This window comes from Allobacillus salarius, assembly GCF_007559425.1.
Classification (GTDB): domain Bacteria; phylum Bacillota; class Bacilli; order Bacillales; family Alkalibacillaceae; genus Allobacillus; species Allobacillus salarius.
On sequence record NZ_VMHE01000006.1, the window covers coordinates 57,672 to 99,113 of the forward strand.

43 protein-coding genes and 1 pseudogene (1 of these 44 cut by a window edge) are annotated in these 41,442 nt (G+C 38.0%); 32 read left to right on the plus strand and 12 right to left on the minus strand.

What is annotated here, in order from left to right:
* The 7 genes from FPQ13_RS05460 to FPQ13_RS05490 all read left to right on the plus strand — a co-directional run.
* On the plus strand, positions 1-289 hold the end of the coding sequence (locus FPQ13_RS05460; protein WP_144088316.1) for a metallophosphoesterase family protein. Its footprint begins 947 nt before the window's first position; the window shows 289 of its 1,236 coding nt (coding positions 948-1,236); its start codon lies beyond the left edge, outside the window; its stop codon occupies positions 287-289.
* Positions 289-3,276: an AAA family ATPase gene (locus FPQ13_RS05465; RefSeq protein ID WP_144088317.1), complete on the plus strand. Its 2,988-nt coding sequence runs from the start codon at positions 289-291 to the stop codon at positions 3,274-3,276. The genes FPQ13_RS05460 and FPQ13_RS05465 overlap by 1 nt, the downstream gene beginning before the upstream one ends.
* A gap of 31 nt (positions 3,277-3,307) precedes the next feature.
* Positions 3,308-3,865 (plus strand): GbsR/MarR family transcriptional regulator, encoded by a 558-nt coding sequence (locus FPQ13_RS05470; RefSeq protein WP_144088318.1) that lies wholly within the window; start codon positions 3,308-3,310, stop codon positions 3,863-3,865.
* A 24-nt stretch (positions 3,866-3,889) separates the two neighbouring features.
* On the plus strand, positions 3,890-4,837 hold the full coding sequence (gene yhaM, locus FPQ13_RS05475) for a 3'-5' exoribonuclease YhaM (RefSeq protein WP_186279558.1): 948 nt from the start codon (positions 3,890-3,892) through the stop codon (positions 4,835-4,837).
* 169 nt (positions 4,838-5,006) lie between these two features.
* A complete protein-coding gene (locus tag FPQ13_RS05480; RefSeq protein WP_144088320.1) occupies positions 5,007-5,957 on the plus strand; it encodes an AAA family ATPase in 951 nt (316 codons plus the stop codon).
* Entirely contained in the window at positions 5,954-7,165 is a 1,212-nt protein-coding gene (locus FPQ13_RS05485; protein WP_144088321.1) for a DUF58 domain-containing protein, read from the plus strand. The genes FPQ13_RS05480 and FPQ13_RS05485 overlap by 4 nt, the downstream gene beginning before the upstream one ends.
* Entirely contained in the window at positions 7,162-8,382 is a 1,221-nt protein-coding gene (locus FPQ13_RS05490; protein WP_144088322.1) for a DUF4129 domain-containing protein, read from the plus strand. The genes FPQ13_RS05485 and FPQ13_RS05490 overlap by 4 nt, the downstream gene beginning before the upstream one ends.
* Positions 8,383-8,414: 32 nt before the next feature.
* Here the strand turns inward: FPQ13_RS05490 and FPQ13_RS05495 are convergent, their stop codons facing one another.
* Positions 8,415-9,374 carry a peptidylprolyl isomerase gene (locus FPQ13_RS05495; RefSeq protein WP_144088323.1) on the minus strand — a complete coding sequence of 320 codons (960 nt, stop codon included), beginning with the start codon at positions 9,372-9,374 and terminating at the stop codon, positions 8,415-8,417.
* Positions 9,375-9,572: 198 nt separating this feature from the next.
* Here FPQ13_RS05495 and FPQ13_RS05500 point away from each other — a divergent pair, with 198 nt between their 5' ends.
* On the plus strand, positions 9,573-9,665 hold the full coding sequence (locus FPQ13_RS05500) for a YjcZ family sporulation protein (protein ID WP_144088324.1): 93 nt from the start codon (positions 9,573-9,575) through the stop codon (positions 9,663-9,665).
* 214 nt (positions 9,666-9,879) lie between these two features.
* Here the strand turns inward: FPQ13_RS05500 and FPQ13_RS05505 are convergent, their stop codons facing one another.
* The 4 genes from FPQ13_RS05505 to FPQ13_RS05520 all read right to left on the minus strand — a co-directional run bounded on the left by FPQ13_RS05505 (position 9,880) and on the right by FPQ13_RS05520 (position 12,043).
* The gene (locus tag FPQ13_RS05505; RefSeq protein WP_144088325.1) at positions 9,880-10,062 is read right to left on the minus strand and encodes a hypothetical protein; all 183 of its coding nucleotides are present in this window, start codon (positions 10,060-10,062) and stop codon (positions 9,880-9,882) included.
* 34 nt (positions 10,063-10,096) lie between these two features.
* On the minus strand, positions 10,097-10,636 hold the full coding sequence (locus FPQ13_RS05510; RefSeq protein ID WP_144088326.1) for a DUF3267 domain-containing protein: 540 nt from the start codon (positions 10,634-10,636) through the stop codon (positions 10,097-10,099).
* 114 nt (positions 10,637-10,750) lie between these two features.
* Positions 10,751-11,221: an HTH-type transcriptional regulator Hpr gene (locus FPQ13_RS05515; protein WP_236782487.1), complete on the minus strand. Its 471-nt coding sequence runs from the start codon at positions 11,219-11,221 to the stop codon at positions 10,751-10,753.
* Positions 11,222-11,545: 324 nt separating this feature from the next.
* On the minus strand, positions 11,546-12,043 hold the full coding sequence (locus tag FPQ13_RS05520) for a GbsR/MarR family transcriptional regulator (RefSeq protein WP_236782480.1): 498 nt from the start codon (positions 12,041-12,043) through the stop codon (positions 11,546-11,548).
* Positions 12,044-12,340: 297 nt separating this feature from the next.
* Here FPQ13_RS05520 and FPQ13_RS05525 point away from each other — a divergent pair, with 297 nt between their 5' ends.
* From FPQ13_RS05525 to FPQ13_RS05535, 3 genes are all read left to right on the plus strand, one after another.
* Complete coding sequence (locus FPQ13_RS05525; protein ID WP_144088328.1) at positions 12,341-13,543, plus strand: quaternary amine ABC transporter ATP-binding protein; 1,203 nt, start codon at positions 12,341-12,343, stop codon at positions 13,541-13,543.
* Positions 13,536-14,378: an ABC transporter permease gene (locus tag FPQ13_RS05530; RefSeq protein WP_144088329.1), complete on the plus strand. Its 843-nt coding sequence runs from the start codon at positions 13,536-13,538 to the stop codon at positions 14,376-14,378. Before FPQ13_RS05525 ends, FPQ13_RS05530 begins: the two co-directional genes overlap by 8 nt.
* Before the next feature lie 100 nt (positions 14,379-14,478).
* A complete protein-coding gene (locus tag FPQ13_RS05535; protein ID WP_144088330.1) occupies positions 14,479-15,399 on the plus strand; it encodes a glycine betaine ABC transporter substrate-binding protein in 921 nt (306 codons plus the stop codon).
* Positions 15,400-15,548: 149 nt separating this feature from the next.
* Here the strand turns inward: FPQ13_RS05535 and FPQ13_RS05540 are convergent, their stop codons facing one another.
* Positions 15,549-15,926, minus strand: coding sequence for a YtxH domain-containing protein (locus tag FPQ13_RS05540; protein ID WP_144088331.1), 378 nt, complete (start codon positions 15,924-15,926; stop codon positions 15,549-15,551).
* A 174-nt stretch (positions 15,927-16,100) separates the two neighbouring features.
* Entirely contained in the window at positions 16,101-16,520 is a 420-nt protein-coding gene (locus FPQ13_RS05545) for an HIT family protein (protein ID WP_144088332.1), read from the minus strand.
* Positions 16,521-16,664: 144 nt separating this feature from the next.
* Here FPQ13_RS05545 and FPQ13_RS05550 point away from each other — a divergent pair, with 144 nt between their 5' ends.
* The 4 genes from FPQ13_RS05550 (at position 16,665) to FPQ13_RS05565 (ending at position 21,106) form a co-directional block, all read left to right on the plus strand.
* Complete coding sequence (locus tag FPQ13_RS05550; RefSeq protein ID WP_144088333.1) at positions 16,665-17,402, plus strand: ABC transporter ATP-binding protein; 738 nt, start codon at positions 16,665-16,667, stop codon at positions 17,400-17,402.
* Between the two features lies 1 nt (position 17,403).
* Entirely contained in the window at positions 17,404-18,630 is a 1,227-nt protein-coding gene (locus FPQ13_RS05555) for an ABC transporter permease (RefSeq protein WP_144088334.1), read from the plus strand.
* Positions 18,631-18,831: 201 nt separating this feature from the next.
* Positions 18,832-20,079, plus strand: coding sequence for an Nramp family divalent metal transporter (locus FPQ13_RS05560; RefSeq protein WP_144088335.1), 1,248 nt, complete (start codon positions 18,832-18,834; stop codon positions 20,077-20,079).
* A gap of 169 nt (positions 20,080-20,248) precedes the next feature.
* The gene (locus FPQ13_RS05565; RefSeq protein ID WP_144088336.1) at positions 20,249-21,106 is read left to right on the plus strand and encodes a YitT family protein; all 858 of its coding nucleotides are present in this window, start codon (positions 20,249-20,251) and stop codon (positions 21,104-21,106) included.
* A 70-nt stretch (positions 21,107-21,176) separates the two neighbouring features.
* Here FPQ13_RS05565 and FPQ13_RS05570 read toward each other — a convergent pair whose 3' ends face one another.
* From FPQ13_RS05570 to FPQ13_RS05575, 3 genes are all read right to left on the minus strand, one after another.
* Positions 21,177-22,349: an amidohydrolase gene (locus FPQ13_RS05570; RefSeq protein ID WP_144088337.1), complete on the minus strand. Its 1,173-nt coding sequence runs from the start codon at positions 22,347-22,349 to the stop codon at positions 21,177-21,179.
* Between the two features lie 124 nt (positions 22,350-22,473).
* Complete coding sequence (locus FPQ13_RS13405; protein ID WP_186279559.1) at positions 22,474-22,623, minus strand: hypothetical protein; 150 nt, start codon at positions 22,621-22,623, stop codon at positions 22,474-22,476.
* 66 nt (positions 22,624-22,689) lie between these two features.
* Positions 22,690-23,133, minus strand: a complete 444-nt coding sequence (locus FPQ13_RS05575; RefSeq protein WP_377863258.1) for a ferritin-like domain-containing protein — start codon at positions 23,131-23,133, stop codon at positions 22,690-22,692.
* Positions 23,134-23,333: 200 nt separating this feature from the next.
* Between FPQ13_RS05575 and liaF the strand changes: the two genes are divergently transcribed.
* Genes liaF through FPQ13_RS05595 form a run of 5 tightly spaced genes read left to right on the plus strand, consistent with a single transcriptional unit; the run spans position 23,334 to position 26,165 of the window.
* Positions 23,334-24,167 carry a cell wall-active antibiotics response protein LiaF gene (gene liaF / locus FPQ13_RS05580; protein ID WP_144088339.1) on the plus strand — a complete coding sequence of 278 codons (834 nt, stop codon included), beginning with the start codon at positions 23,334-23,336 and terminating at the stop codon, positions 24,165-24,167.
* Positions 24,168-24,179: 12 nt separating this feature from the next.
* On the plus strand, positions 24,180-25,019 hold the full coding sequence (locus FPQ13_RS05585; RefSeq protein ID WP_246065374.1) for a sensor histidine kinase: 840 nt from the start codon (positions 24,180-24,182) through the stop codon (positions 25,017-25,019).
* Complete coding sequence (locus FPQ13_RS13710) at positions 25,016-25,219, plus strand: sensor histidine kinase (protein ID WP_246065376.1); 204 nt, start codon at positions 25,016-25,018, stop codon at positions 25,217-25,219. Before FPQ13_RS05585 ends, FPQ13_RS13710 begins: the two co-directional genes overlap by 4 nt.
* Positions 25,220-25,238: 19 nt before the next feature.
* Complete coding sequence (locus FPQ13_RS05590; protein WP_144088340.1) at positions 25,239-25,877, plus strand: response regulator; 639 nt, start codon at positions 25,239-25,241, stop codon at positions 25,875-25,877.
* Between the two features lie 45 nt (positions 25,878-25,922).
* Entirely contained in the window at positions 25,923-26,165 is a 243-nt protein-coding gene (locus FPQ13_RS05595) for a hypothetical protein (RefSeq protein WP_144088341.1), read from the plus strand.
* 99 nt (positions 26,166-26,264) lie between these two features.
* Here FPQ13_RS05595 and FPQ13_RS05600 read toward each other — a convergent pair whose 3' ends face one another.
* Entirely contained in the window at positions 26,265-26,771 is a 507-nt protein-coding gene (locus tag FPQ13_RS05600; protein ID WP_144088342.1) for an antibiotic biosynthesis monooxygenase family protein, read from the minus strand.
* Between the two features lie 99 nt (positions 26,772-26,870).
* Between FPQ13_RS05600 and FPQ13_RS05605 the strand changes: the two genes are divergently transcribed.
* The 4 genes from FPQ13_RS05605 to hemY all read left to right on the plus strand — a co-directional run bounded on the left by FPQ13_RS05605 (position 26,871) and on the right by hemY (position 32,572).
* Positions 26,871-29,012: a transglycosylase domain-containing protein gene (locus tag FPQ13_RS05605; RefSeq protein WP_144088343.1), complete on the plus strand. Its 2,142-nt coding sequence runs from the start codon at positions 26,871-26,873 to the stop codon at positions 29,010-29,012.
* A gap of 169 nt (positions 29,013-29,181) precedes the next feature.
* The gene (hemE, locus tag FPQ13_RS05610; RefSeq protein ID WP_144088344.1) at positions 29,182-30,216 is read left to right on the plus strand and encodes a uroporphyrinogen decarboxylase; all 1,035 of its coding nucleotides are present in this window, start codon (positions 29,182-29,184) and stop codon (positions 30,214-30,216) included.
* Positions 30,217-30,241: 25 nt separating this feature from the next.
* Positions 30,242-31,162, plus strand: coding sequence for a ferrochelatase (gene hemH / locus FPQ13_RS05615; protein ID WP_144088345.1), 921 nt, complete (start codon positions 30,242-30,244; stop codon positions 31,160-31,162).
* 18 nt (positions 31,163-31,180) lie between these two features.
* Complete coding sequence (gene hemY, locus FPQ13_RS05620; protein ID WP_144088346.1) at positions 31,181-32,572, plus strand: protoporphyrinogen oxidase; 1,392 nt, start codon at positions 31,181-31,183, stop codon at positions 32,570-32,572.
* 198 nt (positions 32,573-32,770) lie between these two features.
* On the opposite strand, the gene yhfH is transcribed toward hemY, so the two are convergent.
* A complete protein-coding gene (gene yhfH, locus FPQ13_RS05625) occupies positions 32,771-32,899 on the minus strand; it encodes a protein YhfH (RefSeq protein ID WP_144088347.1) in 129 nt (42 codons plus the stop codon).
* 100 nt (positions 32,900-32,999) lie between these two features.
* Here yhfH and FPQ13_RS05630 point away from each other — a divergent pair, with 100 nt between their 5' ends.
* From FPQ13_RS05630 to FPQ13_RS05660, 8 genes and pseudogenes are all read left to right on the plus strand, one after another.
* On the plus strand, positions 33,000-33,731 hold the full coding sequence (locus FPQ13_RS05630; RefSeq protein ID WP_144088348.1) for an MBL fold metallo-hydrolase: 732 nt from the start codon (positions 33,000-33,002) through the stop codon (positions 33,729-33,731).
* An 88-nt stretch (positions 33,732-33,819) separates the two neighbouring features.
* The gene (gene lplA / locus FPQ13_RS05635) at positions 33,820-34,827 is read left to right on the plus strand and encodes a lipoate--protein ligase (protein WP_144088360.1); all 1,008 of its coding nucleotides are present in this window, start codon (positions 33,820-33,822) and stop codon (positions 34,825-34,827) included.
* Positions 34,828-35,397: 570 nt separating this feature from the next.
* On the plus strand, positions 35,398-35,763 hold the full coding sequence (locus FPQ13_RS05640; RefSeq protein ID WP_144088349.1) for an ArsR/SmtB family transcription factor: 366 nt from the start codon (positions 35,398-35,400) through the stop codon (positions 35,761-35,763).
* Positions 35,760-37,484 (plus strand): annotated as a pseudogene (locus tag FPQ13_RS05645) (SulP family inorganic anion transporter). The gene FPQ13_RS05640 and the pseudogene FPQ13_RS05645 overlap by 4 nt, the downstream one beginning before the upstream one ends.
* Positions 37,485-37,783: 299 nt before the next feature.
* Positions 37,784-38,053: a hypothetical protein gene (locus tag FPQ13_RS05650; RefSeq protein WP_144088350.1), complete on the plus strand. Its 270-nt coding sequence runs from the start codon at positions 37,784-37,786 to the stop codon at positions 38,051-38,053.
* A 347-nt stretch (positions 38,054-38,400) separates the two neighbouring features.
* Positions 38,401-39,939, plus strand: a complete 1,539-nt coding sequence (locus tag FPQ13_RS05655) for a fatty acid--CoA ligase family protein (RefSeq protein WP_144088351.1) — start codon at positions 38,401-38,403, stop codon at positions 39,937-39,939.
* Positions 39,940-40,468: 529 nt separating this feature from the next.
* The gene (locus FPQ13_RS13410) at positions 40,469-40,639 is read left to right on the plus strand and encodes a hypothetical protein (RefSeq protein ID WP_186279560.1); all 171 of its coding nucleotides are present in this window, start codon (positions 40,469-40,471) and stop codon (positions 40,637-40,639) included.
* A 104-nt stretch (positions 40,640-40,743) separates the two neighbouring features.
* The coding region (locus FPQ13_RS05660; protein ID WP_144088352.1) for an RNA-guided endonuclease TnpB family protein at positions 40,744-41,442 on the plus strand (699 nt) is incomplete at its 3' end.

Genomic DNA, 41,442 nt, shown 5'->3' on the forward strand with positions numbered 1-41,442 from the left:
GAATGAACAAGAAGATACGGAAAGGGATTGGGTTTGGATCCAAACCATTTATTGGTCAGTTGATTGGAATTATGATCGAGATGAAATGAAAGCGTCTAGTCAATTTATTGGTGAAGTATTACAAGCAATAGACGATGATGAAGACCCTATTCGACATTTAGAAATGTTAGCGAACAATCGGGTTGTCAAAAAACATGTAGAGCCGTTTACGAAAGAAACTTTGGATGAGATGAAAGCAGAGGCGGAGCAAATGATTGTAAAAGAACTCATTAAAGATGGTGAATCCTAATGCAAATAAACAAATTGGAAATCGTTTCTTTTGGGAAATGGAATCGAAAAACCATCCACCTACACGAAGGTATGAATATTATTTGTGGACCAAATGAATCAGGAAAAACATCGGTCCGTATGTTCGTTATGTATATATTGTTTGGCCTTGAGAAAGAGGTTCGAGAACGATTCATATCCAAATTGGATGGACAACTTGGGGGAAGAATCCACCTTGTTCACAATGGAGAAGAATGGACTATCGAACGATTTTTGCATCGTCACCGTGGCCAAGCTGTTCTCTATCGAGGTGGAGAACGTGTGACAGAGGATGAAACGAAACAATTTTATAAAGGAATGGACAGTAATTTATTTGCATCCATATTTTCTTTTCAAGCTCGTGATTTACAAGCCATCCGAGAGAAGAAAGCAGATGAAGTCGGGAAAGTGTTGTTTAATTTAGGACTAACAGGATCAGATCGAATCGTCACTTTAGAAAATAGTTTAGAGAAAAAAGCGGGAGAACTATTCAAAAAGTCAGGGCGAAAACCTTTATTGAACGTAAAAATTAGCGAGTTAAAAGAAATACTTAAAAAAATTGATGAAGTAAAAGCGGATGAAGAAGCTCATCAATTACTCAAAGAAACATTGAGGCATACTGAAGAGGAGCTTTTGACGTATGAACAAGAGCAAAAAACATTACAGGAATCTATACGTCATCATGAGAAACTCGATTCATTAAAAACCCAAATCATAAGTCACCAACGCTTATCGGAGGACTTGAAAAATGAGTCATGGATTGAAGGTTTTCCGCCAGATGCGAAAAGTAAGTATGATCAATATAAATCCGAAGAGTTAAAGTTTAAGGAACAAAAAAATATGCATTTGGCTCGTATTGAGCGATTGCAGTCGGAAAAAGAAACGCTTCAAAACCAGTCCAAGCAAGCCGAATATCCTTTGTCGATTGATTCAATTGAGAAGTTAGTTGGTGAATCAAAGCAGCTTGAACATTCGTTAACAGAGCTCGATGAAAATTTACGTAAAGAATACGAGCAGTTCAATCGATATATGAATCAAGCAGGATTATCTTATAGTCCTGATGAAGTAATCCGTATAGATAGTAATGATTACACCGGCGAAATGTGGAAAGATTTAGCTAAAGAACAAGAAGAATTAACCGGGAAACTAGCGGATCAACAGCTTAAGAAGCGAACATATGAAGAAGAAGTGACAGAATTAGAAGGGCTTTTAAATAGCACTACGAAAAAACAATTACCACGTGATGAAAAAATTGATTTAGAGCAACAACGAGATGCACTGAAAGCAAACCAATCTGCAAGTGAATGGAAAAAACAGCTCGAAGAAGAAAAGAAAAAACAATCAAGCGAATTGGAAGCCAGCAAGCAATTGTTTAAGAAAGTGACTTGGGGGGTTCCAGTTGTCACTGGAATATTGCTCGTACTCTTTTTAGCATTTTTATTCGAAGGTAATAACAGTGACTGGTTTATTGTCGTTGTATTGTTTAGTATCGGTGTAGTAGGTGGTTTAGTCGGTTTCAATCAATCAAAGAAAACAACTACTAGATTAAAGCAACTGCAAGAAGACCAAAGTGACGTGTCGAATCAAACGGATCCAGAACAATTGAAAAACATCGAACTTACACTTATTGATCAAGATGAGATCGCAAAAAAGGCAAATCAATTGGAAACGAAATTGGAATACGCTAAAAATAATCTAAAGGAATCGATGATTGAACAAGATTATTTGAACCATCGAATGGAACAATTAGAGAAAAAACGTGATGAGGAAATGAATCGATTTCCATTTTTATCGTCAACAAATATTTCGTTTTGGCCAAGTCTTTACCAAACCATTACTCAAGCAAAAGAACTAGCGGAGTTAATAAAAAAACTAGAAGAGAAGAAGCAAGACCAGGAAGCTCAATTAAATGAAAATCGTAAAGTTGCTCAATCCGTTCTTGTCCTATATGAATCGCAATCAGATGAGCGTTCCATCTGGGAACAGGTGCAAAATCATCTTACACGTGAAAAAGATAACGAAAAAACACTTGAGCGAATTCATAACGATCTCTTAGAATTGCAACAGGAATTAAAGGATTTGCATGCACGCTTTGAACCACATGCTGATGAATGGAAAACCTTATTAGAACGGGCTAATGCCGAAGATGAGGCTACATTCATTCAGAGCGTCACACAACATCAAGAATATATGAACAAACTACAAAAAAGAGAAGAAGCTTATGAATTTGTTTATCAAACTTTTTCTGAACAAACGGATAAGATTTTACGAACCGACCATGCATGGGATAAAATTGAAGAAGATTTACGGTATGAGTCGATGCGCTTGGAAGAAATCCGTGATATAATCAACGAGTTATTAAATCGACGAGCGGAATTAACGGCGCAAATCAAGCAATTAGAAGAAGATGGTGAGTTATCTGATTTAATCCATCAAAAATCTATGCTTGTGGAAGAAATAAGAAGACGCTCGAAAGAATGGGCTACCTATCGGCTGGCTTACAGCTATTTAAAAGAAACAAAAGATCGTTATCAAAATGTTTATTTTCCGGGAATCATGAAAGATACGAGTGACAACTTCTCTGTACTCACTGGAAACAAATATGTAGAAGTACAGTTTTCATCAGAGTCAGAAACGATTAATGTTTGTGACCATGATGGCGAATGGTATCAAGTAGGTCAATTATCTGAAGGCACGGCAGACCAGTTATATATTGCTTTGCGACTTGCATTGAGTAAAGCATTACATGCATCAACATCTTTGCCTTTCTTATTGGATGATGCTTTCGTAAATTTTGACCAACAAAGAAAACAACATATGTTTTCACTTCTGGAAAAACAGTCATTAGAACATCAAATCATTTACTTTACGTGTGAAGCAAATGATTCAAACGAAAAAATCGAAGCGAACCGTATTGACTTGACGGCTCAAGAACGAAGTCAGAATGGGCATGTAGAATTGCTCACATAAGGTTTAGAAGTGAAGGTCGGGAGGGTGTACGTTGACAGATGATCGCCAAACCAATCAAGATTGGAACAATTATGAAGAGCTCATTGAACGATATATCCAAGTTATTGCTAAAAACATGAATTTATATGGAATTACACCGTCTGTCGGTCGATTGTATGGAACCTTGTATTTTGCGGATGAGCCGATGACGCTTGATCAAATGAGAGATGCGCTATTAATGAGTAAAACGAGTATGTCAACGGGTGTGAAGGCATTAGCAGATATGAAAATGGTCACACCGACTTTTCGTAAAGGCATTCGCAAAGATCTCTATCAGACTGAAAAAGATTGGTATAAATCATTTACTTCCTTATTTACGACAAAATGGCGTAGGCAAACTGAAAACAACCTTGAAGAAGCAGAAGAAACGATACGGCAGTTGGAAGATCTTCAAGAAAAAACGACTGACCCAACATTAAAAGAAAAGATTCAGTCAGACATTCAAAAGCTAGAGTACTCGTATGAATATTATGAGTGGCTCATTCGCTTAGTCCGTGTCGTGGAAACAGGTGAAATTTTTGACTATGTGCCAAGAAAACCGAGAAAGTAAGTGATGCAAAAGGGGGATGAATACTTGAAACGAGGGATTATTGAATTTGATGTCGGGGAACTATTTGAAGGTTATCTACTGATTAAAACGGTAGACCGAGGTGTTACTTCAGGCGGAAAACCTTTTTTAACGATTATCTTTAGAGATCAATCAGGTGAAATGGATGCGAAGCTGTGGGATATCACGAAAGAAGACGAGCAAATGTATATTCCTGAATCGATTGTTCATCTGCAAGGGGAGATTCGTCAATTTCGCGGGAAATCTCAAATAAATATTCGTCAAATTCGCTTAACGAATGAAACAGATCAAGTTCGTCTGGAAGATTTTCTTGAAAAAGCACCTGTTGAAATCGATGAACTAAAGTCATATCTTACACAGACCATTTTTGAGATGAGTAATCCGAATATACAGCGTATTGTTAGACAAATCGTTAAAAAGTATCAAGACCAATTATTTGTGTTTCCTGCAGCTACAAAAAACCATCACGAATACACATCTGGTTTAGCTCATCATATCGTCTCAATGCTGAAAGTAGCTAAGCAACTAAAACAGCTGTACCCAGAGATTAATATTGATTTATTGTACGCAGGAATTATTTTGCATGATATTGGTAAGGTCAAGGAGTTATCAAACCCAATTTCACCTTCATATACGCTTGAAGGGAAACTTCTTGGCCATATAACGATTATGGTTGATGAAATTACTGCGACAGCTAGTGAATTAGGAATTGAAGGGGAAGAAGTGTTAATGCTTCAGCATATGGTGTTAAGTCATCATGGAAAATCCGAATGGGGTTCTCCGAAGCCACCACTTATTCGCGAAGCAGAATTACTTCATATGATTGACTTGATTGATGCAAAAATGAATATGATGAATCGGGCATTGAAACAAACAAAGCCAGGTGAGTTTACACCTAGAATATTTCCACTTGAAAATCGTTCGTTTTACCGACCGACTTTCGAGGAAAATTAATTTCGAAGTGAAACGAACTTCAGTGTTTAAACGTATAACTGCTTATATAAATCTTTTGTATATAGAATGATGATTTTGACCTTGCCTTTGAAGGCTCGTCAATTGACGAGCCTTTTTCTTTACTGAATGATGTTAGAATATTAAGAACATAGTTAATGGAGGAGATTAAATGGAAACACACCAATTTGTAAAAGACGTAAAAGACGAGATTGGAAAAGTCATTATCGGAAACGAAGATACTGTTGAATGGATATTGAATGCATTAATAAATGAAGGTCATGTACTGCTTGAAAGTGTGCCAGGAACCGGAAAAACCACCTTAGCAAAAAGCATAGCAAGAACAATAGACGGTGATTTTAATCGTATTCAGTTTACACCGGATGTTCTACCTTCAGATGTCACGGGTATTCACTTTTTTAATCCGAAAGAGCAACAATTTGAACTAAGGGTTGGTCCTGTTGTGACAAATGTTTTGCTTGCTGATGAAATCAATCGTGCAACACCGAGAACGCAATCAAGTTTACTGGAGGTCATGGAAGAAAAACAGGTCACAATCGACCGGGAGACCGTAAAAATTGAACAGCCTTTTATCGTTTTGGCAACACAAAATCCGATTGAGTCGCAACAAGGAACATTTGATTTACCAGAAGCCCAGTTGGATCGTTTCTTTATGAAGTTGGAAATGTCTTATCCAGAAGTCGAGGAAGAGCGTCGAATTATGCAAGCTCATCGGACGGAGACTGAAAGGCCTACACCGAGTCCAATATTTACAAAAGAAAATATGAAAGAGTTGAGCGAGAAAGTTCGACAAGTACATATCTCCGAAGCTGTTGAAAATTATATCCTTGATATCGTCAGAACTACTCGGGAACACCCATATATTGAGGTAGGTGCCAGTCCAAGAGGTACGATTGCTTTAATGAAAAGTGTGCAAGCTGAAGCAGCGATGCGTAATCGTTCTTATGTTACACCGAGTGATGTGAAGAAGATGGCACCGCTCGTTTTATCTCACCGAATGGTGTTGACGTTGGAAGGTGCGACCAAACATAATCAAAAAGAGATTATGGGAGAGGTATTGCAACAGGTAAATGTACCTGTTGAACATAGCGTCGAACGATGAAACAGTTTCATAAAGACATTAAAAATGACCGTTTTTATTACGGGCTAGCGATTATAGCTTCCTTTTTTATCTTTTTCAGCTTTTTCGGTATCTTTGGTATCTATTCATCGTTAATGCTCATCGGAATATTTCTCTATGTCATTTACTTCATTAATCATCTGTATGAAAAAAACATCGATCGCAAGTTAGCGCTCATTAATTTACGACAATCGATTCGACTGTATTCTGGTGAAACAGGTCAATTGGAATTTCATTTACGCCAAAATGGTTGGCTACCTATGTTCGGTGCCCGGCTAGTGATGACTTTTGATTCGAATATACAGATGGGTAATCAATCAAAATATGAATCAATGAATATATCTACAGTTGAAAAACGGTTGAACTTATTTGGCAGGGAATCAAGGAAAATCTCTATTCCTTTCACGGCGACAAAGCGAGGAATAGCAAGAGTACGGTCGCTACGTATTGAAATCCCCTCACTTTTCGGATATGGAAAAATAACGTTGACACTAAAAGAATTAGTGAAAGCAGAGATTCTTGTGTACCCTGAAATAAAAAAAGTTCATCTAAATCATAGAAGCAAACATCAAAAAATGGGAGAGTATCAAACGAACTTCTCTATTTTTGAAGACCCTATAACGAGTTATGGAACACGAGATTATGCACCAGGAGATCCACTAAATCGAATTCATTGGAAATCAACTGCCAAAAAACAAGTGTTTCAAACGAAAGTCGTGGAACGTGTCAACCAGCGTTCTTGGTTGATTCTATTAAACGTACGGACTAAGGATAGTCCAGCGTTTACGGATCGGATTGAAAATTTGATTAGTACTGTTGCATACCTTAGTCGATATGCCACAATGAAAGGTATTCCATACGAGTTACTCATTAATGTGCCTAAGCGAGGTAATGTATCGTTTTATCATGTGTCTAATGGATATGGAAGGGACCATTACGCACATTCATTGGAAGTGTTAGCACGTGTGAATACACAAGGGCTTACGGCCTCTTTTAATAGTTGTTTAGCGTACGGAAAGTCAATTGGCCGATCTCATCCTTATGTGTTTCATTTAGGTGAAGTTGAGCAAAGTTTTTTAGCTAGTTATCAAGAAATGGAGAATACAGGTACTTCTGTATACGTAATGCATGAAAGGTTTCAAACAACATGGTTTGAATCGCTTAAGAGCCATCAGGAGGTGGCCAAATGAATACAGGTATAAGTGCGGTCTACCGTTTTTTAATTGATGCTTGTCTCATCATGATGGTCATTTATTTCTTAAACGTTGACGTCGGCAGAGAAATCAATGTGTCATCATTAGTTATTTCAACGATCGTTCTTGCTTTAATATATTTTATTTTAAAGCAGTTGTTGAATGGGCGTATGTTATTATTTCACTTTGTTTTACTCGGTGTTATTTCGTTCATGATGAATGCATGGTTAGGCTTGTTGTTGTTTCATGCAACGATCATTGCCATTTTTCTTACGTGGCGGTTGGCGCTCTATTATTTCAAGCCAGACACAAATCAAGAAAAAGGAATATTAATCACAAGCGTGCTGCTTGGTTTTTTTCTTTATTTGCCTGCAATCTTTCTAGAAAATCCTGATGCTCATACAGGTCTATATTTTATTCTTGTACAATTTACAATACTAATCGGTGGAAAGATTTCTACTCGTATGATGAATGTCGAAGAACACAATCACTCTGGGAAAGCTAAGCAACTAAGCTATATATTTGGTGTTCCAAGCGGCATTTTATTGATTACCGCTGGCTTATTTTGGTTTACACCTTTCATGATCAAAGGGTTTTATTCACTATTTAGTTGGATTGCGTATCAAATAGGACTCGGTGCAACACCCTTATTTGAGTGGTTCAATCGACAACAAGCAGAAATAGAAACGACTCCAAATGGTGAGCAAGAAAACATCTCACAAGAAGAACAAAATGTTTTGGAACAAGCTCGGGAGCAAACAGAGACAATTAGCGCTGAAACAATTATGTATATCATCATTGGCGCATGCATCATTAGCGCGATTGGCATTTATTATCGACATCGGAACCGTCTAATTCGAAAGAAATCAAAAACAGCCGATGAAGAAAAAATGCAGATGGAGACGGAAAAGCTGTCATTCCGGTTTAGTGATTTAAAAGAGAACTTAAAAAGGAAAGCACCTAAAAGCGAAATTCGAAAAGCTTTCTTTGAGCTCGAGAGATGGGCAGCAAAACGTAAGCTCGGGCGATATGATGACGAGACTGTCGAACAGTGGTTACACCGGCTTCAATTGGATACAAATAGGTATGCAGATGTCATAGACTTCTATCAAACTGTCCGTTATGGAGAACAACATTTAACCGAAGATGAAAAAAGACAATACACTGACCAATTAATTGAATTAAAGAATACGCTTAAACAAAAACTGACTTAGAGAATATACTCTCTAAGTCAGTTTGTTTATCTTTATTCATCATTGGATTCCGAGTCATCTTTCTCTTCTTCAGAAACTTTCTTTTCGTTATCTTCATCAGATGATTCGTCCTCATCATCTTCTGATTCAGAATTATTGGATCCAAATAAGCCTTCATATTGATCATCAGAGACGTCAATTTTTCCTTTGTCCATCGCTTCTTTGACTTTGGAGTTATAGCTCTCAGGGTCAACTTTGCTCGCTAATAGTTGTTCGCGTAGTTGGTCTTTCATTTCATCAAATGGCTGAACTTCTGTTTCTGATTCACGAATGTCTTCTACAAGGATAACATGCCAGCCAAACTTGGATTCAACAGGTTCACTGATTACATTTTCCTCAAGACCGTACATTGCATCTTCGAAAGGCTTGACCATTTGTCCAGCTGTCGTATAGCCTAAATCTCCGCCGTTCGCTGCAGAACCGTCTTTTGAATATTCTTTGGCTAAATCTTCGAAAGACTCACCATCGTTATATTTTTTAATGATTTCTTCAGCTGTTTCTTTTTCATCGACTAAAATATGTCTCGCTTTACGTTCTTCTTGCATACGCTCATAATGTGTTTGGACTTCTTCATCGGTTACTTCAATGTCAGCAGTTGCTGCTTCGAATTCTAATTTACTGATATAAAGAGCGGAACGAAATTCTTCCTCATTTCTGTATCCTTGCTGATTAATGAACTTAGTGAACTGGGGTCCCAACTGTGTTTTGAACTCCTCAACTTCTTGTTCAAATTCTTCTTGGTCAATATCAAACTGTCCCTCTAACACGAGCTTCTTCGTCATGTTCTGTAACGTTTCTTCACCGTATTTTTCTTCTAACTCTGCATGAAATTCTTCTTTCGTAATGGATCCATACTCCGTTTCGACAACTGTGTCAGAGTCATCTGACTGACAAGCTGTCAAAAACATCGCAAATCCACCAATAGCTAGTCCTTGAAATAATTTTTTTACCAAAATAAACACTCCCTGTATGTATTGATTCTGAGGTCGTCAATGATTGTCAATAAACGACGGAAAATCATACCTAATCACAAAGATAAATATACCATAAAAATCTTTTTCTGAACATGAGTTAAATTCCGTTAATTGCCTAATCACTCATTTAATTTCTTACATAGTATAGGGTAGTTAAGCAACCAAGGAGGTGAAGTTATGTCAGGCAAAGGAGGATACTACGGCGGTGGCTTTGCGTTGATCGTCGTATTGTTTATTTTATTAATCATTGTCGGTGCCGCTTGGTTCTAAAAGAGGACGTAGACGAAAGAGACTGATCTTGGAGGCCTTCCAAGGTCAGTTTTTTACATAGTAAAACTTAATCGATGTTCTGCATGACGAATGCGCACTGGTTCGTGTGCGTATTTTGACGGCGCTAAACAGCCGCGTAATTAATTCAATGGTTTAAGCAATTTGACAATAAAAAAAGACGAGCCGTTCACCGACCCGTCTTTCACATTAAATTTTAGTAGAGATGAAATACTTCATAATAGGAAGAGAATAATAGAATCAGCATCGAGACATTAATTGTCCGGTATACTTTACTACTTTTCTCTGCTGACATTTCTGATTTGGTACAAAATTTGTGCGTCAATGAATTGAATGAATAGAAGATAAACAACGCAAATCCGATATAAAAATAAAACATTTTCTTGTACCTCCCAACTTCGGTCTAAACAATTTTAGTCTCGTACTAGTATATCAAACTCATTTTGCGACTTTTCAATAACAGATTTTTTTGGAGCCCGAAGTATTGAAAACAACGTTAACCAATCGTGTAAGGACATGCCAATGTGAATGGCTGCCATGAACAACAATATTGGATGATAAGCCGGAATATAGTAAGCAAGTATAATTAAAGGTAGTGTAATGATCAAAGTTGGTGCAATAATTGATAGAATAGATGTTTTCTTAGATAACGTTGATTCCATCTGTGCTCTCAATGAAACAATGACTTTATATTTTACTTTCCATTTTAGATGGATTGTTTTACTCGTAAATAATATAGGGGCCACATGTATTAACTTATGCATAATTGGCAACAAGAATAAACTAATCACGACAGACGCAAAAGGAGGTTCAGCCAATTGAATGTGCTGAAATACAATAGAAAACGGCATATATAAAACGATAAAGGCTAAAATGGCTGTTAGGATTGATAATAGTAGTAATCTGTTCTGACCGATTTCTTTCGTAACGTTCACTGTTTTCCAGCAAGTCATGTTAAAACCCCCATTCAAGAGAAAAGAATAATAGATTCCTTTTATATGCAATATGCATTTACCTCTCGAATAATACGCCCTATAGAAAGAAAATTCAAGCCTAATTTCATAAATTTAATATTTTCTTTTTACACGCGATAAGGAACGGTTTAAAATATCGATGTAATCCGCACCATAGAGCTCTTCAACAATTGTCTCGAGTTCTTCAAATTCCGGGAAATTTCCGCCTTCAGATCGTAGAGAAAGAGAGGCAGAAACAATTGAATTTTTTTCGGGATCCATCTCTTGCATTGTTTCGATAAATAATTCTCGTCCTTCATCGGTCAATTCAACGTATGTGCTTCTTTTATCATTCACTTTTTTTGATAATCTGACTAACCCTCTAGTCTCCAACTTTTTTGAGAAGTTAAAAGCCGTTGAAACATGCATAATACCTAGTTTTGAAACTTCAGAAATTGAAACACCATCCAAATGATAAGCGATTAGCAAAATATGATGCTCATTGATGTTCAAATTGTACGGCTTGATCCACTCTTGCCAATCTTTCTCAACACGCTTCCAAATTGCTTTCGTCAATTGCGCCATTTTATGGGCGTAAATTAAAGATTCTTGTAAAGAATAGGATTCATTTTTCACGCTGACTACTCCTTCGAAAAATAAATGAATGATAAAATCTCAGCAAATGGGGAACAAAGACAGCTTTATCGAGTAAAACCGTAAGTGACTACTTCTTTCAATATAGTAACATACTATAAATAAGCATTGTATAAGAATGGTTGTGTAAAAGAGGTTTATAGTAAGAAATTTTCGGGTATTGTTAAGATGAAGATTTTTTAATATGTTATATACAAAGGAATGAAACTAGGGTCTTCATGTAGCAAAAAGACTATCCTAGTCGTTGTAGAATAGTCATTCAGTCTTGTGCTGATTTAATTGTTTAAATACTTCTTCGAGTGACTTGTGAAATAAAATGGCCTCATGGATTTTTTCTTCAATAAAAGCCCGCTCCTCAGAATTACTTAAATCCTGCAGTTTGTTTTCAATAAAATTCAGATTGTTTTTTTGTTGTTCAATCGCATCAAGCCATCTACGCACATATGCTTTCATGAATTTATAGTAAAGATCTTTTTTAGCTTTATATAAATCTTTTCGCTCGCCTTTTTTCCAGACTCTCTCAATCAAATTAAAATCGAGTAATGTTCGAGTTGCATTGCTCATTGCTGTTTTGCTTTTACCTAAAGCTTCTTTCATTTCATCTAAGTTCATTGGACGATCACTTAAGTACAGAGTGACAAATAATTGTGATTCAGAGGGGTTCAAAGCAAACATTTCTAATGTTTTAGAGAATTCCGATATGACTTCATTATGAATGTCAGTAAGTTGTTCAGTATAGTTTTCCATCGTCATAGTTAATGACCTCCTGGCTCTGCTAATATTCACCATACTAAATTATTACAAAAATTAAAAACAGCAATGTTGGGAGTAAAAAAGAGTTATGTAACGTATTTTAAAGTATTTCCTTTGGTAAGTTCGTACAGTTTAAACTGTATGGAAATAATGGACTGATACGACTGTATTTAGACGTTGAAGTTTTAAAAGCTTACCTCTATAGTATAAAGAGTGTCGTATTACAGATCGGTTACAAATTAGTCCATAAGTAATACATTAAAATTTGAACAAGAGAAAATAAGAGAGGTGAGAGAATTGCCTGTTATTGAAGTAGATAATTTATCGAAAATATTTGGAAAGCGATCAAAAGAAGCTTTATCTTTATTGGATGAAGGTCTTTCCAAAGAGGAAATTTTAAAGAAAACAGGCTGTACGGTAGGTGTAAACCGTGCGAAATTCCAGGTGGAAGCTGGAGAAGTATTTGTTATCATGGGACTTTCAGGGAGTGGTAAATCAACGCTCGTTCGTTTATTGAATCGCTTGATTAATCCAACTGCCGGAGATGTCTACGTTCATGACGATAACCTGTCAACTATGAACAAAGAACAATTGCGTCGTGTGCGTCGTGAAAAAATGAGTATGGTATTCCAGAAATTTGGTCTGTTCCCATTCCGTACTGTACTTGAAAACACTGTGTTTGGTATGGAAGTTCAAGGCATGGATAAAGAAGAACGTGAGAAGAAAGCGACAGATGCACTTGAACTTGTTGGACTTGGCAGCTTTGCCCATCAGTATCCAAGCCAACTATCCGGTGGTATGCAACAACGTGTTGGTCTAGCTAGAGCTCTAGCGAATGACCCGGAAATCTTGCTTATGGACGAAGCGTTTTCCGCTTTGGACCCATTAATTCGTAAAGACATGCAAGATGAGCTTATGGACCTACAAGAAAAGATGCAGAAGACGATTATCTTTATCACCCACGATTTAGATGAAGCGTTACGTATTGGTGACCGAATTGCATTAATGAAAGACGGTTCCATTGTTCAGATTGGAACGCCGGAAGAAATCTTGATGAATCCAGCGAATGATTACGTAGAAAAATTCGTTGAAGATGTTGACCGTTCGAAAGTTTTAACGGCTGAAAATATTATGATGCGTCCAGAAACGGTTGATTTTGATAAGCATGGACCACGCGTTGCGTTAGAAAGAATGCGTGAGCAAGGACTTTCCAGCATTTATGTCATTGACCGAACCCGTCAATTAAAAGGGTATGTCAATGCGGATGATGTATTGGAAGCTAGAAACAATCAAGTGACAAGTCTAAAAGAGATTATTAAAGATGATATGCCAACGGTTGAAATGGAAACCCCAGTTCAGGAAATTTTTGATATTATTCATGATGCTCCTGTACCTGTTGCGGTTACAGAAGAAGGCAAGCTACGTGGAATTATCGTACGTGGAACACTAATTGCCGCCTTGGCAAATGTGAACGGAAATGGGGTGGAAGACAATGCTTGATTTTATTCCAAGTCTTCCAATTGCTTCATGGGTAGATGATGCTGTTAAATGGGTGACCAATACATTTGAATTCTTTTTCGATCCTGTTAAAGATCAATTCGGATGGTTATTGGATACGACAGCAGAATATTTATCCATGATTCCGCCAATTGTGATCATACTTCTAGTTGCTGTATTGGCATTTTTCATGAGTGGGAAAAAGTTTGGATTAGCAGCATTTACAATTATTGGATTGCTGTTTATTGAAAACCAAGAACTGTGGAGCGAGCTAATGTATACATTCACATTAGTGTTCTACTCTAGTTTATTAGCAGTGGTTATTGGTATCCCAGTCGGAATACTGATGTCTAAAAGTAATACGGCTGAAAGTATTATTCGTCCGATATTGGACTTTATGCAGACGATGCCTGCATTCGTTTATTTGATTCCAGCAGTAGCGTTCTTTGGAATTGGAATGGTACCTGGTGTATTTGCTTCGTTTATTTTCGCAACACCACCAGTTGTCCGTTTTACCAACTTGGGAATCCGCCAAGTTTCAACAGAGTTGGTTGAGGCATCAGATGCTTTTGGTGCAACAGGTCAGCAAAAGCTATTTAAAGTAGAACTACCAATGGCAAAACCTACCATTATGGCAGGTGTCAACCAAACGATTATGCTTTCATTGTCAATGGTCGTAATCGCATCAATGATCGGTGCATCAGGACTAGGAAGAAACGTACTATCTGCACTTCAGCGTGCGGAAGCAGGTGCTGGTTTCGTAGCCGGCTTTGCGATTGTTATTTTAGCGATTATTATTGACCGTTTGACACAAAACTTGAATAAACCGAATCAGTAATGAACATGATTTTTAGTAAACTTTGTTTTAAAGAAGGGATTTACTTTCTCATCTTGGGAAAGATCCAATATATTTATTATTAGTAAAGGGGAGTATTTATATGTTTAAAAACGTTGGAAAACGTTTTGCGTTTATCGCTGTTTTAGCATTGACGCTTATCGTCGCAGCGTGTGGCGGCTCAGATGGTGATAGCGAATCATCTGGAGATAACGGAGAATCAGAAGGTTCAAACGTAGGCGACGGTAAATCAATCGAGCTCGTTTATGTTGAGTGGGATACAGAAATCGCTTCTACACATGTTGTAGGTAAAGTGTTGGAGGATTTAGGTTATGATGTAACACTAACTCCACTCGATAACGCTGTTATGTGGCAATCTGTTGCAAACGGTGAATCTGATGCAATGGTAGCAGCTTGGTTACCAGGTACTCACGGTGATCTTTTTGAAGAGTATAAAGATCAGGTAGAAGATTTAGGTGCGAACTTTGAAGGAGCTAAAATCGGTGCAGTAGCTCCATCATACTTGGAAATTGACAGCCTTGAGCAGCTACCTGAAATTGCTGACCAAGTAGATTCTACAGTTACAGGAATTGAACCTGGAGCAGGTGTTGTTCAAGCGTCTGAAGAAGCAGTTGTAGAATATGGCGGAGACGATTGGGAAGTACAAACGTCTTCAAGCGGTGCAATGGCAACAGCTCTTGGAGAAGCAATTAGCAATGAAGAGCCAATTATTGTAACTGGTTGGTCTCCTCACTGGAAATTTGCTGAATATGACTTGAAATACCTTGAAGATCCAAAAGAAATCTATGGTGGTGCTGAAGAAATTAAAACAATGGCACGCCAAGGACTTGAAGAAGACCTACCTAACGCTTATAAAGTGCTAGATAACTTCTCTTGGAACGAAGAGCAGTTCAACAGCATCATGCTTGAAATCCATAATGGTACAGATCCTGCAGAAGCAGCAGCAACTTTTGTAGAAGAAAACCAAGATCTTGTTGATGAGTGGACTGCAGACGTCGAGTAATCGATTGTCTTATGGAGAAACACGCATACTGGCATAGTGCTAGTATGCGTGTTTTTTAAAAAACATAGCTATCAGTTAAGCATACAAAAAAGCCTCGACCTTTTGTGTTCAACACGGGTCGAGGCTTTACATAATCTTTCATGATTCCATTATCCTTTTGTATGATTTGATGAACTGTTCATTTTTTCTTCCAGCTCTTTAATACTCTCTTCAATTTGCATTAAATGATTTTGTAAGCTTTCTTGATGGGGTTCGATGGTGTCTTTCCAACTTTCCACAGAAACTTTTATATCTTGGGAAAGGTCTTTCATCAACGCAGCACCTTCACGAGAAGTTTTTGTGATTTGCTCTTTCAATCTTTTACCGTCTTCTTGTAATTGATTTGCTAAATCTTTCAGTCGGGTACTTTGGTCTTTTACTTTCCCCCGAAACTCCTCACCAGAATTCGGAGCGGTTAATAATGAGATCGAAGCGCCAACAACACTACCGACCACAACACCAAATACAAGCGATTTTCCGTTTACCATATTATCTAACCCCTTTCTTTTCTCATTGTCATTATATCATTTTTCCCTATGTTGATTCGAAATAATCCTCAAGTTGTTCTGTAATGGTATCTTAAAAAAACTGTTTTTCCCATGACTAAAAATGGCTACCAAGTTGAAACCAACTTGGTAGTCATTTTGCATATCATGTGTAATTTATAACGCCGAAGAAATCTTTTCTGCAAGCTGCTGTAGTTTTTCTGGTGTATAGTCATCACTATGCTGTTCCCAACTGACCTTTAAGCCGTCGTTTTCGTCAAACCGAGGTAAAAAGTGCAAATGAAAATGGAATACACTTTGATCAGCGAAAGAACCATTGTTGTTTACTAAATTCATGCCTTTCGGATTAAATGCTTCCTTAATGCCATTCGCAATCTTTGGTGCAACTTTAAATAATTCGGAGGCTGTTTTTTCATCCATTTCATAAATGTTTTCATAATGCTTTTTTGGAATTAATAAGACATGACCTTCCGTAACTTGTCCGATATCCATGAAAGCATAAACGTTCTCATCTTCATAAACTTTTGCTGATGGTAGTTCGCCATCAATGATTTTACAAAAAATACAGTCAGACATGAAACTCCTCCTTATTAATCATCTAATTTAATTGTAGCGTAACTCAATGTCGAATGACAGGAGAAAAACACATATTTATCAAAAGTGTTTTATTTTTTGTTATGATAGTAAAAGATAGCTTGTGCGAAGAAGTGAGGGATCTAGTTGGAAGAATTATTGCGGATTGAAAACTTGGTCGGTGGTTACACAAGAGACGATGTATTGCACGGTCTGACCTTTCATGTGAAAAAGGGTGAAGTTGTTGGGTTAATTGGCTTGAATGGTGCAGGAAAAAGTACCACCATTAAACACATTATTGGTTTGATGACACCTAAACAAGGCAGCATCGAAATAAATGGAAAAACAATTCATGATGATTTGGAAACGTATCGACGAGAGTTCGCCTACATACCTGAGATGCCGATGCTTTACGAAGAATTGACATTGGATGAGCACTTGCATTTAACAGGAATGGCTTACGGGTTAGATAAGAAAACATATGATGAGCGCGTTGGTTTCTTATTAAAGGAATTTCGCTTAGAGTCTAAGCGGAATTGGTTTCCGGTCCACTTTTCAAAAGGTATGCGTCAAAAAGTGATGATTATGTGCGCTTTTTTAGTCAAACCTTCGCTTTATATTGTGGATGAGCCATTTGTCGGTTTGGATCCTTTAGGAATTCAGTCTTACTTAGACACAATGAATGAAATGAAGGAGCAGGGAGCGGGTGTCTTGATGTCGACACATATATTGGCAACCGCTGAGCGTTATTGCGACCGTTTCATTATCTTGCACGATGGGAAAATCCGTGCAAAAGGTACGCTACGAGAATTGCAAGATGAGTTTAAGATGCCAGGTGCTAGTTTGGACGATCTCTATGTACGTTTAACGAGAGACGAGGGATAAGATGAACACCAATCAGTTATGGAAGGATCGATTCAATCAACATATAAAAATGCTTAGCCGTTATCTGAAGCTCATGTTCAATGACCATTTAGCTTTTGCGCTAATTTTCTTTGTCGCCGCGTTTGCTTACTTTTATCAACAATGGTTACAAACGGTTCCACAAAACTTTCCAGTCGAATGGATGGCGGCTATTATATTTGGTTTCCTCGTTACATTTAGTTCCGTCCGTACGTTTTTGAAACAAGCGGATGAAGTGTTTTTATTGCCAATTGAAGATGCGATGAAACCATATATGAGAAATGCTTTTATTTATAGTTTGATCATCCAAGGTTATTGGTTAGCTCTCTTTTTATTTGCCTTAACGCCACTAATGATGACAGTCAAGGAAGATATATCAATTGGCCATGTACTAGGATTATTTGCATTTCTTGTCGTTTTAAAGATAGGCAACTTACTAGCAACCTGGTTTGCCCAAAAAACGCGGGATAACTCTTATCACTATGTTGATTACGGCGTACGTTTGGTGGTCAATACATTGTTTGTGTTTTTTGTTGTATCTGAGGTTTGGACGTTAGCGGCCCTGGCGGCAATTGTGTTTATAGGGATTATGTTCGTTCACTATACACAAGTCAATGTGAGAAATAGCTTCCCTTGGGACTTATTGATTGAGAGAGAGGAAGAAAAGCTTCAATTTTTCTATCGGATGGCTAATCTCTCAACGGATGTACCGAATTTAAAACAGAAGCCGAAGAAGCGTCATTGGCTCGTTCGTCAAGTCACGAGTACACTATCTTTCAAACAAGAGCAAAGTTTCTTCTATTTGTATAGCATTACCTTTTTAAGAAGCCGTGATTATTTTGGCATGTACTTTCGTTTAATTCTTTTATCTATCTTTTTCGTGTACTGGATTCCATTGTTCTGGGGAAAAGTTTTCTTTAGTCTTTTATTGTTATTCGTCAGTGGATTTCAGTTCATAACGATTTATCATCATCATAAAGGGTTGGATTGGATTAAGTTGTATCCAGTACCTGAATCTGTGCGAAAAAAAGCAATCCATCAAATGATTTTATTGTTAATGATCATTCAAATTTTAGTGGTATTCCCTGTCTATATTTGGTTTGGGAACCTTGGTAATGCATTGATTTTTACGAGTTTGGCTATCGTATTAACGATTTTGTTTGAGACCTTTTATTTAAAAAATCGAATGAATCGAATGAGTGATTCTTAAATGAAACTGCAAACGTGTCGTCAGAGGATGGCCGTTTGCGGTTTTTTGATTTCTGACCGATGCGTGCTAATTTTTGTTCTGCATCTTCTCTTTTGAAAAATTTAATTGGTGGAACCTCTATCCAGTTTGTCCGCCCATGATTTGGGGAAGGCAATTAAACAACTTAGAGATTTAGCAAATTTTCTCGTTGGGGGTTCATCGATGAATAAAAAGACAAAATCTTTCAGGGATCGCTTGAAAGAAAAAGCGAAAGCAATAGGACCAGGAGCGCTCATTGCAGCATCTTTTATAGGTCCTGGGACTGTTTCAACAGCGACTGAAGCAGGAGCTTCCTTTGGTTTTGCATTAATCTGGGCAATTGTATTTTCAATAATTACAACGATATTCTTACAAGAGATGGCTGCCCGACTCGGTGTTGTTACAGGGCACGGTCTTGGAGAAGCCATACGCGATCAATTTGAGAAACCAATACTTAAATACAGCATGGTTATCGTAATAAGTTTTTCTATCGGTGTCGGCTGTGCAGCTTACTTAGCAGGTGATCTGACGGGTGGTGCGTTAGGCATCTCGATGATGACCGGAATTCCTCAAAATTATATTGCGCCTGTGATTGGCGTCATTATTTTAATACTTGGTTTGACTGGTAGTTATAAGCGTTTTGAAAAAATATTAATTTCGCTGATTGCCATCATGAGTGTGACTTTCTTGACGACAATGATTGTCATCCAACCGAATCTGTCAGAAGTGTTTCAAGGGGCGTTTGTTCCATCCATCCCATCTGGGTCGATTGTGGTGATTGTGGCTTTAATTGGTACGACGGTTGTGCCTTATAATCTTTTCATGCACGCTTCTAGTGCGAAGGAAAAATGGGGAAGTCCTGCCGACTTAAAAAAAGCCAGATGGGACATTATATTAACGATCACCATCGGAGGTTTAATTACGATTGCGATTATGGTTACAGCCGGTGCAATCATCCGAGGTACAGAAAAAGCCGGAATTGAAGCATTAGCGTTGGCTTTAGAGCCATCTCTCGGTGGCTGGGCCAGTGTTTTCATAAGCATTGGAATGCTGGCTGCAGGTTTTTCTTCTGCAATGGCTTCTCCACTTGGAGCCGCTTATACGATTGGTGGCTTGACGAAATGGGGGACAAGCTTTGATCGTTGGCAGTTCAAAGCAATATTTTGTGTCGTAATTAGTATTGGGATTATCACTTCAGCTATCGGATTTGAACCGATGCAATTGATACTTACTGCACAAGCTTTAAATGGTTTAATTTTACCGATTATCGCAATTTCGCTTCTCATTGTGATGAATAACAAAAACGTTATGGGTAAGTACGTCAACTCGTTAAAGTTAAATCTGATTGGTGGAGTAATTGTCGTCATCGTCAGTGGACTAGGAATTTACAGTTTGGTTGATGCAGTATCATCATTTATGGATGCTGTTTAATGAACACACTCAACAAATAACTGAAAATGCACACTTACAGAACGATGTAGGTGTGCATTTTTTTATGCAAAACATTTTGATCCTTTAATGCGTTCTTATACGGAAGTTCACAAACTGACCGTTTAGTGATAAAATCGTCAAGGTTTCGTAAAAAGGGAGCAGGATAGAAATGATCGAGCGAAAAAGAAGAACAACCTCAAAAAATTATTTAGAACAAATTATTTATGTCATTATAGGTTCACTTATCGTCTCATTTGCTTATAATGGTTTTTTATTGCCGAACTATATTGCTGCTGGTGGCGTTAGTGGAATCAGTACAATTACAGAAGCGCTATTTGATTTAGAACCCGCTTATGTAATTTGGGGCATTAATATTCCGATTCTTATCACTTCCTATTTTTTATTGGGAAGAGCCGCTACATTCCGTTCAATCGTTGGCTCATTGGTACTGCCTTTTTTCGTATTTTTGTCTAGAAATATTGAGCCATTTACAACAGATCCACTTTTAGCAGGCCTTTTTGGGGGGTTAGGTGTTGGTATTGGTTTAGGTATTGTGTTTTTAGGTGATGCATCGACGGGGGGAACATCGTTGATTGCTCAGTTCATTCACAAATATACGAACCTATCACTTGGTGCAAGTCTAGCAATCATTGATGGGTTAATTGTCATTACAGCTATGATCGTATTTGATATTGAACTCGGTTTATATGCATTGATTGGACTTTACTTAACGAGCAAGTCTATTGATCTTATTCAAACAGGCTTTAGCCGGTCGAAGGCTACATTTATTATTTCCGATGAATATTTGGATGTTCAAGAAGCGATTTACACGCGTGTTGATCGTGGAGTGACACGAATCACTGCACAAGGTGGTTTTACGGAGGATCATCGACCGATTTTAATGTGTGTCGTGAATCATAATGAAATTGCTGCGTTAAAGCGTACGATTAAAGCTGTTGACCCAAAAGCTTTTGTCATTGTAATGGATTCTTCAGAAGTATTAGGTCAAGGATTTCAAGTTGAATAATGGATAAGTAGAAAAATAGACGCGGACAAAGATCAGAAATCTTCGTTCGCGTCTATTTTAATAGTAAGGTTTACTTTTCTTGTGCTTTCCGATAACCATGCAATAAAGCCTTTGCTGCTATAGGTAATGCTCTTTCATCAATATCGAATTTTGGATGATGATGTGGGTAAGGTTCACGGCCTTCAATTTTTGCTCCAGTAAAGAAATATGCACCAGGGCGCTCTTGTAAGAAATAGGCAAAGTCTTCGCCGCCCATTACGGGAATAATTTCATATGATTCTTTAACACCAGGTATTTCAGTGCCGTCTTCAATATAATAATTAGCCTCATCGATATGATTAATGACAGGTGGATAGCCTTTTACATAATCCAGTTCATAATCGGCACCATAGCTTAGCGTAATCCCTTTTAAAATGGCATGCATTTCTTCAATAACCTGTGTTTGAACATCCTCATCTAAATACCGAACCGTTCCAGTTAGACGTGCGGAGTCTGCAATCACATTAAAGGTCGAACCCGCGTGAACTTCACCGAGTGTGAGAACAGCTGGTTTTAACGGATCGATTCGCCGACTGACGATTTGTTGCAATTCGACGATTGCTTGGCCAGCCATGACAATTGCATCTTTCGTTTGATGCGGCATCGCACCGTGTCCACCTCTACCTTTGATGGTAATTTCAAATCGATCGGCTCCAGCCATGAAAACACTTTTCGAAGATTCAATTGCATGAACGGGTGTTGTTGCCCAAAGATGAGTGCCAAATATTGCGTCTACACCATCAAGTGCACCGTCTTCAATCATTGGTTTTGCTCCACCTGGTTCTAATTCTTCAGCAGGTTGATGAATCAGTACTAATTTCCCTGGCAGTTCCTCTTGAAAAGGAAGAACAGCTTCTGCAACCGCCAGTAATGTTGCCGTGTGACCATCATGCCCGCAAGCGTGCATCACGCCGTCACGTTTAGATTTGTAAGGTACATCATTCTCTTCTTGAATCGGCAATGCATCAAAGTCTGCTCTTAAAGCGATGTTTTTACCTGGTTGCCCACCTTGAATGGTTCCGATTATTCCATATCCACCGACATTTTTTCGATAAGGAATACCAAGCTTGTCATAACGTTCAGCAATAAATGCGGCCGTTTCTTTTTCTTCAAAAGATAACTCAGGATGTTGATGTAAATAACGACGATCTTCCACCATTTGTTCTGTTAACTGATCAATCTTTTCATAAACCTGACTCCACACATCAATCACTCCCAACAAACTATTTATAGATAGTATATCAGACGAAAGGAGAACTTAGAAAAGGATTTTTTATAAGAGTGGTCGTAATTGATATGTAAGTGGATAGTTTGAGATTATGGTTTTGTTAAACTCCGTTGTTGATAACTAAATATCGGTTTCTCCACGAAATACCGGCAGCTTCGCTCGATTTTTCAGCGGCATTCCTCGGTTTTTCGACGGCCTGCTCTATGTATAGAACGTCTACAGTTTTAGCCAAACATTTTGCCGTAGTCATATAAATAACCCCATACGTGATTACTACCACGCACGGGGCTTAACAGTTCTCATTTATTGAAAAAAATTAACTAAGTCGAGGATCATCCAGTAATCGTTGCATTTCTTCTTTGTGACCTGTTTCATCGGCAATGAAATCTTCCAGCGTGACAACCAATTCTGTGTACCCTAGTTCTTCTGCCTGCTTTTTACGTTCTTCATAGCGGTTGATTGTATCGATTTCATTTTGTAATGCTTCTTCAAGCATTTCTTTTACATCAGTTAATTGCTTCACTTTAGCCGGTGTTGTCGTCGGTGTGCCACCAAGCGTCTTAATTTTTTCAGATAAATATAATGCGTGCCCGATCTCATCAGTGCTTTCTTCTTGGAAAAAAGGCTTTAAAACTTGTCGGTACATACCAGAAACAACTGCCGCATTATACGTATACATAATGACTGCAGCATATTCGTGTGCTAAATCATCATTCAATCCGTTGATTAATTTTTGTACATTTTCATCCAAAGAGATCATCCTTTCTGGAAAAATTGTTCTATCATTTATATACCCTTTGGAATTTGTATTAAACAATGACTCAGTCTCAAGGCGGAGAGGGAAACAACCTGCAGCATGTAGCTACCTTATAATTTTTCTTGTAATATGAAGATAATTAAATTTTCAACTATTCAAATATTAACTGAGCAGCTATAATCAAATCATAAGTAGGTGGAAAAATGTATACATTCTTTAAGTGGATGTTTTCTTTATTATTAATATTTATTGGCGTAGCTTTAGTACTGCGAAATCTCGACATTATTTCCTTGGAAATATTCGACGAAATTTGGGGTGCATGGCCATTGCTCGTCGTATTATTCGGAATGATTTCCTTCATTCATTCATTTCAGCCTCATAAACTTGGTAGTTGGAAGATTGGATCCTTTCTCATGATCTTCGGAGGCTTGCTTTTTGCCGGAAATTACGACTATATCGATTTTAAGTTCTGGGATATCTGGCATTTGTGGCCGTTGATTATCGTGTATATTGGTGCCTCGATGTTATTTGAGAATAAAGGAATTAATGTAGAAGTGAATATGCCGAAGAAGGATAAAAAGAACGAAGAAAGTGTTGCCACTTATCAGCAAAAAGAAGAAAGGTCGAACAATTTCACAGAAGACGAAAAAAAGATAAAGGTGAAATATGCTCAGAAGTCTAATCAATTAATCGCGGACCGCAACTTCAGCAGAGATAATTGGGAGGTCCAATCGATGAGTTTAAAAACAGGTATCGGTAACCTCTACTTTGATTTTTCGAAAGCTTATATTCCTGACCAAGAATCAAAGATTGTGTTGAAGGGCTATATTGCTGACATTCAAATGAAAATACCCGAAGAAATCCCTGTGAAAATCTATTCAAAAGTATCGATTGGAGAAACACGCGTTGGCGATGAAGACCAATCCGGATTTGGCAATTCTATTGCATATCAAACAGAAGGGTATGATCAGGCAACAAGGAAGCTAAACATCGTGATGAATTATCAAATTGGTGATATACAAGTCGTATTTGTCTAGGGGATGGAAAGAATGTTTAAACATTTAAAAAGTATACGATTTCAGATGATTCGAAATGAATTGAAAATCATATATTTCTCTTTGTTTATTTTGGCGTTATGTCTCTTTTTTCTTTACTCTGTCTACGAACCGATTTGGTTAAGCCTGGAAGCTATTTTTCTATCCCTTGGTCTATTAGTACTTATTATGACCCCTGTTGGTATTTACCTGACCTTACAGTCTACCAAAAACATAAAAAAACGATTAGATGTCTATTCAGTCTTTCTATCAGCACTGTCTGAAGGAAAGTATGACGCAGAACTATTAAATCTTGAAGAAAACGATGAACTTGATTTGATTGGAAACGAATTAAATGGTTTAGCTAAGAAGTTAAAGGACCAAGTGCGCTCCCTTCAAAAACTAGCTGACGAAAAAACAGATTTGGCGAATCAAGCACATGTAGCAGCAACAATTGAGGAACGTCAACGTCTAGCAAGGGATTTACATGACGCCGTCAGTCAACAATTGTTCGCATTGACAATGATGTCGCAAGCAACTGTGAAAACGATTGAGATAAAGCCCGAACAAGCCGTCGAGCAAGTAAGGGAGATTTCTGAAATTGCTTTACAAGCACAAAATGAGATGCGTGCCCTTTTATTGCATTTACGACCAGTTCAGTTATCAGGTGAATCGTTGGAAGAAGGAATTAAGAAGCTGACGAACGAATTAAAACAGAAATCGAACTTGGAATTTGATGTGAACATTGATGAATTGCCAAAGCTTTCTCAGGCGAAAGAAGATCATTTATTTCGTATGCTTCAAGAAGCACTTTCGAATGCATTACGTCATTCAATGCAACGAAAATCACTGTGAATATTAAAGAAAAATCCGATGCTGTGCATGTATATATTAGTGATAACGGAATCGGGTTCAACCTCGAAGAACAATCACAATCAAAAACTTCCTATGGCTTAAAAACAATGAGAGAACGCAGTGAAGAAATTGGTGGGACATTCCGAATTCGTTCCAAAGAAGGTCAAGGAACATATATTGATGTACGTATACCTAAATAAGAAGACGGGAGAGGTTGTTATGAAACCAATCACAGTCGTTTTAGTTGATGATCATGAGGTTGTAAGAAGAGGCATGAAAACGTATTTAATGACAGAAGAAGATATTGAAATTGTTGGTGAAGCATCAAGTGGAAACGAAGGCACTCAGCTCGTTTTAGACTTAAATCCCGACGTTGTATTGATGGACTTGATTATGGAAGATGGAACAGGAATTGAAGCGACCGAAAAAATTATTGCTAAAAACCCGTCTTGCAAAATTATTATATTGACTAGCTTCTATGATGAAGAACAAGTCATTCCGGCCCTGGAAGCAGGGGCGTTTAGTTATATGCTGAAAACGTCTGCAGCGGAAGAAATTGTCTCAGCCATTCGCAAAGCAAAACGCGGGGAAAACGTTATTGAACCAAAAGCTGCAGGGGTAATGATGAATAGATTCCGAACACCAAACAAAGATGCACATGATGAATTAACACAGCGAGAACGAGAAGTCTTAATTTGTATTGGAAATGGATTGACCAATCAAGAGATTAGTGATGAATTATTTATTGGCATAAAAACGGTTAAAACACATGTTAGTAATATTTTGAGTAAACTAGAGGTACACGATCGAACACAAGCTGCTGTTTATGCACATCGCAACGGTTTGATGAAAAAATAAAGATAAGATTAATGTAAGAGTTCATTTTTTAAGGGGACATTAGTGATGGTGCAAACAATTAATTTTAAAAGGTTAAAATTTTATATAGACATTGTAGGGATTAGCTCATTATTGGTTTTCATTGGGTTAATCATTAAAAATGGTTATGTGAATGAATTCGAAGTTGGCTTTCAATTAACCGGAATTAGTTTATATATCGGTGCCCCCTTATTTTTAGTGACAATTTTTTGCGGAATCAGCTCTGAAGTACTGAAGAGGCACATAAAAAATGAAGTGCATACAAGTTAACTAGCTTTCACATCACTTCCCATCATTTTAACCAAAACTAAAAACCTTGACGAAAGGAAGTTGAATCTCCTCGACGTCAAGGCTTTTTAATATGAAAGTTTATTCATTTTCTGGTTGGATGACTTGGTACTTTTTCGCATACGATGGTCCAGCAGAATAAGATGGTTTTTCTTCTTTTTCATCAGAAGAAGATTTGTGTGATTGCTTAAATGACTGCGAATTTTTCCACGTTTCAAAATCCGATTCCTTTTCCCATTGGGTCAACACGACATACGTTTGATTATTATAAGGCCGTAGTAATTTATAGGCTTTAAAACCGGGTTCGTTTTCGATCATTCCTGCTCGGTCCTTGAAGCGGCTTTCAAATAGCGGACGCCCCTCGTACGTAACAGGAATATGATTCATCACGAAAAAACCTTTTGATGATAATGTTCCTGCCTCGCCGATTACTTCATATTCACGAGCCTCATTGAATGGATTTTTATCATTGTTTTCCAGAACAGCTAAATACTGATCTCCGTCTTGGGCAATAATAATTTCATCAGACTCTTTTTGTAACTCAGCTAAGTAATCATAGGTTCCGTTTGTCATCCATAATTTCTTCATTAAAATGCCTCCTTGATCAATAAGGTGATATTTTTGTCGCATTACGTCGACTGTAATATAATAAAAAGAGTTTAATTGGAAATTATTGAGGTGGAGAATTTGGCATTCGCGATAAAGAAAAAGTGGAAATGGATTTTATATGCCATACTCGCTCTTCTCGTTTTAAGTGTACTCGGTTATTTGTTTATTTTACTAGGTGGACGATTTGTTGTCGATGAAAAGCATTTTGTTTTTTCGGAATCCACCGTCATTGAAACCGAAGACGGAGAGCAAGTAATGAAGTTATATGATGAGAACAGAACATACGTGCCGAGTGATCAGATTCCAGATCATGTGAAAGAAGCTTTTGTCGCTATTGAAGACCGACGATTTTACGATCATAGTGGTGTGGACTTCCGTTCAATTGCTCGTGCGGTTTATACCGATCTTGTTACATGGAGTAAGAAAGAAGGAGCCAGTACGATTACTCAACAGCTCGTTAAAAACACGTCATTAACGAATGAGAAGTCTTGGCTTCGGAAAACAAAAGAGGCGATGGGTGCCATCTATTTGGAACGCATCAAGTCGAAAGATGAAATTTTGGAGTATTATTTAAATGAAATTTATTTCGGGCATGGCATCTATGGAATTGAGGAAGCGTCACAATATTTCTTCTCCAAATCTGTCAACGAACTATCGATATCTGAAGGCGCAATGCTTGCTGCTTTACCGAAAGCGCCAAATACGTATTCGCCGTTAAAAGATGAAGAGAAAGCAATCGAGCGACGAAACCTCGTGTTATCAAACATGTATGAACAAGATTATTTAACTGCGGAACAATTAAAACGAGAACAAGGTAAAACGATTGGGCTTAATCAAAGCGACCGTCAAGATTCTCCGTGGTTGAATACGTATATTGATATGGTTATGGATGAGGTTGAAAAAGATTACCATCTGACGAAGAACGAAATACTGACCGGTGGTTATGACATTACCGTTGGGATTGATTTATCAATCCAAGAAACGACTTACCATGAACTTCAAAAAGATGATTATTTTCATGGTTCACAAGATAACATCCAAGCAGCAATGGTTGTTTTAGATGAAGAAAACGGACTCATCCGAGCTGCACATGGTGGGCGAAATAATAATCGTGGAGATTTGAACCGACTTTATGTGAGAAGACAACCAGGTTCAACAATGAAACCGGTGATTGTTTATGGCCCGGCTCTAGAAAAAAGCATATACGAACCATACACATTAATTGATGACGTGCAAAAAAGTTACGGGGATTATAGTCCGAAAAACTACGATGGCGTTTATGAAGGTAAAGTTACGATGTATGATGCCTTAATCAAATCGAAGAACGTGGCAGCCGTCGACTTATTGAACGAAATCGGCGTCAAATATGCAAAAGATTATCTAAAGAATGTGGGGATTCAATTTGAGGAGCAAGGCCTTTCAATTGCATTAGGCGGAATGGAGGAAGGATTAACTCCGGTTCAAATGGCTTCATTGTATAGAACGTTTTACGATGAAGGTCGTTTCATTACACCGAAAACGGTCGTCGAAGTGAAAAATCGTGACGGAGATGTGTTAGGGCGAGACGAAGACGAAGAGAAGCGGCTCTTCTCTAAGCAAACATCTTGGTATTTGACACGAATGCTTGAAGGTGTTGTAACAGAAGGAACGGCTAGCTTTGTGGATTATAATAAAGCACTAGCAGGAAAAACGGGTTCGACACAGCATCCCCATCGAAGTGGGGCATACAAAGATGCGTGGTTTGTCGGTTTTAATACGGATTATACAATTGCCACATGGATTGGTTATGATCAAAGTAATGAAGACCATTATATGACGCAAGGAAGTAAAGCACCAACACAATTAACGACATCGATATTCCGACAATTGGATGAAACGCATTCATTTCCTGTTGCTTTTGAAAAGCCGGAACGAGTGAAAGAGTTGGAAAACCCCGTCCGTTTGTCGAAAATTACGGATTTAAAAGCAAATGTTTCTGTTGGATGGCGTAGCGGAGTTCATGTGAAACTAACGTGGACACCGTCAGCAGACGAGCGAGTCGTTTACCATATTTACAGAGAGTCAGGAAATGGACCAAAGAAAATTGGCGAAGTAACCGGTGAAGGAAGTTACCGCGTAAACAGTGTTAAAGTTTTTCAAAATCCATCTTACTATGTTGTGCCGGTCAATCCCCAAACGAAAGAAGAAGGGGAACGATCCAATACAGTAACTGCTTTTTAACTTTCGACAGTTCAAAAGCAGAAATGATATGAAAAACAAGGAAGATATGACAGACAAGTGTCTTGATATTCGTCAAATTCATGACATTTGCGCTCTTTTCCTATACACACATCTATATTTATTTTATAGTGAAGGAGGAGAGTGGATTGTATATGAAAGGTGATATAGAATGACAACTTTTAATGATACTATACTGAGAGCTTACAATGGAGAAAAAACAGAGTACACACCGCTTTGGTTTATGCGTCAAGCGGGAAGATCACAACCAGAATATCTTAAATTAAAAGAAAAATATTCATTGTTTGAAATTACACATCAACCAGAACTATGTGCCTATGTCACAGAATTACCTGTACAAAATTACAATACCGACGCTGCAATTTTGTATAAAGACATTATGTCACCATTGCCACCAATGGGAGTAGACGTAGAAATTAAGCCAGGCATCGGACCTGTCATCGATGACCCAATCCGAACGATGCAGGATATTGAGTCGTTACGTCCAATCAATCCAGAAGAAGATTTGCATTATGTCATGGACACCATCCGTATATTGACGAAAGAGAAATTATCTGTTCCGTTAATCGGTTTCAGTGGTGCTCCTTTTACATTGGCTAGTTATATGATTGAAGGTGGCCCTTCGAAACAATACAACAAGACTAAAGCTATGATGTATGGCAATCCGAAGATGTGGTTTGCTTTGATGGACAAATTAGGCGATATGGTCATTGATTATACGAAAGCACAAGTAAACGCAGGTGCAAAAGCGATTCAAATATTCGATTCTTGGGTCGGAACTGTAAATGCGCAAGATTATCGCGTATTTATTCGTCCTGTCATGGAACGAATTTTTGAAGCGTTAAAAGCTGAAGGCATCCCAACGATCTTGTTTGGAATCGGCTCGCGTCATCTATTAACTGAGTTTAATGAACTTCCTATTTCAACGGTTGGACTGGATTGGCGTACATCAATCCAAGAGGCAAGAGAAATGGGTATTGATAAAACACTTCAAGGAAATCTGGATCCAGCATTTTTATTAGCGGATTGGGAAACAATTGAAGCACGAACAAAAGAAATTCTTGACCAAGGAATGAATCAATCCGGCGGATACGTATTTAACCTTGGACATGGTGTGTTCCCTGAAGTGAAGCCAGAAACGTTGAAGCGTTTGGCAAGCTTCATTCATGAATATACACGAAGCTAAATCTAAGTGAAGGAGTTGAACGAATATGTCTAAAAAGACAGTAGGACTTTTAGTTATGGCATACGGCACCCCCTATAAAGAAGAAGATCTAGAGCGTTATTACACGCATATTCGTCGAGGTAGAAAACCGACCGATGAAATGGTGGAAGACTTAAGAAGCCGGTACGACGCCATCGGAGGGATATCGCCATTAGCTCGGATTACAACAGAGCAAGCAGAAGCACTCGAAGCGAAACTGAACGAACAAAGCGATGATGTAGAGTACAAATATTATTTAGGCTTAAAACATATTGACCCATTTATCGAAGACTCCCTTAAGCAAATGGCTGATGATGGGATTAAAGAAGCGGTAAGTATTGTGTTAGCGCCTCACTATTCTACATTTAGTATTAAATCTTACAATGGAAGAGCACAAGAGGAAGCTGAGAAGCAAGGTATTGAATTGAAGTCCGTTGTTGATTGGTATAACGAACCTGGTTTTATTGAATATTGGGTAGAGCAAATCAATAAAACGTATGGTGAAATGACTGAAGAAGAAAGAAACAATTCATGCTTAATTGTTTCTGCACACAGCCTTCCAGAGAAAATACTTCAAGAGGGCGACCCGTACAAAGAGCAATTAGATGAAACTGCTCGCTTGATTACAGAACAGGCTGGTATTGAAAACTATGCTGTCGGCTGGCAAAGTGAAGGGAACACACCTGAGCCTTGGCTAGGACCAGACGTTCAAGATTTGACGAGAGACCTTTTTGAAGAACATGGTTATCAAGCATTCGTTTATGCGCCGGTTGGCTTTGTATCCGATCACTTAGAAGTTTTATACGACAATGATGTCGAGTGTAAAGAAGTTTGTGATGATGTGCAGGCATCTTATTATCGTCCAGAAATGCCAAACACACATCCAAAATTTATTGAAACATTAGCAAAAGTCATTTCAGAACTGTAAACAAAAGGAGTGGCATTCATGGAGCGCAAGCGACAAACAGTAGCCATCCTAGGTGGTGGGATTACAGGGCTGACTGCTGCTTATTATTTGATGAAAGAAGAATTACCAGTCGATATTGTACTCATTGAACAAAATTCAAGACTAGGTGGAAAAATTCGAACGTACCAATCCGATGGGTTCACGATTGAAAGAGGACCAGATTCATTTTTGGAGCGAAAAGTTACTGCCAAGAAACTAGTGGAAGATCTCGGATTAGAGCATGAATTAATTCGTAATGCGACTGGACAAGCTTATATTCTGTCAGAAGACCACTTGCATGCCATGCCGAAAGGTGCCGTCATGGGAATTCCAACGGATTTTGATGCTTTTGAACAGACAACATTAATTTCCGATGAAGGAAAAGAGTTGGTCAAGCAAGAGTTGACGAAGGAAAAAATGGAGCCGAAAGACGACTTGTCCGTTGGTGAATTTTTCCGTTATCGATTAGGCGATGAAGTGGTTGATAAATTAATCCATCCTTTAATCTCTGGAATTTATGCAGGAGATATTGACCGGCTAAGTTTGCAGGCGACATTTCCGCAATACTATCAACTGGAACAGAAATATGGCAGTTTGATTGAAGCTTTACGAAAAACACAAACAAACAAAGCATCGAATAAGCCGAAACAAGGACAATTTTTGACATTGAAAGACGGATTAGGCTCACTTGTTGATGCACTGCATGATGAGATTAAACTTTCAGTCGATGTCATGCTCGATACAGAAGTAAAAAGTGTAGAGAAAAATGGGGATAGATACCAGATTCAGTTGGATGATCATAAGAAAATTGCTGTAGACCAAATCCTTTCTACACTTCCCTTTGAAGCATCTAAGAAAGTTTTCAATAAGCCTGAACTGTTCGGACAAGTGTTAGAAGAAGAAAATACATCAGTAGCCAATGTAGCAATGGCTTTTCCTCACGAAGCAATCGAACAATTACCTGAAGGGACAGGGTTTGTTGTATCGCGTAAAGGTGATTATCGAATTACAGCTTGTACATGGACACATAAAAAGTGGCCACACACAACGCCAGAAGGGCATTTACTTCTCAGAGCTTACGTAGGTAAGCCTGGTGATGAAGAGATTCTTCAGAAAAGTGATGACGAAATCATTGATATTGCAATTCAGGATTTAAATCGTGTGTTTACTATTAAACAAAAACCGAATTTTCAAGTAGTTACTCGATGGGAGAATGCGATGCCACAGTATACTGTTGGACATATTGAACGAGTCAATTCGCTTGAGAAAGCATTAAAAGATAAACTACCTGGTGTATATGTTGCTGGGAATAGCTACCGCGGTGTTGGTCTTCCTGATTGTATGGACCAAGCGATCGATGCGGTTCATCAGATTAAAAAGAATCATTTTTAATAAACAAAGAAGCTGCTTCTAACAGTCTGACAACGGACCGATAGAACAGCTTCTTTTTATACACTTAATAAAGAATTACCTCGAAGAAATGTGGGTGGCATTTCTTCGAGTTGGAAGTACGTCTGTTTGCAAAAACAAACAGATGGTTAGGATTGGATTAAGAATAGAACGAGCTAACAATTCAAGTTGCTTAAACTACTATATAACAGGAGTACATTTTTCACATTTATTCGTATAGCAATCTGCCTGTTCTACCATCGGTTTCTTACAGCTAGTACAACGCTTCTTCGGTAGGTTCTTAAAAAATTTTACAGGTGATTCGAGCATTTGAATGCCTCCTTATGTTTATTTACTAGTAGTATACTGTATTAATACAAGAATGTTAACTATATTCTGTATCATAACAATAAAACAGGAGGAAAGAACTATGAAATTTACTGTAATTGGTTACTGGGGAGCGTATCCAGAAAAAGAAAGCGCGACATCTTGTTATGTATTGGAAAGCAATGGATCCACAGTTGTAATCGACCTAGGAAGTGGTGCACTATCCCGCTTGTTTCAGTACTACAGCATAGAAGATATTGATGGTGTTGTACTTTCACACTTTCACCATGACCATATAGCTGATTTAGGTTCTTTGCAATACGCTTTGTTGGTTCAACAACATCTCAATGAAACAAACAAGAAAATACCAATCTACGCATCAAAAGATAACCCGAAAGACTTTCAGCGATTAACACACAATGGTACAGTCGGAAAAGCGTATCAAGAGGGACACGATTTGACTATTGGATCTGTTCATTTTTCATTTTTAAAAACAAAGCATCCTAAGTCGTGTTACGCTATGCGAATAACAAATGGAGAAAACACAATCGTCTATACAGCTGATACTTCATTTTTTCCAGAACTCATCGATTTCTCAAAAGATGCTGATTTGCTAGTAGCAGAAACGAGTTTTTACAAGGGAATGGATGGAAAGAAAGCGGGACATATGACAAGCGAGGAAGTCGGTAAATTAGCTAATATGGCAAACGTAAAAGAACTGTGGCTCACACACTTGCCGCATTTTGGAGACCACGAACAATTATACAATGAAGCTAAAGAGCAGTTTAAAGGTACAGTTCGGTTAGCTAAAGAAGGACTTAGCTTTTCAACGTAAATTTATATAACCAGCGAACTAAGTTGAATAATTATATATAGTTATTTACAATGAAAATGGATATTAAAAAGGGAGTGATCAAGCAATGTTGTACTACATCGATGCAAATGACGGAATTAACGACCCACGTATTAACTTAGCTTTTGAAGAGTATGTTCTGAAGCATTTGAACATCACGAGTGAAGATCAATATTTACTGTTTTACATTAATAAGCCTTCTATTATCATTGGAAGGAATCAAAACACCATTGAAGAAATAAACACAGAGTTTGTGGAGGACAATAATATTCAAGTCGTCCGCAGACTCTCTGGTGGTGGAGCAGTCTATCATGATGAAGGTAACTTGAACTTTAGTTTCTTGGCAAAAGATGAAGGAGATAGCTTCAGTAACTTTAAGAAATTTACGCAACCGGTTGTTGATGCACTGAATAAATTAGGTGTTCCAGCAGAATTGACTGGGCGTAATGATTTAACGGCTGATGGGAAGAAAATTTCTGGGAATGCTCAGTTTACGACGAAAGGAAAAATGTTTTCCCACGGTACATTGATGTTTGACTCAGAGGTAGAAAATGTTGTTCGTTCGTTGAAAGTAAAATCAGAGAAAATTCGTTCTAAAGGGATTAAATCCATCCGTAGTCGAGTAGCGAATATCCAAGATTTTATGGATGAGAAAATGACGACTGAAGAATTTAAGGAAGTTATTTTGAAGTATATTTACGATACAGAAAACTTGGATGACATTCCTCGTTACGAGTTAACGGATGAGGACTGGCAAAAAATCAACGAGATTTCCAAAGAACGTTACCAACAATGGGATTGGAACTATGGAAAATCACCTAAATTCAATATTCAGCATTCAAAACGAATTGAAGGCGTCGGCTCCTATGACTTCCGTCTTGAAGTGAAAAAAGGAATTATTGAAGACGTAACTATCTTCGGAGATTTCTTTGGTATCGGTGAAGTACATGAACTTGAAGAAAAATTAAAAGGTGTTCGATACGATCGCGAATCCATTTTAAAAGCGGTCGAAGATGTGGATGTACAGCATTACTTAGGAAAAATTGAGCAAGAAGACTTTCTTTCTCTCGTTTACTAAGTTTAATTTCATTTAGGGTCATCCAATTCAGGGATAGAGCGCAATTCTAGAGCTCTATCCCTGTTTTGTATCTATTTAATCGACGATAGCTCATAAAATTTCTGCTCTACCGTTTAATAGAGTGCTTCTAATCGACGATAGCGCACAATTTTTGTACTCTACCGTTTAATAGAGTGCTTCTAATCGACGGAAGCGCATAATGTTTATGCTCTACCGTTTAATAGAACGCTTCTAATCGACGGAAGGACGTAATGCTTTGTGCTCTACCGTTTAATAGAGCGCTTCTAATAGACGATGGCGTGCAATTTTTGTGCTCTATCTGTGAATAGAACACTGAACTGCATATCCCAAGTTCAGAAATCCCAACGTACAACTGTTTGCCTTCCTCTTATGTAGTTAACTTCCCTCTGTTCCATTCCAAACGACTATGTACTTTCAATCCAACTTATCCCTCAACCTTTTCATTGCTAACCGACCATCAGCTATATTGAATTAAAAGTTAAACACGGTATGATAGAGATAAATATACATATTCAAATATTTGAATATGTAAGGAGTGAGATTGATACGATGTGGGACGATTTACAAGCGTTCAAAGCTGATTTCTTTAAAGCATTAGCACATCCTTTACGAATACGAATTTTAGAATTATTGGCGGAAGGTCATAAAAGTGTCAATGAAATACAAACCATATTAAATAGTGAAGGATCAACTGTTTCTCAGCAATTAAGCGTTTTACGTAATAAAAATATTGTAACTGGTACAAAGCATGGGAAACAAGTCGTTTATTCATTAAGAGACCCATTGATCATGAAGCTTTTGGATGTAGCGAAGGAGATCTTTAATAATCATCTCGTCAGTACGATCTCTATTTTAGAAGAATTAGATACCAGCAATGAGAATACGAATGACAAAGAAGTGAAACGAAATTCATGAATCGTTTCTATGAGAATATAATCAAAAATTACACGTCTAGTGATTTTTTGATCTCTGGTCTGACAGTAGGGATGATTGCTATACCGCTGGCGATGGCTTTTGCTACGGCTTCTGGTGTGAGACCGGAATATGGACTTTATACAGCAATCATCGCAGGAATCTTAATTTCTTTATTCGGAGGTTCGAAATTCCAAATCGGAGGACCCACAGGAGCCTTTGTTCCAGTCTTGTTAGGTATTGTGACCATCTACGGATATGAAAACCTCTTAATAGCAGGGTTACTGGCAGGCTTCATGTTACTATTCATGGGGCTTTTTAAATTGGGATCGCTAATTAAGTTTATGCCTCGACCAGTAACGGTTGGATTTACGGCAGGCATAGCAGTAATCATTTTTACCGGGCAAATCGCAAATTTTTTAGGAATTACTTCGATCGAACAACATTCAAAGTTCATATTAAATATCCGTGAAATTTGGAATCATCTCCATTTAACTCAAGTTTCTAGTATTTTCATTGCTACGTTATGTACGTCTATTATTATACTCACACCTAAACTGTTTCCAAAGATACCTGGGGCAATCGTCGGATTGATTGTTTCTACTATAATCGCGACAATCTTTTTTACCGACCAAGTACCGACAATCGGTTCTGTATTCGGGAGCATACCATCAAGTCTTCCAGAATTTCAATTTCCTGAACTGACATGGGAACGAATTCAACCGATGCTCGTTCCCGCATTGACAATCGCGGCTTTAGGAGGAATTGAATCTTTACTATCAGCTGTTGTGGCGGATGGAATGGCTGGCAGTAAGCATAATAGTAACCGAGAATTAGTTGGGCAAGGGATCGCGAACATCATAACACCGCTATTTGGCGGGATTGCAGCGACTGGAGCGATTGCACGGACAGCGACGAATATTAAAACTGGAGCAGTCACCAGGATGTCAGGCGTATTTCATGGTGTGTTTGTTCTGTTGACTTTACTTCTATTTGCACCGTATGCATCCCTTTTCCCACTCGCGAGCATGACACCTGTTTTGATGATTGTCGCATGGAATATGAGTGATCGTCGTCATTTCGCTCATTTACTAAAAATGAAAACCGGTGATTCACTCATTTTGGTCGCCACTTTTTTATTGACTGTGTTTACAACGATTACGACAGCTGTTATGACTGGTCTCGTCCTTGCACTCAATATGTTTGCAAGACGCATGAGTGATTTACTCGTCGTCTCGAAAGTGTTGCCAGATCATTCAACTGCAGCTGAATCTGTTGAGTCCTATATGGTTGATGCTACGAGAAATTGTCCGCAAATCGAAATTTAAACGGTCGAAGGACCGCTTTTTTTCGGGGCAGCCCAAGTATTTGAACAACGTGTCATGGATTCGATCCACTATCGACCAAAAGCTTTACTGTTACGAATGAGCAAAGTTCCTTTCATGGACACAACAGGGATTGCCAACTTATCTAATGTTGTGCGTCATTTTAATAAACAAGGCGGAACAATTATATTATCAGGGATTAGCCCGAAGTTAAAAGAAATCTTAAAATCTTCCAATCTATACGACGACATCGGAGAGGAAAATATATTTGAGCATACCGGGCAGGCACTCGATCATGCGATATCGACTATCGATCATCCAAAGTGTAAAGGCTGTAAGCAATTCGCATTCCATGAGTGTCATCAATTATCTGCGGGCAAGAAGCTGATTGCAGAATGACGATTCTCACTTTTAATAAAATCGAAGAGAATCCAAATGAAAGCAGTAGTTCCGTTTTAGTGAAGAAGCATACAAAATCGCAATCCAAACAACTTAATAACAGCAGCTATTGTCATTGTGCTGTTTCTATTTCGTAAGCTTTTACGATGGGATTTTTATAAATCAAGTAAGTAATTGTAATCTTCACGTTAAAATAAACGTAAAATTGTAAAAGAGCGACTTAAAATTTATAGGGAGCTTAGCTGAAGTAGGGGATAAAAGAGCTTGAACGATATATTTTGAGAAATAGGAGTGACTATATGACAGAAGATCATTTTAATCGGTTTTTAACCATTGGTATTACGTTATTTGTAATCGGATTTATTCTTTTGTTCTTCAGTACTAGTATTGGTATATCGATGGCTGACAATTGGGTTATGAATCAAGGTGGAGCGGATCCTGCTATGTTCCAAATAAGGATTGAAAGCTATATAAATATCTTTGTAGTTTCCGGCAGTATACTTTTCGGTATTGGACTTCTCACTCTCATCCTAACTTATTTTATTAAGGTGCTTTTTTCGAAAGAATAGTAAGCGGTGTTTACGTAAGCAATGCACAAACGGGTGCTTAAATTAAATAAGAAAATTTAAAAGATAACGCTTGGGATATTAAAAATCCAAGCGTTTTTGTGTTTGCTATTTGTACTGTTTGTTATAGCGCTATACATATGCCATATCAATGTGTTCTTTAACCTGTTAAATTAGTAATTTTCTACAGTATCGGAACAACCTTGTAGAACAGTTCAATCTTTTAACTTTTTTCTGAAAAATGAAAGGGGTTTCTTGATGAATCGTGTCAAATAAACTATAATAGAATAATGAAAATTGAATGATTATTCATTCATTTCTAAAGAGATACATAACAAAGGAGGAAGGGTATGAATTTAAGTGATCAACTTTCCTTGACCGCAAAGGAAAATTTAACGAAAACGGCTTATATTTTTAATGATGAAGAAACTTCTTATCGAGAATTGGAAGGTGCTGTAACGAAATTTGCGTCTAGTTTGAAAGAACTTGGATATGAGAAAGGAGACCACATCGCTTTAGTTGTGGGAAACACACCCCATTTCATTATCGGTCTTTATGGTGCGATGCGATTGGGTGTCACAGTTATACCGGTTAATCCTATTTATACTGTTGAGGAAATGGCCTATATTATGACGAACGGTGATGTCAAAGGTGTCATTACGTTAGATGTTTTGATGGAGAAATTTGAATATCTCGATCAAAAAGTTCCAGGGATCCAACACTATATTGTCGGCGCAACGAGTCCTGATAATGATTTAAGTACGTCACCATTAGCAGAAAAGATTTCTTCTTTTGAAAAATTAACGAAGGAAGGTAGCTTGGAACTCGACCGTCCAACATTGGATGAAGAGGATACAGCTGTCGTTCTCTATACTTCTGGAACGACGGGTAAACCAAAAGGTGCGATGCTAACACACAAAAATCTATATTCTAATGCACGAGATGTAGCGGAGTATTTAACGATTGATGCGAATGATCGTGTCGTTGCTGCGTTACCAATGTTCCACGTCTTTTGTTTAACCGTTGCCCTGAATGCGCCATTGGTAAATGGTGGAACCGTTTTAATCGTACCAAAATTTTCACCTGAAGAAGTATTTCGTGTCATTAAAGAACATCAAGCAACGATCTTTGCAGGTGTTCCAACGATGTACAACTATCTCTTGCAATATCCAGATGAAGAAGCGAAAGACTTCTCAAGCATTCGCTTTTGCATATCCGGTGGTGCATCGATGCCAGTCGCCTTATTAGAAAAATTCGAACAACGTTTCAACATTCGTCTATCTGAAGGCTATGGATTATCGGAATCTTCTCCGGTTACTTGCTTTAACCCATTGGACCGGCCACGAAAAGCGGGATCAATCGGGAGAAGTATTACGAACGTGGAAAATAAAGTCGTTGATGAAAACGGCGAAGAGGTACCAGTTGGTCAAGTCGGCGAATTGATTGTCAGAGGTCCAAACGTGATGAAAGGCTATTATAAAATGCCTGAAGAAACCCAAGCGACGATTAAAGACGGATGGTTGTATACTGGGGATATGGCTCGTATGGATGAAGACGAGTACTTCTATATTGTTGACCGGAAAAAAGAATTGATTTTGGTCGGTGGGTATAACGTTTATCCAAGAGAAATAGAAGAGGTTCTTTATGGTCATGGCAAGGTGAGCGAAGTTGCCGTCATCGGTGTTCCGGATGAAAACCTTGGAGAAGCAATTATCGCTTATGTCGTCGTGAACGATAATCAAGTAACGAGAGAGGAACTAGTTGATCTCTGTAAAGAAAAACTAGCAAAATATAAACAGCCAAAAGAAATTGTATTTCTTGAAGAGTTGCCGAAAAATACGACCGGTAAAATTCTCAAACGTAATTTAAAACACCAGTTACAGCAGTAGATGAACAGGGGGGTGGGGTGCCCCCTGTTTTGTTTTGATTTGAGTCTGAATACCTTTTAATATATACATAGAATTATTAATTATATTACCACTGTAGGAGGATTAATCTTATTTAAGGGAGTCAGAAGCGATTCTTCCAGGGTGTGGTATTAAAAGCCTGTCATCCGTTCAAGAATTCGATCGGAATTCATCAAAGTATTCTACTCAAAGTGACAGTGATTTAATTACTATACAGTGTGGAAATGCAGGTAATACATGGAATGGAATTAAATCATCAGCACGATTAACAAGGGAGACAAGAGATGTTGTTAACTATGAAAAAAGTGGAAAATCGCGCCAAAGAGATATAGACTTTGATAAAATGCCCAGAAAACTAAAATATCCGCCAGGTGCAATACTAAAAAAACTTCCGGATGGTAGAACATTGGCATCTTATAGCAGTAAAGATGGTTACGCTTCACTTTCGTTCCCTTCTACTCTCAGGATGGATAAGACCGACAAAGTAAGATATAAATAAGGAGATAATCTTATGCAAAATTTAATTTTACATGCTTGGCAACCTATTACAAATTTAAAAAAACACTACGTTAGTGATGCCAGAGTTGAATTGAACGACGAAGGGTTATTTATCATTTTAGGCGAGAAGACTCCATCCTCAGGCGAAGCCAGGGTGGAGATGAATCGCCTTCGACAAAGATGACTACTGTCATCTTCTTTGTCCGAAAAAGAAGTTATTACTTCCCATATCACAAGCTGGTAGTGTATAATAAGAACATACGTTTCCTTGTTAGGGGTGAAGTAATCTTGCAGGTAAACAAAGCCTATCGATTTCGAATCTATCCCAATAAACAACAAGAAATCCTCATTGCAAAAACGCTTGGATGTAGCCGTTTTGTCTTTAATCACTTTCTAAGTGAGTGGGAAAAATCTTACCAAAATACAGGTAAAAGATTGACATACAATAGCTGTTCCAAGCAATTAACACAACTAAAAAAAGAATTGGCTTGGTTAAAGGAAGTCGACAGTATAGCCTTGCAATCTTCCTTGAAAGCTCTCGCCGACTCCTACACACGATTCTTCAAGAAACAGAATCAGCGTCCACGTTTTAAATCGAAAAAGAACAAGATCCAATCCTACACAACCAAATACACAAACGGAAATATTGCCGTCTTGGATAACAAAATACAATTACCGAAGCTAGGCCTCGTTCCGTTTAAGAAAAGCCGTGAAGTTGAAGGACGTATATTGAATGCGACAGTCCGACGCAATGCTTCCGGTAAGTATTTTGTTTCGATTGGGGTAGAAACTACCCTAAAAGAAGCATTTCCCAAGACCGAATCTTCCGTTGGCATTGATCTTGGAATCAAAGACTTTGCGACCCTTTCTGATGGTACGATATACAAAAACCCCAAGTATTTTAGAACTATGGAAAAGAAATTAGCCAAAGAACAACGAATTCTTTCCAGGCGTCAAAAAGGAAGTTCGAATTGGCATAAGCAACGG

Excerpts from the sequence above, each read along its gene's own strand:
- FPQ13_RS05600 (WP_144088342.1), bottom strand. The coding sequence starts at position 26,771 with ATGAAGAAATTATGGATGACAAACGGAACCTATGATTACTTAGCTGAG.
- FPQ13_RS05655 (WP_144088351.1), top strand. The coding sequence starts at position 38,401 with ATGAATTTAAGTGATCAACTTTCCTTGACCGCAAAGGAAAATTTAACG.
- FPQ13_RS05555 (WP_144088334.1), top strand. The coding sequence starts at position 17,404 with ATGAACACCAATCAGTTATGGAAGGATCGATTCAATCAACATATAAAA.
- FPQ13_RS05590 (WP_144088340.1), top strand. The coding sequence starts at position 25,239 with ATGAAACCAATCACAGTCGTTTTAGTTGATGATCATGAGGTTGTAAGA.
- FPQ13_RS05640 (WP_144088349.1), top strand. The coding sequence starts at position 35,398 with ATGTGGGACGATTTACAAGCGTTCAAAGCTGATTTCTTTAAAGCATTA.
- FPQ13_RS05560 (WP_144088335.1), top strand. The coding sequence starts at position 18,832 with ATGAATAAAAAGACAAAATCTTTCAGGGATCGCTTGAAAGAAAAAGCG.
- FPQ13_RS05520 (WP_236782480.1), bottom strand. The coding sequence starts at position 12,043 with ATGACGATGGAAAACTATACTGAACAACTTACTGACATTCATAATGAA.
- FPQ13_RS13410 (WP_186279560.1), top strand. The coding sequence starts at position 40,469 with ATGCAAAATTTAATTTTACATGCTTGGCAACCTATTACAAATTTAAAA.
- FPQ13_RS05565 (WP_144088336.1), top strand. The coding sequence starts at position 20,249 with ATGATCGAGCGAAAAAGAAGAACAACCTCAAAAAATTATTTAGAACAA.
- FPQ13_RS05575 (WP_377863258.1), bottom strand. The coding sequence starts at position 23,133 with ATGATCTCTTTGGATGAAAATGTACAAAAATTAATCAACGGATTGAAT.
- FPQ13_RS05480 (WP_144088320.1), top strand. The coding sequence starts at position 5,007 with ATGGAAACACACCAATTTGTAAAAGACGTAAAAGACGAGATTGGAAAA.
- yhfH (WP_144088347.1), bottom strand. The coding sequence starts at position 32,899 with ATGCTCGAATCACCTGTAAAATTTTTTAAGAACCTACCGAAGAAGCGT.
- FPQ13_RS05585 (WP_246065374.1), top strand. The coding sequence starts at position 24,180 with ATGTTTAAACATTTAAAAAGTATACGATTTCAGATGATTCGAAATGAA.
- FPQ13_RS05595 (WP_144088341.1), top strand. The coding sequence starts at position 25,923 with ATGGTGCAAACAATTAATTTTAAAAGGTTAAAATTTTATATAGACATT.
- FPQ13_RS05515 (WP_236782487.1), bottom strand. The coding sequence starts at position 11,221 with ATGGCGCAATTGACGAAAGCAATTTGGAAGCGTGTTGAGAAAGATTGG.
- FPQ13_RS13405 (WP_186279559.1), bottom strand. The coding sequence starts at position 22,623 with ATGACTACGGCAAAATGTTTGGCTAAAACTGTAGACGTTCTATACATA.
- FPQ13_RS05485 (WP_144088321.1), top strand. The coding sequence starts at position 5,954 with ATGAAACAGTTTCATAAAGACATTAAAAATGACCGTTTTTATTACGGG.
- hemE (WP_144088344.1), top strand. The coding sequence starts at position 29,182 with ATGACAACTTTTAATGATACTATACTGAGAGCTTACAATGGAGAAAAA.
- FPQ13_RS05530 (WP_144088329.1), top strand. The coding sequence starts at position 13,536 with ATGCTTGATTTTATTCCAAGTCTTCCAATTGCTTCATGGGTAGATGAT.
- FPQ13_RS05490 (WP_144088322.1), top strand. The coding sequence starts at position 7,162 with ATGAATACAGGTATAAGTGCGGTCTACCGTTTTTTAATTGATGCTTGT.
- FPQ13_RS05505 (WP_144088325.1), bottom strand. The coding sequence starts at position 10,062 with ATGTTTTATTTTTATATCGGATTTGCGTTGTTTATCTTCTATTCATTC.
- FPQ13_RS05630 (WP_144088348.1), top strand. The coding sequence starts at position 33,000 with ATGAAATTTACTGTAATTGGTTACTGGGGAGCGTATCCAGAAAAAGAA.
- FPQ13_RS05540 (WP_144088331.1), bottom strand. The coding sequence starts at position 15,926 with ATGGTAAACGGAAAATCGCTTGTATTTGGTGTTGTGGTCGGTAGTGTT.
- liaF (WP_144088339.1), top strand. The coding sequence starts at position 23,334 with ATGTATACATTCTTTAAGTGGATGTTTTCTTTATTATTAATATTTATT.
- FPQ13_RS05535 (WP_144088330.1), top strand. The coding sequence starts at position 14,479 with ATGTTTAAAAACGTTGGAAAACGTTTTGCGTTTATCGCTGTTTTAGCA.
- FPQ13_RS05650 (WP_144088350.1), top strand. The coding sequence starts at position 37,784 with ATGACAGAAGATCATTTTAATCGGTTTTTAACCATTGGTATTACGTTA.
- hemY (WP_144088346.1), top strand. The coding sequence starts at position 31,181 with ATGGAGCGCAAGCGACAAACAGTAGCCATCCTAGGTGGTGGGATTACA.
- FPQ13_RS05500 (WP_144088324.1), top strand. The coding sequence starts at position 9,573 with ATGTCAGGCAAAGGAGGATACTACGGCGGTGGCTTTGCGTTGATCGTC.
- FPQ13_RS05465 (WP_144088317.1), top strand. The coding sequence starts at position 289 with ATGCAAATAAACAAATTGGAAATCGTTTCTTTTGGGAAATGGAATCGA.
- FPQ13_RS05510 (WP_144088326.1), bottom strand. The coding sequence starts at position 10,636 with ATGACTTGCTGGAAAACAGTGAACGTTACGAAAGAAATCGGTCAGAAC.
- FPQ13_RS05545 (WP_144088332.1), bottom strand. The coding sequence starts at position 16,520 with ATGTCTGACTGTATTTTTTGTAAAATCATTGATGGCGAACTACCATCA.
- hemH (WP_144088345.1), top strand. The coding sequence starts at position 30,242 with ATGTCTAAAAAGACAGTAGGACTTTTAGTTATGGCATACGGCACCCCC.